This is a genomic window from Trinickia sp., from assembly GCF_051953955.1.
GTDB lineage: Bacteria > Pseudomonadota > Gammaproteobacteria > Burkholderiales > Burkholderiaceae > Trinickia.
In genome coordinates this window covers 1-45,733 of sequence record NZ_JBQCIF010000046.1, presented here as the reverse complement: position 1 = coordinate 45,733, position 45,733 = coordinate 1, and the positions used below count along the sequence as shown (strand labels likewise).

At 65.3% G+C, this 45,733-nt stretch carries 42 protein-coding genes; 18 read left to right on the top strand and 24 right to left on the bottom strand.

Features of this window, described 5'->3' with window-relative positions; genetic code table 11:
- The 7 genes from ACTHNZ_RS09085 to ACTHNZ_RS09055 form a co-directional block, all read right to left on the bottom strand.
- Positions 1-929: sulfate adenylyltransferase subunit 1 (locus ACTHNZ_RS09085; RefSeq protein WP_440542174.1), on the bottom strand; the 929-nt coding region annotated here is incomplete at its 3' end.
- Positions 930-968: 39 nt separating this feature from the next.
- Complete coding sequence (gene cysD, locus ACTHNZ_RS09080) at positions 969-1,931, bottom strand: sulfate adenylyltransferase subunit CysD (protein WP_440542173.1); 963 nt, start codon at positions 1,929-1,931, stop codon at positions 969-971.
- 174 nt (positions 1,932-2,105) lie between these two features.
- Positions 2,106-2,900, bottom strand: coding sequence for a sulfite exporter TauE/SafE family protein (locus ACTHNZ_RS09075; protein WP_440542172.1), 795 nt, complete (start codon positions 2,898-2,900; stop codon positions 2,106-2,108).
- Positions 2,901-3,058: 158 nt separating this feature from the next.
- Positions 3,059-4,192, bottom strand: coding sequence for a sulfotransferase family protein (locus ACTHNZ_RS09070; RefSeq protein ID WP_440542171.1), 1,134 nt, complete (start codon positions 4,190-4,192; stop codon positions 3,059-3,061).
- 40 nt (positions 4,193-4,232) lie between these two features.
- A complete protein-coding gene (locus tag ACTHNZ_RS09065) occupies positions 4,233-5,267 on the bottom strand; it encodes a hypothetical protein (protein ID WP_440542170.1) in 1,035 nt (344 codons plus the stop codon).
- Positions 5,257-5,964 (bottom strand): adenylyl-sulfate kinase, encoded by a 708-nt coding sequence (gene cysC / locus ACTHNZ_RS09060; RefSeq protein ID WP_440542169.1) that lies wholly within the window; start codon positions 5,962-5,964, stop codon positions 5,257-5,259. The genes ACTHNZ_RS09065 and cysC overlap by 11 nt, the downstream gene beginning before the upstream one ends.
- 58 nt (positions 5,965-6,022) lie before the next feature.
- Complete coding sequence (locus ACTHNZ_RS09055; protein WP_440542168.1) at positions 6,023-7,690, bottom strand: methyl-accepting chemotaxis protein; 1,668 nt, start codon at positions 7,688-7,690, stop codon at positions 6,023-6,025.
- Between the two features lie 1,157 nt (positions 7,691-8,847).
- Between ACTHNZ_RS09055 and sap1 the strand changes: the two genes are divergently transcribed.
- Positions 8,848-9,192 (top strand): surface attachment protein Sap1, encoded by a 345-nt coding sequence (sap1, locus tag ACTHNZ_RS09050; RefSeq protein ID WP_440542167.1) that lies wholly within the window; start codon positions 8,848-8,850, stop codon positions 9,190-9,192.
- A 250-nt stretch (positions 9,193-9,442) separates the two neighbouring features.
- Positions 9,443-9,997 (top strand): YaeQ family protein, encoded by a 555-nt coding sequence (locus tag ACTHNZ_RS09045; protein WP_440542166.1) that lies wholly within the window; start codon positions 9,443-9,445, stop codon positions 9,995-9,997.
- 1 nt (position 9,998) lies between these two features.
- Here the strand turns inward: ACTHNZ_RS09045 and ACTHNZ_RS09040 are convergent, their stop codons facing one another.
- Positions 9,999-10,424 (bottom strand): VOC family protein, encoded by a 426-nt coding sequence (locus ACTHNZ_RS09040; RefSeq protein ID WP_440542165.1) that lies wholly within the window; start codon positions 10,422-10,424, stop codon positions 9,999-10,001.
- A 489-nt stretch (positions 10,425-10,913) separates the two neighbouring features.
- On the opposite strand from ACTHNZ_RS09040, the gene ada reads away from it, so the two are divergent.
- From ada to ACTHNZ_RS09020, 4 genes are all read left to right on the top strand, one after another.
- The gene (gene ada / locus ACTHNZ_RS09035) at positions 10,914-12,029 is read left to right on the top strand and encodes a bifunctional DNA-binding transcriptional regulator/O6-methylguanine-DNA methyltransferase Ada (protein WP_440542164.1); all 1,116 of its coding nucleotides are present in this window, start codon (positions 10,914-10,916) and stop codon (positions 12,027-12,029) included.
- The gene (locus ACTHNZ_RS09030) at positions 12,026-12,958 is read left to right on the top strand and encodes a DNA-3-methyladenine glycosylase family protein (RefSeq protein ID WP_440542163.1); all 933 of its coding nucleotides are present in this window, start codon (positions 12,026-12,028) and stop codon (positions 12,956-12,958) included. Before ada ends, ACTHNZ_RS09030 begins: the two co-directional genes overlap by 4 nt.
- Positions 12,959-13,232: 274 nt before the next feature.
- Entirely contained in the window at positions 13,233-14,849 is a 1,617-nt protein-coding gene (gene gshA / locus ACTHNZ_RS09025) for a glutamate--cysteine ligase (protein ID WP_440542162.1), read from the top strand.
- Positions 14,850-14,958: 109 nt separating this feature from the next.
- On the top strand, positions 14,959-15,360 hold the full coding sequence (locus ACTHNZ_RS09020; RefSeq protein ID WP_440542161.1) for a hypothetical protein: 402 nt from the start codon (positions 14,959-14,961) through the stop codon (positions 15,358-15,360).
- 162 nt (positions 15,361-15,522) lie between these two features.
- Here the strand turns inward: ACTHNZ_RS09020 and ACTHNZ_RS09015 are convergent, their stop codons facing one another.
- The gene (locus tag ACTHNZ_RS09015) at positions 15,523-17,079 is read right to left on the bottom strand and encodes a DHA2 family efflux MFS transporter permease subunit (protein ID WP_440542160.1); all 1,557 of its coding nucleotides are present in this window, start codon (positions 17,077-17,079) and stop codon (positions 15,523-15,525) included.
- Positions 17,080-17,323: 244 nt separating this feature from the next.
- Between ACTHNZ_RS09015 and ACTHNZ_RS09010 the strand changes: the two genes are divergently transcribed.
- The gene (locus ACTHNZ_RS09010) at positions 17,324-18,835 is read left to right on the top strand and encodes an efflux transporter outer membrane subunit (protein WP_440542159.1); all 1,512 of its coding nucleotides are present in this window, start codon (positions 17,324-17,326) and stop codon (positions 18,833-18,835) included.
- Here the strand turns inward: ACTHNZ_RS09010 and ACTHNZ_RS09005 are convergent.
- From ACTHNZ_RS09005 to gspG, 8 genes are all read right to left on the bottom strand, one after another.
- Positions 18,823-19,608: a type II secretion system protein N gene (locus ACTHNZ_RS09005; protein WP_440542158.1), complete on the bottom strand. Its 786-nt coding sequence runs from the start codon at positions 19,606-19,608 to the stop codon at positions 18,823-18,825. The two genes, ACTHNZ_RS09010 and ACTHNZ_RS09005, sit on opposite strands and share 13 nt — an antisense overlap.
- A gap of 64 nt (positions 19,609-19,672) precedes the next feature.
- Complete coding sequence (gspM, locus tag ACTHNZ_RS09000; RefSeq protein WP_440542157.1) at positions 19,673-20,194, bottom strand: type II secretion system protein GspM; 522 nt, start codon at positions 20,192-20,194, stop codon at positions 19,673-19,675.
- The gene (gene gspL, locus ACTHNZ_RS08995) at positions 20,191-21,594 is read right to left on the bottom strand and encodes a type II secretion system protein GspL (RefSeq protein ID WP_440542156.1); all 1,404 of its coding nucleotides are present in this window, start codon (positions 21,592-21,594) and stop codon (positions 20,191-20,193) included. The genes gspM and gspL overlap by 4 nt, the downstream gene beginning before the upstream one ends.
- A gap of 30 nt (positions 21,595-21,624) precedes the next feature.
- Positions 21,625-22,776, bottom strand: coding sequence for a type II secretion system minor pseudopilin GspK (gspK, locus tag ACTHNZ_RS08990; protein ID WP_440542155.1), 1,152 nt, complete (start codon positions 22,774-22,776; stop codon positions 21,625-21,627).
- Positions 22,777-22,778: 2 nt separating this feature from the next.
- Entirely contained in the window at positions 22,779-23,462 is a 684-nt protein-coding gene (locus ACTHNZ_RS08985; RefSeq protein WP_440542154.1) for a PulJ/GspJ family protein, read from the bottom strand.
- A complete protein-coding gene (gspI, locus tag ACTHNZ_RS08980; protein WP_440542153.1) occupies positions 23,440-23,841 on the bottom strand; it encodes a type II secretion system minor pseudopilin GspI in 402 nt (133 codons plus the stop codon). Before gspI ends, ACTHNZ_RS08985 begins: the two co-directional genes overlap by 23 nt.
- A gap of 1 nt (position 23,842) precedes the next feature.
- Complete coding sequence (locus ACTHNZ_RS08975) at positions 23,843-24,364, bottom strand: GspH/FimT family pseudopilin (protein ID WP_440542152.1); 522 nt, start codon at positions 24,362-24,364, stop codon at positions 23,843-23,845.
- Between the two features lie 60 nt (positions 24,365-24,424).
- Entirely contained in the window at positions 24,425-24,889 is a 465-nt protein-coding gene (gene gspG / locus ACTHNZ_RS08970) for a type II secretion system major pseudopilin GspG (protein ID WP_440542176.1), read from the bottom strand.
- Between the two features lie 136 nt (positions 24,890-25,025).
- Between gspG and ACTHNZ_RS08965 the strand changes: the two genes are divergently transcribed.
- Entirely contained in the window at positions 25,026-25,439 is a 414-nt protein-coding gene (locus ACTHNZ_RS08965; protein ID WP_440542151.1) for a hypothetical protein, read from the top strand.
- Between the two features lie 62 nt (positions 25,440-25,501).
- Here ACTHNZ_RS08965 and gspF read toward each other — a convergent pair whose 3' ends face one another.
- Genes gspF through gspD form a run of 3 tightly spaced genes read right to left on the bottom strand, consistent with a single transcriptional unit; the run spans position 25,502 to position 30,639 of the window.
- Positions 25,502-26,719, bottom strand: a complete 1,218-nt coding sequence (gene gspF / locus ACTHNZ_RS08960) for a type II secretion system inner membrane protein GspF (RefSeq protein WP_440542150.1) — start codon at positions 26,717-26,719, stop codon at positions 25,502-25,504.
- A gap of 3 nt (positions 26,720-26,722) precedes the next feature.
- The gene (gspE, locus tag ACTHNZ_RS08955) at positions 26,723-28,186 is read right to left on the bottom strand and encodes a type II secretion system ATPase GspE (protein WP_440542175.1); all 1,464 of its coding nucleotides are present in this window, start codon (positions 28,184-28,186) and stop codon (positions 26,723-26,725) included.
- Positions 28,187-28,215: 29 nt separating this feature from the next.
- The gene (gspD, locus tag ACTHNZ_RS08950) at positions 28,216-30,639 is read right to left on the bottom strand and encodes a type II secretion system secretin GspD (RefSeq protein ID WP_440542149.1); all 2,424 of its coding nucleotides are present in this window, start codon (positions 30,637-30,639) and stop codon (positions 28,216-28,218) included.
- Between the two features lie 463 nt (positions 30,640-31,102).
- Here gspD and ACTHNZ_RS08945 point away from each other — a divergent pair, with 463 nt between their 5' ends.
- Positions 31,103-31,546, top strand: a complete 444-nt coding sequence (locus tag ACTHNZ_RS08945; protein ID WP_440542148.1) for a lytic transglycosylase domain-containing protein — start codon at positions 31,103-31,105, stop codon at positions 31,544-31,546.
- Positions 31,547-31,684: 138 nt separating this feature from the next.
- The gene (locus tag ACTHNZ_RS08940) at positions 31,685-32,974 is read left to right on the top strand and encodes a GTP-binding protein (RefSeq protein WP_440542147.1); all 1,290 of its coding nucleotides are present in this window, start codon (positions 31,685-31,687) and stop codon (positions 32,972-32,974) included.
- Between the two features lie 133 nt (positions 32,975-33,107).
- On the opposite strand, the gene ACTHNZ_RS08935 is transcribed toward ACTHNZ_RS08940, so the two are convergent.
- Entirely contained in the window at positions 33,108-33,386 is a 279-nt protein-coding gene (locus ACTHNZ_RS08935; protein WP_074262967.1) for an HU family DNA-binding protein, read from the bottom strand.
- Positions 33,387-33,809: 423 nt separating this feature from the next.
- On the opposite strand from ACTHNZ_RS08935, the gene mnmC reads away from it, so the two are divergent.
- From mnmC to ACTHNZ_RS08910, 5 genes are all read left to right on the top strand, one after another.
- Positions 33,810-35,810, top strand: coding sequence for a bifunctional tRNA (5-methylaminomethyl-2-thiouridine)(34)-methyltransferase MnmD/FAD-dependent 5-carboxymethylaminomethyl-2-thiouridine(34) oxidoreductase MnmC (gene mnmC / locus ACTHNZ_RS08930; RefSeq protein ID WP_440542146.1), 2,001 nt, complete (start codon positions 33,810-33,812; stop codon positions 35,808-35,810).
- A gap of 846 nt (positions 35,811-36,656) precedes the next feature.
- Entirely contained in the window at positions 36,657-37,859 is a 1,203-nt protein-coding gene (locus ACTHNZ_RS08925) for a cation:proton antiporter (protein ID WP_440542145.1), read from the top strand.
- A gap of 59 nt (positions 37,860-37,918) precedes the next feature.
- Complete coding sequence (locus ACTHNZ_RS08920) at positions 37,919-39,037, top strand: YbdK family carboxylate-amine ligase (protein WP_440542144.1); 1,119 nt, start codon at positions 37,919-37,921, stop codon at positions 39,035-39,037.
- Between the two features lie 551 nt (positions 39,038-39,588).
- Entirely contained in the window at positions 39,589-40,236 is a 648-nt protein-coding gene (locus tag ACTHNZ_RS08915; protein WP_440542143.1) for a MarR family winged helix-turn-helix transcriptional regulator, read from the top strand.
- A 266-nt stretch (positions 40,237-40,502) separates the two neighbouring features.
- Complete coding sequence (locus ACTHNZ_RS08910) at positions 40,503-40,988, top strand: SET domain-containing protein (RefSeq protein ID WP_440542142.1); 486 nt, start codon at positions 40,503-40,505, stop codon at positions 40,986-40,988.
- Positions 40,989-41,024: 36 nt separating this feature from the next.
- On the opposite strand, the gene ACTHNZ_RS08905 is transcribed toward ACTHNZ_RS08910, so the two are convergent.
- Together ACTHNZ_RS08905 and ACTHNZ_RS08900 are read right to left on the bottom strand one after the other, a co-directional pair.
- Positions 41,025-42,527 (bottom strand): sensor histidine kinase, encoded by a 1,503-nt coding sequence (locus tag ACTHNZ_RS08905; protein ID WP_440542141.1) that lies wholly within the window; start codon positions 42,525-42,527, stop codon positions 41,025-41,027.
- Positions 42,528-42,556: 29 nt separating this feature from the next.
- Entirely contained in the window at positions 42,557-43,243 is a 687-nt protein-coding gene (locus tag ACTHNZ_RS08900) for a response regulator transcription factor (RefSeq protein WP_115534258.1), read from the bottom strand.
- A 121-nt stretch (positions 43,244-43,364) separates the two neighbouring features.
- Between ACTHNZ_RS08900 and ACTHNZ_RS08895 the strand changes: the two genes are divergently transcribed.
- On the top strand, positions 43,365-43,586 hold the full coding sequence (locus ACTHNZ_RS08895) for a DUF3717 domain-containing protein (protein ID WP_440542140.1): 222 nt from the start codon (positions 43,365-43,367) through the stop codon (positions 43,584-43,586).
- Positions 43,587-43,598: 12 nt separating this feature from the next.
- Here the strand turns inward: ACTHNZ_RS08895 and ACTHNZ_RS08890 are convergent, their stop codons facing one another.
- Complete coding sequence (locus ACTHNZ_RS08890) at positions 43,599-43,901, bottom strand: 4a-hydroxytetrahydrobiopterin dehydratase (RefSeq protein WP_440542139.1); 303 nt, start codon at positions 43,899-43,901, stop codon at positions 43,599-43,601.
- A 244-nt stretch (positions 43,902-44,145) separates the two neighbouring features.
- Here ACTHNZ_RS08890 and ACTHNZ_RS08885 point away from each other — a divergent pair, with 244 nt between their 5' ends.
- Complete coding sequence (locus ACTHNZ_RS08885) at positions 44,146-44,637, top strand: Lrp/AsnC family transcriptional regulator (RefSeq protein WP_440542138.1); 492 nt, start codon at positions 44,146-44,148, stop codon at positions 44,635-44,637.
- 58 nt (positions 44,638-44,695) lie between these two features.
- Positions 44,696-45,733: GMC family oxidoreductase (locus tag ACTHNZ_RS08880; RefSeq protein ID WP_440542137.1), on the top strand; the 1,038-nt coding region annotated here is incomplete at its 3' end.

Sequence of the window (45,733 nt, the reverse complement as noted above, 5' to 3'; positions counted from 1 at the left end):
CGTATCGTCACCGTCTGCCCCGCGAACGCGCGGTCCACCTGCGCCGTGCCCCCCGGCACCGGTGCGATGATCTCGGCCACCGTCGCTTCGCGCTGCCCCGGCAGCACCACGATCGCGTCGCCCACGCGCACTTCGCCCGCTTCCACCCGGCCCATGTAGCCGCGGAAGTCGTCCGCGCTTGCACCGTCCTGGCGCGCGACCCACTGCACCGGGAAGCGCAGCGCCTCGCCCGTCGATTGCGCCACCGGCAACTGCTCGAGCACGTCCAAGAGCGGCTCGCCCGCATACCACGGCATGCGCTCGCTCGCCTGCACGATGTTGTCGCCCTTGAGCGCCGACACCGGCACGAACCTGACGTTCGATAAACCCAACTGCCGCGCCAGCTCCACATACGCGTCGCGGATCTCGTTGAAGCGCGTCTCGCTGTACTCGATCAAGTCCATCTTGTTGATCGCCACGATGACGTGCTGCAAGCCCAGCAGCTTCACGATCGCGCTGTGGCGCTTCGTCTGCGGCAGCAGCACCGTGCGCCCGCCCTCGTCCTTCGTCACGCGCGTCGCATCCACGAGGATGATCGCCGCATGCGCCGTCGATGCGCCCGTCACCATGTTGCGCGTGTACTGCTCGTGCCCTGGCGTGTCGGCGATGATGAACTTGCGTCGCGCCGTCGCAAAGTAGCGGTACGCCACGTCGATCGTGATGCCCTGCTCGCGCTCGGCCTCCAAGCCGTCCGTGAGCAGCGACAAGTCGATCTCCTCGCCCACCGTGCGCTTGTTCTTCGCACGCGAGAGCGCCGAAAGCTGATCGGACAGCACCGCGCGGCTGTCGTACAGCAGCCGGCCGATCAGCGTGCTTTTGCCGTCGTCGACGCTGCCCGCCGTGATGAAACGCAGCACGCCCAGGTCTGCCGGTTGATGAGCAGTACTCATGTTCTCGATCCCGTCTTCAATGATTCGGAGTGCTTGGCTTTAGAAGTAGCCTTGCTTCTTGCGCTGCTCCATCGCAGCCTCGGACGCCTGATCGTCCATGCGCGTCGCGCCGCGCTCGGTGATGTCGGTCACCGCCGTCTCGGCGATGATCTTCTCGACGTCGTCCGCATCGCTGTCCACCGGGCAGGTGCAGCTGATGTCGCCCACCGTGCGAAAGCGCACGAGCGCCTTCTCGCTCGTCTCACCCTCGCGCATCGGCGTGAGCGGCGTCACCGGCACGAGCAGCCCATTGCGCCGCACGATCTCGCGCTCGTGCGCGTAGTAGATCGAGGGCAGCTCCAGGCCTTCGCGCGCGATGTACTGCCATATGTCCAGCTCGGTCCAGTTCGAGATCGGGAACACGCGCAGATGCTCGCCCTTGTGCAGCCGTGCGTTGAACAGGCTCCACAGCTCGGGGCGCTGCGCCTTCGGGTCCCATTGGCCGAATTCGTCGCGAAACGAGAAGATGCGCTCCTTGGCGCGCGCCTTCTCTTCGTCGCGGCGCGCCCCGCCGATCATCGCCGTGTAGCCGTGCGCCTCGATCGTCTCGAGCAGCGTCACCGCTTGCGCGGCGTTGCGCGAATCGGTCTCGCGGCGCAGCCGCACCGTGCCGCGCTTGATCGAATCCTCGACGTGCCCCACGACGAGCTGCGCACCGATCTGCTCGGCGCGGCGATCGCGAAAATCGATCACCTCGGGGTAGTTGTGGCCCGTGTCGATATGCACGAGCGGGAACGGCAGCGAGGTCTTGCGCTTGGCGCCCAGCCCAAACGCCTTCAACGCCAGATGCAGCACGACCACCGAATCCTTGCCGCCCGAAAACAGCAGCGCCGGCTTGCTGCACTCGGCCACGAGCTCGCGCAGAATGTGGATCGATTCCGCCTCGAGCCAGTCGAGGTGGTCCATGCGCGAAGCGGCGACGGGGGCGGCGTCCGCTCCGGCGGATTCGAGGACAGTACACATGATTGATCTCTTCGGTTCGGTTGAGGGAATGAAGCCAACGGGCTGATGGGGTGAATGACGCTAGGGCTAATCTGGCGAATCGGGCTAGTCGGTTAATCGGGCCAACGACGCCAATCCGGCGAACGGGCTTCGGAACGAAGCCTCTCACGCAAGCCTTCTCTCCGCTGGCCGCGGCTAGCCGAGACTTCGATAGGCGATATAAGCGGCGATGACGAGCAGCATCCCCGCGAAGATGCGTCGCAACGCGGGGCCCTTGATCGCAATGGCTTTGGCCGCGCGCATCCCGACATGGCCGCCGACGACGCCGCCCGCCACGAGTGCGAGCGCGAGCGGCAAGCTCACCTTGCCGGCCATTGCGTAATTGGCGGCTGTCGTCCCGCCGAACACGACCACCGATAGCAGCGACGTCGCCACGGCCTCGAGCATCGGCACGCGGGCAATGAAATGCAGCGCCGGCACGGACAAAAATCCGCCGCTGATGCCGAAGAAGCCGGCTACGCCTCCGACGGCGACGCCGGCCCCCGCGGTGGCGAGGCCTCTGCCCGCTACGGGCTGCGCCTGCACGAGCACGCCGCCGTGTACCGCCTGCGTTCCGGCGAACATGAGCGCGCCGACGATCGCGACGATCCCCGCGAGCACCAGCATCACTGCGCCGCCGTCCACGTGCAGGGACCAGCGCGATCCGGCGAATGCACCGCCCACGCCCGCAGCGGCGAAGACCATGCTCGTCCGCCAGCGAACGAGGCCTGCACGGGCATAGGAGATGAGGTTCACGAGCGCCGTCACGGCAATGGCGGCCGCCGTGGTTCCGATGGCGACATGAGGGTCGCCGACTTTGACGACATAGAGCAGCAGCGGCACCGACAGCATGCCGGCGCCGCCGCCGACGAGCCCAAGCGCGAAACCGATCGATAGGCCCGATAAAGACGCGAGCGCGAGCTGCGTCTGCAATGTCACCACGATGGACATGGTTCTGGTTCTCTCAGGTTGCATGGCCGTCCGTCATCGGCACTGCGCATGCGTCGTGCGCGCCGACCGATGCGGCAGGTCTCGTTGCTCTTGGTTCGGCGTGATGCGATGCCCGTGGCGCAGCGACGCGGCATGAGCATCGATACCCGCCTCGATCGTCAATCCGTCACTTCGAACGCTGCCGTCAATTCGTCGAGCTTCACCACCTCGAGCGCGCCGTCGTTTCCGGCCGCACGGGCATGCGCGCACTGCTCCATCCGCGTGCGCACCGCAGCCAAATATTCGGCGCGGTGGCGCCGAAGCGCGAAGTCGCGGAAGTTCGTGCGTTCGAGCCCTTGCCAAGCGTGCGCTCGTGCTTGCTCGGAAGTGCGCCGCGCCATGTCGAATGCCGGCTGCGAGATCGACGCCGTGGCATCCGTCATGCGCTCGTAGCCGTAGCGCCGCATGTAGTCGCTCGTCAGCGTTTCGATCAACGCGATCTCGTCCATCGACAGCACGTTCTTGTACTTGTCGGCATTGGCCGCGATCGGCGCGAAACAGTTCGACGACCAGAGCGCCGACATGCGCGAGAACTGCCGCGCCTCGTCCGAACGAGAAACATCGAGCATGCTCGGCACGAACGCGATCCCGAAGAACGCACAAACCTGTTTCAGCACGGCTTCTTCGTCGGCGAGGAAATCTTCGTAGCGAATCGTGAGCGTGCGGTCCGGATATTCGGCGAGAACGGCATCGGCTGCCCGATGCGCTTCGAGCCACGTATGGGCGTTCAGCAGCGTATCGAAGTCGTGAATGATCGCCTTGTTCATCGAGGCCACCTGCGCGCGCGGATCGCGCACGACATTCAGAAACAGCATGTCGGGAAACAGGCGCATCAGCTCGTCGGCGTAGTGCACGCTGTCGAGCGACTTGTCCATCACCACGCGCGCCCCGCGCTGCTCGCCGGCGAGCAGCAGCAATTCGCCGACGACGCGGTGCACGCTGCGCGGCTCATGGCGGATGGCTTCGAACACTTCGACGGGGTCGAACACGATCCCGGGCCACTTCACCATGCTGGCCGCCTGCAAGCCGACGACGTCGCTCACCAGCCGAAAATAGGCGCGGTCGTCTTCCAAGTTTCCATACAGCGGCACGATCGGCATGAAATCGACGATATGCAGCGGATACGGCGAATAGAAATCGGAGTTGAAGTTCAAGCGCAAGCGCAGCGCGTGACTGCCGCAGCGGCGCAAAGGAATCATCAACACCGGGCGAGGCCGCTTGCCTGCCGGTGCGCTATTTTGCTTCGTAGTCATTGATTGGAACCCTCGGATTTTGTTGTATGCGGCTTGGTTTCTACTTCGACTCGACGATGCCGGAAAGGCCGTCGCGGCGCGCCGTCATCATCGTGAAATAGGTGGAAAACGCTTCGACGAACGTATCGACTTCGGCAGCCGGCAGCGCGTTGACGCCCGCGGCGCCGCGTCGGCCTCCGCCGCCGGCGAAGCGCTCGCAAAGCACGTTCGCCGGACATGCATCGGGCCGAGCCGAGCGCACGCTGACGCAATGCGATCCATTGGCCCGCATGCTTAGGACTGCAAACGATTTGTCGCGCGACTCGGTGGCCAGGCGATTCGCGAGCGTGCCCGAGATGCGCCGCGCCCATGGCTCGTCGGGCAGCACATACACTGCGCCCGCACCGCATGTGCGGTACGGCTCGAGCGCCTCGGCGCAGGTCAGATCTTCGCGGTACCCGCGCTCGAGCAGCTCATAACAGGGCGATGCGGCGATGAACTCCAGCGGATCGGCGAACTCGTGCAGCGTGCGGTAAAGCGATTCGGGAGAAAGGTGCAAATCGTCGACCGTCTCGCCGTATGCGTTGTAATTCAACAATTGCCCGAGCGTCCGCAGCCACGCAATCTCGCGGTCGGACAAGCCCAGCGCCGCGGCCAGCCTGCGGGCGGTCGCATCGAGGTTGTCGCCGAACGCCCCCACGACTGCCCAAGAGCGATAGCGCCCGCCGAGCGTGCGATCGACGATGACGCTCGTGCAGACATCGGGCGAATCGTCCCATTCGAGCTGTAGCCGCGGATGCAGAAACATCCGACGCGCACTGTGATGGTCGAAATAGGCGACGTTGGCGCCAGCGTCGAGCAGCCGCACGAGCGGATCGACGTTCGCATCGAGGGAAACGTCGAGCACCGTCACGTCGATGCCGGCCTCGCAGGGCACGCGCTGCAACAGCGCGACATCGCGTTTGACGCCCGTGACACAATGGGCCTCGCGCGGCCTTGCCAGCCGCAGTTGATGCAGTGCGCACAGCCCGTCCGCGTCGCCGTTGAATACGTCGTAGGCGACCTGCGTGCCGCATGGAGCCGCTTCAGCTGACAAGGCCATCTCCTTCATCCGAATCGTGACGCGTCAGGTAGGCATGGAGCACCGCCGCAGCCCCTCCCCGCTTCAGGTCCGACGTGTCGATGGTCAGCGCCGGCGCGAGCGGCGGCTCGTAGGGCGCGCTGACGCCCGTGAAGTCCGTCAACTCACCGCGCCGCGCCTTTCGATAGAGCCCCTTCGGGTCGCGCGCCTCGCAGATCTGCAGCGACGTGCTGACGTACACCTCGGTGAAGCATGCTTCGCCGATGATCGTGCGCGCCAAGGCGCGATCCTCTCGGAGCGGCGAGACGAGCGACGTGACGACCACGAGTCCGACCTCGTTCATCATGCGCGCGACTTCGGCGGTGCGGCGAATGTTTTCGCGTCGATCGGGCTCCGAAAAGCCCAGATCGCGGCTCAGGCCGCAGCGAAGATTGTCGCCGTCGAGCACGACGCATGGACGCCCTTCTTGCCTGAGCCGTTGCTCGAGCTCGAAAGCGATCGTCGACTTGCCCGCACCGCTTAGGCCCGTCAGCCAAAACGTCACCGGAGGCCGGCCGAACTGCAGTGCCCGCATGCGTTCGGACAACTCGCCCGCGTGGCGGAAGACGTTGGCCCCCGCCGACGGGTTCGGCACGCACCCTGCCTCGTCGCCGTCCCCCCTCAACCGATGAAGACCGTGCTGCGCCCCGCAAACTTGCCCCTGATCACTCATGGGAAACACCTCGTCGTGTCCGTTGTTTGCATGACCCGCCGAACCGATCGCAGGCGATTCAAGCCGGCTCATAGGCGAGCATGGCGGCAGCGGCCGGTCTCGCGAGGCGGCGTGCGGCCGGACGCTCGTGGACCACCGCGCTGCTCGGCGCACCCTCGCGCAGCTTGAAGACGCTGACGGCCTCGACCAACGCGCCGGCCTGCTCGCGCATCGATTCAGCGGCGGCCGCCGCTTCCTCGACGAGCGCGGCGTTTTGCTGCGTCACCTGATCCATCTGCGTCAGCGCTTGGTTGATCTGTTCGATGCCCGTCGCTTGCTCTTCGCTTGCGTTCATGATCTCGCCCATGATCAATGTCACCCGCTTGACGCCGTCGAGCACTTCCTTCATCGTCGCGCCCGCTTCGTCGACGAGGCGATTGCCGACTTCGACTTGCTCGACCGAGCCGCTGATCAGCGCCTTGATTTCCTTGGCAGCCGTGGCCGAGCGCTGCGCGAGGCTGCGCACCTCGGACGCCACGACCGCGAAGCCGCGCCCCTGTTCCCCGGCTCGTGCCGCTTCGACCGCGGCATTCAATGCGAGGATGTTCGTCTGGAACGCGATGCCGTCGATCACGGCGATGATTTCGACGATCTTCTGCGACGCTTGATTGATCGCCCCCATCGTCTGCACGACCTCGGAGACGACGTTGCCTGCCCGCGCCGACACCTGCGATGCCGACGTCGCGAGCTCGTTCGCCTGCCGTGCATGCTCGGAGTTGCGCTTGACCGTCGCCGTGAGCTCTTCCATCGAGGCGGCGGTCTGTTCGAGCGAAGCCGCCTGCTCTTCGGTGCGCGACGAGAGATCGAGGTTGCCGCTCGCGATCTGGCCGGCCGCCGAGGCAATCGCACCCGTGCTGACGTGCACCTGGCTGACGATGCCGACGAGGCTCGTGCGCATCGTCCTCATCGCATGCATGAGGCTCGTGTTGTCGCCCGGCTTGACGTAGACGTCGGTGGTCAAGTCGCCGGCGGCCACGCGATCCGCGGCGTCGGCTGCATCGACGGGCTCGCCGCCGAGTTGCCGGATGATGCCGCGCGTGATCAGCCAAGCCGACACGACGCTGACGATGAATGCGGCGATGGCGAGCCCGATGATGCCGAGGCGGCTCGACGCATACGACGTCTTCGCATCGGCGGTCAACTCCTCGCTTTGCTTGTGCTCGAGATCGCGGAGCTGGCGCACGTCTTTCCACCACTTGGCTTGGATCGGCCGCAGCTCGAAGCGCAGCAGGTGATAGGCTTCGTCGCGCTGGCCCGCGAGCGCGAGCGTTTTCGCCTTCTGCATGAGCGGCAACGCCAAGTCGCCTTGCTGCCCGATCTGCTGCAGCAGCGTGACTTCTTCCGACGTCGTGCCCGGCAACGCGAACATCTTGGCCAGCTTGTCGCGGCTTTCGCCATAGGCGGCCGTCTCGGCGTCGAAGCGATCGGTCTCGATCTGAACTTGGTCTTGTTGATCGGCCTGCAGCAGCACGAGGTTGCGCAGGGCAAGTGCACGATTGGAAATGCTTTGATCGAGCCGATTGGCCAAGGTGGCCTCGACGGCATTGACGTCCGTGATGGCGGACATCGACGATTCGAGCTCGGACATGCGCACGAGCGCGAACGCCGTGACCAGGACGAGCAGGAACGAGACGAGCGCGAAACCGATTCCAAGGCGGCTCGCCACCTTCATATGGGCAAAGTTCATGTCTTCACAACCTCTAATAAAAGGACGTCTCTCAACGTCCGCCGGCACTAACCCCGTGAGCACCAGTGACAAGCCCCGTGAACGGCATATCCGTAGAAGGCCTTAAGTGTTTTTCGGGATGAAAACGTTTTTAATCACGAAATGATTGGAAGTTGAGGGGGGCCAAATACTTTTAAGTATGACGAATGATAGGGCCGAACCGCGCAAGGTAAAACCGTGCCGCGAAGCGAGTGTTGATCTGTGTCAAGCGTACGGCAAGCCAGCCATCGGCGGCCAAGCCAAGGCGTGCAGCGCGTGCTTGGGCCACCGATAACAGTAAGGATCGAGCGCTATGGGGAGCAGTCGGCAAGCGCGGCGCCGAGAGCGGTTCGCCGGTTGCCGAGCGCGAAACAAGATAGGGAACGAACGGCCGGAAGCAGCCTAATGACGATGCAACAGACTGCGCAAAGGATGCCGCCAATCGCGGCGGCGCGGTGGCGGGCTGCGCGTCTGACGCACATGGTCCTGCCAAAGCTCGTCGGAGAAAAGAAAAGCCACGATCAGTAGCGGCAGCACGAGAAACGCGCCCAAAATCACTCGTTCAATCACGATGAGTCTCCCGTGACGATGCAGGCCAGCTCAGGCCAGCCGCGAACCTGAGGGTCATTCTAGACCCATGTTGCGCGGCCCGTGCGACGTGGCCCGCGCTTACGTGCGGGCACGCGCATTCGTCAGGCTACCAACGAAGCGGCGCACGAACGAAGGACGACGGCATGGCACGGCGCCTGGCACCCTTTTTGTCCTGTAGCTAAACCGTTATTCCGCGTATTCGCCGTTTGCTTTAGAACGTCTTTATGTGCGGCGCCGCAAAATGCTTTTTAGATTTATTAATCAGCTTAATTCGTTCGACCCACGAAACCCCGCGCCGCGCGCAGCGCCTTACGCCGTGCTGCTTTCGACCCTTACGGCTGGCCTGCGTGCCCACCGCCCATGGCCCGCGCGGGGGTCGTTTCGCATGCGGCAACGCGCCGCGGAGCCCTGCGACAATCCGTCGCTTTTGCAAACGCACACAAGATGTTCTTGAGCTTTTTCACCGATGATCTACGCTGAAACACGCGGGTTTTGGATTGCCTTTAAATACATAGCTAACCTACGTAAAAACCCGCATGGAGGCAGATATGAAAAAGCAAGCCGGCATGCTTTTGATGCTCGTGGGGCTGACCGCCGCGGCGACGGTCGCGCAAGCGCAGGACAATGTCCTCAAGCCTCAACAAACATTCCAATTCAAGGCGAATGCGTACGGCTGCCTATCGAAGGATAAGCTCGACTCGGCTTACCAGCACGCGCAAGCGGGCGAACAGCAAAAGATGCAGGAATACTTTTCGGGCTTCCAATGCTTGTCGGCGCCCGAGCATGCCGACTTCCGCGTCGTGCGCGTCGTCGGCCGCGACGTCGAATTCGTGAACGCGAGCAACGGCGACACCGAGGGCCTCTGGACTCACGCTGAATTCATCAAGCAGTAAGCGATGGCCCGTCGCCGAGACGGGCTCGCGAAACGAAGGGCAATCAGCGCGGCGCACGTACGTCCGCCACGCGTCATGATTCGTTGACTCGTCGATTCATCGGACGGCGGCTCGGTATATCCGAGCCGTTTCGCATTGGTGCGGCCGTTTTTCGTTATCATCACGCGCCGACGGCGGCCGCAAGCAAGCAAGCTTGCACCGCACCGATACGCGACCGATTCGCGCAACGACGAGCCTATCTCTCAGCCGCATGGCCCTCAAATCGACGATCTACAAAGCCGAGCTGCAAATCGCAGATATGGATCGGCATTACTACGGCGATCACTCGCTGACCATCGCGCGCCATCCGTCCGAGACCGATGAGCGAATGATGGTGCGGCTGGCCGCGTTTGCGCTCTTCGCCGAAGAACGGCTCGAGCTCGCCAAGGGACTATCCGACACGGACGAGCCCGACCTTTGGGAAAAAGACCTGACCGGCGCGATTCGAACATGGATCGAGGTCGGGCAGCCCGACGAGCGGCGGCTCGCGAAGGCGAGCGGACGCGCCGAGCGCGTGATCGTCATCGCTTACGGCGGCCGCGCATCGCAGATTTGGTGGGACGGATTGCGCGGGAAGGTCGACCGGCTGCGCAACCTAGAGGTTCGCACGCTCGCGGAAGGGACCGGCGACGCACTCGCGCGCTTGGCCGAACGCACGATGCGCGTGCAACTGACCGTGCAGGACGGCTCGGCGTGGCTGACGAGCGCGAATGCGGATCCCGTCGAACTGCAATGGACGGTGCTGAAGGCGCCTGCCGCCGCGTAAATCAGAGCGCCGTCACGCGCGCCGAATCCGGCGGGCCTTTCAATTCGACCATGTTCCCTTCGGGGTCGAATAGATAAAGCGACTGCCCGTAGCCGTCGGCGCCGTAGCGTCGTCCTTCGTCTCCGAGCCGCGCGCCGTGCGCGGTCAAATGCTCGATGAGCCGCTCGGCGTCGTAATGCTCCACACGCAGACAGACGTGATCCATATTGCGGCCGTTGCCCGGCGTGCCGCTATCGGCACGATCGATCGACGAGCCGACGGCCAGCAGATCGATCATCGAGCGTCCCGCACGCAATTGCGTCAGGCCGAGCTCGGCCTGCACCTTCTCGACCGTGCACCCGAGCGCCTCGCAGTAAAAACGCGTCATCGCGGCAGGATCGGCGGCACGGATGACGACGTGGTCGATTTCACGAATGGTCGGCTTCATCGAGGCTTTCCTCCTTTCGAGCGGCTGGCTCGCATCCATGCGGCGGCAGCGCGGAGATGGAAGCAGTGTAGGGCAGTCGGCCGCGTACGTCCTTCCTGGACAGCTATCGCGACATTCGACCGGTGCGCGGAGCACGGACGAAAAAAAGCCCGCCTAGGAGGCGGGCTGAATCCATATCAGGAGGAGACATGGAGGAGACAGTTCCAACTATACACACGTCGATGGTGCAATGCAATATCTTTTTTATGACCGAAAATAACGGATGTGACTAAGGATTTCGCGCGCACGCGAAAGCACGGTGGCGCTCGCCCAGCCGGAGCAGGTCTGGCCGGTCCACCGAGGGCCCCGTCACCGCAATATAGGGGCATATCATGCAGGACCGGCACCTCGATTTCCCCTGGGCGAATTGAAGCGCAACATTCGGCGCGCGGAGCATAGCGAGGACGCATACAGTGGTCATCGTTCACCGAGCCACTGTCGAGGAAGATCATGAACACCGTCTATGACACCGATACCGAGCGCTGGGATGCCGTCGTCGGCCGGGACGCGCGGGCCGACGGCGCGTTCTTCTACGCCGTGGCGACGACGGGGGTGTTTTGCCGGCCCTCGTGCGCGTCGCGCCTGCCGCGGCGTGAAAACGTGTCGTTCTACGCCACGACCGACGAGGCGCGCGCCGCCGGGTATCGCCCCTGCAAGCGCTGCCGGCCCGAGGGCCTGCCGCGCGACATGGCCATCGTCGAGCGCGCTTGCGCGGCACTCGACGCGGATCCCCAAGCACGCCTGACGCTCGCGCAGCTCAGCGAAGCCGTGCACGTGAGCCCGTTCCATCTGCAGCGCTTGTTCAAGCGCGTCGTCGGCGTCTCGCCGCGCGAATACCAGGCGGCCCGACGCGGCGCCGCGCTGCGGGCGGCGCTGCAGCGCGGCGAAGGCGTGACGCGCGCGGCCGTCGATGCGGGCTTCAATTCGCCGTCGCGGCTGTACGGCAGCGCGGCCGCGGAACTCGGCATGGCGCCGTCCGCGTACCGGAAGAAGGGCGAAGGGTTGCGCGTTTACTACGCCAACGCGGCCACGGCGCTCGGTCAAGTGCTCGTCGCGGCAACGGGGAAAGGCATTTGCCGGATCGCATTCGGCGACGACGGCGCGGCGCTCGTGCAAACGCTGCGGGACGCGTTCGTCAACGCTCAGGTCATCGAAGACCGCGCACGCATGGCGCCGTTCATCGAGCAAATCGATGCCTACCTGCACGGCCGGCGCGAAACGTTCGACCTGCCGATCGACGTCAGCACGACGGCGTTCCGCCAACGCGTATGGGATGCGCTGCGAAACATTCCCTACGGCGAGACGCGTAGCTATACGCAGATTGCCGAATTGCTCGGCGCTCCTCGCGCGGTGCGGGCCGTCGCAAGCGCCTGTGCGTCGAATCCGGTTGCACTCGCGATTCCATGCCACCGCGTGCTGCAAAAAGGCGGGGCGCTGGCCGGATATCGCTGGGGGCTCGCACGCAAAGCGGCGTTGCTCGAAGCGGAAGCTCGACGCGCCGGCATCGCGGCGGAGCCGGGCGGGGTGCCGGCAGATACGCACCGTGATCTGGACGACGCAGCTTGAGCACCGCACTCGCTGTCAGCTTCGAGCTGCCGTTCAAGGCGCCCTATGACTGGGCGCGCGTGCTGCGGTTCTTCGCGGGACGGGCGACGCCCGGCGTCGAAGCGGTCGAGCACGCCACCTACCGGCGCGCGATCGAGTGGGCTGGCACCAGCGGCACGCTGAGCGTCGCGCGCCACCCGCGCAAGCATCGGCTCGTCGTCACGGTGGAAGGCGAGGCCAGCCATCATGCGCAAGCGCTCGCGCCGCACGTCGCGACGATGTTCGACGTCGATGCCGATCCGGCCGCCATCGGTGCGCACCTTGGGCGCGACCCATGGCTCGCGCCGCTCGTCGGCGCCGCGCCGGGCCTGCGCCTGCCCGGCGCATGGTCGGCGTTCGAACTCGTCGTGCGCGCGATCGTCGGTCAGCAAGTCAGCGTCAAAGCGGCCACGACGCTGATCGGGCGGCTCGTCGCACGCGCCGGCGAGCCTATCGAAGATCACCCGCATCCGGGCACCGCCTGGCGCTTCCCCACGCCGGCCGCACTCGCCGACGCCGACCTCGCGCAGATCGGCATGCCCGGAAAGCGCGTCGCGGCGTTGCAAGGGCTTGCGCGCGCCGTCGCATCGGGCGACGTGCCGATCGACGACATTCATGCCGCCCACCTCCCGGCCGCGGCGCTGGCCGACGCGCGCGCGGCATTGCTCGCGCTGCCCGGCATCGGTCCTTGGACCGTCGAATACATCGCCATGCGCGCGTGGCGCGACGTCGACGCGTTTCCGGCCACCGACCTCGTTTTGATGCAGGCGATCGCGGCGCGCGACCCGTCGCTCGAGCGAGCCCCGGCCCAGCGCGCGCGAACCGAGCCGTGGCGCCCGTTCCGCGCGTATGCGGCAATGCATTTGTGGAACGAAATCGCCGATCGTGCGGGCGGGCAACGCGGCGGATGACCCGTTTTCCCGATGCGTGATGCACTCCGCACGATCGTGCGGAACGAGCGTTTGCGCGGCGGGGCGAAGACGCACAGACGCAGACGCACAGCCGCACGCTCGCTGCAGTTGCGCACGCGCTGCGCACACGATTCGCCGCGGCCTCGACGCGTGCCGAGCCAAGCCCACATTGGCCTCAAGCGAGGTTCTCGGCACGGTGTTAAAGTGCCCGCTACTCAAAAATAATTGCAGCGAGGCGCCGTGTGCAGTGCGGCGTGGCGCGCGCATGGCTTCGATGTCAGATACCCAAAATCCATCCCGGTCGGAAGCGTTCGCGCAGCGTTTGTCGGTGTTGACGTCACCCGCGGCGCAGGGCGTGCTCGCTCACGGCCTGCGCGGCATCGAGAAGGAGAGCCTGCGCATCGAAAACGACGGCGCACTCGCGATGACGCCGCATCCGCGCATACTCGGCTCCGCGCTCACGCACCCGTCGCTGACGACCGATTATTCCGAGGCGCTGCTCGAGCTCATCACACCGGCCGAGCCGACGCCGGAGCAGGTCATCGAGCGGCTCGACGAGTTGCACCGTCTCGTCTATTCGCAACTCGGCGACGAGATGCTCTGGACCGAATCGATGCCGGGCCGGCTGCCGCCCGATGACGACATTCCCATCGCCGAATACGGCACGTCGAACATCGGCCGCCTCAAGCACGTCTATCGGCATGGGCTCGCGCTGCGCTATGGCCGCACGATGCAGTGCATCGCCGGCATTCACTACAACTTCTCGCTGAGCGAGGAGGTCTGGCGCCTGCTGCATGCGCAGCGTCCCACGAACGCCACGGCCGTCGATTTTCAATCGGCGTGCTACCTCGCGCTCATCCGCAATTTCCGTCGCACGAATTGGCTGCTGATGTACCTCTTCGGCGCGTCGCCCGCGCTCGACGAAGCATTCTTGCGAGGACGCCCGCACGCGCTCGAACGATTCGACGACAGCACGCTCTACCGCCCCTACGCGACGAGCCTGCGCATGAGCGACCTCGGCTATTCGAATACGACGGCGCAAGCGGCGCTGCAGCCGAACTACGACACGCTGCCCGGTTATCTCGATGCGCTCGCGCGCGCGGTCAGCGAGCCGTATCCGCCTTACGAGGCGATCGGCACGCATCGCAACGGCCACTGGGTGCAGATCAACACCAACGTTCTGCAGATCGAAAACGAGTTCTATTCGACGATCCGGCCCAAGCGCGTGACCTATTCGGGCGAGCGGCCGTTGCATGCGCTCGCCTCGCGCGGGGTGCAGTACGTCGAAGTGCGCTGCCTCGATATCGATCCGTTCGAGCCCAACGGCATCAGCGTGGAGACGGCGCGTTTCCTCGATGCCTATCTGCTCGTCTGCGCACTCGCCGATAGCCCGGCGCTGCCGCCGCAGGCCTATGCAGAAGCGAATGCCAATTTCGGCCGCATCACGCTCGAAGGGCGCAAGCCCGGCTTGATGCTCACGCGCGACGGCGAGCCTATTGCCATGCGCGACTGGGCCGACGAACTCATGAAGCCGATCGAGGCGGCGGCGCAGGCGCTCGATGCGGTCCGGGGCGGCGATGCGCATCGGCAAGCCGTCGCCGCTCAGCGCGCCAAATTGGCGAACCCCGACGCGACGCCCGCGGCGCGCGTGCTGCAAACGATGCGTGAGCGCGGCCAGAGCTTCCTCGCATTCGGCTTGGCGCAAAGCGAAGCCCATGCGGCGCATTTCCGCGCACATCCGCCCGCGGCCGATGCACTCGAAGCGGCACGAGCGCTCGCCGAGCACTCGCTGCGCGAGCAGGCGGAACTCGAGCGCCGCGACGCGCGGGTCTCGTTCGACGATTTCGTCAACGATTATCGCGGCTATACGCTCGATCGCTTCAGCGTCTAGCGGTGGCGGGGCTCGGCGGCTCGCCGTCGTCGGCCACACCCACAACCCGTGCGAACGTCCGCGCGCGGGGCGCGTCGAACCTCTGTGAAAAACGAAGGAGGGCGCTCGCATGAAAACGATCGGATCGGTGCTTGCTTGCGCGCTCGTCGCGGGGTGTGCCGCGACGAATCAGGTCAGCCCGGACACGATGCAGACCGCGACGAAGCCGCTCGTATGCCGCGCCGACCAATGTACGCTCTGGTGGCAGCGCGCACGTCAATGGGTCACCTCGCACACCCGATATCCGCTGCAGGTCGACACCAGCCAAGCGATCGAGACAGCCGGCCCCGCGGGCGGCAGCGGCGCACCCGCTTTTCAGGTCACGCTGGCACGCAACCCCGACGGCACGTCGACGATCGGCTTCGCCGCCCATTGCGATCGTCCGCTCGCCGGCTGCCGCCCCGATCCTTGGCAAGCGGCCTCCGATTTCAAGCAGTTCGTCAGAACCGGGGCCGAACACGCGCAGCCGTAGCCGCAGATGGGGCGACGCACGCCTTCATCGTAAACCTGACTCTGGTTTGAAACCCCGCCCTTCAGGGCGGTGAGCCGGGACCCCGGCCCGAAGGCCGATTGTGGACAGTTGCTTGCAGACATGCCGTACCGGGCGGGCGCGCCGCCCAGCACGGCCCGGCGCTCAGTGCCCCATCGCCGCACCGGCGCCTCGCTTCGGTTTCGTGATCCAGACGAGCGCGGCCAGCAGCACGAACGCCGCGCATGAGATGCGGAAGAAATCGTTCGTCGCCATCATGTAGCCCTGCTGGGTAACGAGCGCGTTCAACTGCGCACTGATCGTGTCACCGGCCATGCCGAGCGAGCCGAGCGCGTTCTGATAAGCCGTCGTGCTCTGCGAGTAGGCGCTGACCGATTCCGAGAGCACTGCGTGGTGGTAGATCGCGTCGTTCTCCCAATAGGTCGTGCTGATGGCCGTGCCGATCGCCCCCGCCAGCGTGCGCAAGAAGTTCGATAGGCCCGACGCGCTGGCGAGCCGTTCGTCCGGGATGCTCGACAGCGTGATCGTCGTCATCGGCACGAAGAAGCAGGCCACGCCGATGCCTTGCACGATACGGGGCAAGATGACGTGCCCGAACGGCACATCGAGCGTGAAGGTGCCGTTCCATACCGAGACGACAGCGAACACCGTAAACGCGAAGCTCGCGACCATGCGCAAGTCGAGCCGGTGCATGTTGCGGCCGATGAGCGGCGACAGCACGAGCGCGAGCAGGCCGACAGGCGCCGTCGCGAGCCCGGCGAGGCCGGCCGTGTAGCCCATCACCGTCTGCAGCCATAGCGGGAAGATGACGACCGACCCGAAGAACGTCATATAGCCGAGAAAAATGATCAGCGCTCCGAGCGCAAAGTTGCGGTCCTTGAACAGCGTCAGATCGATGACGGGCGTTTTCTCGGTGATCTCCCAAGCCAGCAGGAACGCGAGCGCAACGACCGCGATCAACGCGAGCGTGACGATGAAGGGCGAGCTGAACCAATCGCGATCCTTGCCGAGGTCCAGCATCATTTGCAGACACGACACCCCGACGACGAGCAAGCCGAGGCCGACGGCGTCGATCCGCTGCTTGGTCGTCGCCGTGTCGCGTCCGCGCAGCAGGAAATACGACGATGCGGCCGCGATGAGCCCGATCGGCAGATTGATGTAGAAGATCCAGGGCCACGAGTAGTTGTCGGTGATCCAGCCGCCCATCACGGGCCCGAAGATCGGTGCGACGATCACCGTCATCGCCCATAGCCCGAGCGCCAAGCCGCGTTTGGCCGGCGGATAGCTGCGCATCAGGATCGTCTGCGAGAGCGGCACCATCGGCCCCGAGACGAGGCCCTGCAGCAACCGGAAGGCGATCAGCGAGGGGAAGTTCACGGCCAAGCCGCACAGCGCCGAAGCCATCGTGAAGGCCAGCACCGAGATCGTGAACAAGCGCACTTCGCCGACCCGCCGCGCGAGCCAGCCCGTTAAGGGCACCGCGATCGCCGCCGCCACCGAGTACGAGGAAATCACCCAAGTGCCGTCGCTCGTCGCGACGCCGAGGCTGCCCGAAATCGTCGGCACGGCGACGTTCGCGATCGAGGTGTCGAGCACTTCCATGAACGTGCCGAAAGCGAGACCGACCGTCAGCAGCGCCAGTGTGCCGCCGGTCAGCTGCGCCGGGGCCGGGGGCGCAGCCGCGGAAGTCGCATTTGCCATGCGTATTCTCCTTGTTCTTTGATTGCGCGAACCCGCGCGCCGCAGCGCCTCGGAGGTTCGGTTCCACTGCGCGCCACTATCTCGATATTTGATTGCTATGTCAATATTTTTCTATGCAATGATGGTTCAGGCCTATAAATGGCCTTGTACCGCCGGCGCCGGCTCCGGGCGGTAACTTGCCGTAACCATCATGGCGGGGAGGCTGCGCTACCATCAGGCGACTTTCATCGAAACCTTCGCCGGCATGTCGCTTCGTTCCGATCCTTCGTTCGCCGCAGTCCGCGGCAAGACCCGCCTCACCGCCGCATTCGCCTTCGCGCTGACGGCCATGGCGTTGGCCGGTTGCGCCGTCGGCCCCGATTACCACCGCCCGAGCGCCCCGAGCGCCGCATCGTACAAGGAGACGCCGGCGGGATGGAAGGTGGCCCAACCGGCCGATCAGACCGATCGCGGCAACTGGTGGTCGGTCTATGACGACGCCCGGCTTTCGGCGTTGATGGACCAGCTCGACAAATCGAACCAAACGATCGCGCAGTACGCGGCAGCTTACCGGCAAGCGCGCGCGCTCGTGGCCGAGGCGCGCGCGGCCTATTTCCCGACCCTTTCGCTATCAGCCAGCGCGTCTCGGTCGGGGCAGCGGTTTTCGTCGCGGGGCAACTCGCTAGGTTCGGCCGGGGTAGGGACCAGTTCCGGCATCGGCAATGCGTTCAGCGTCGCATTGGATGCGTCGTGGGAGCCCGATCTATGGGGCAAAGTGAGCCGGACGGTCGCCGCCCAAAAAGCGGGGCAGGAGGGCGCGGCCGCCGATTTCGCGAACGCGCGGCTCTCGGCGCAGGCCACGCTTGCGCAAACTTACTTTCAGCTGCGCGCGCTCGATGCAATGCAAAAGCTGCTCGACGACACCGTCAGCGCCTACGCTCAAGCGCTCAAGCTCACGCAGAATCAATACGCGCAAGGCGTCGTCGCGCGTTCCGACGTGATTCAGGCGCAAACGCAGTTGCAGTCGGCACAGGCGGCCGCGATCGATAACGGCGTCGCGCGGGCGCAAGACGAACATGCGATCGCCGTACTCGTCGGCCAAACCGCGTCCACGTTCTCGATCCCGTCGATCCCGCTCGATGCCGAACCGCCGTCGGTGCCCGTCGGCGTGCCGTCCGAGCTGCTGGAGCGACGGCCCGACATCGCGGCGGCCGAACGCCGCACCGCTGCAGCCAACGAGCAGATCGGCATCGCGATCGCCGCCTACTTTCCGTCGCTGACGCTGTCGGCGCAAGGCGGCTATCAAAACTCGGTGCTATCCAACCTCTTCACGCTGCCGTCCCGGTTCTGGAGCGTCGGTCCGACGCTCGCCGCAACGCTGTTCGACGCCGGCCTGCGCCACGCGCAAACCGAGGCCGCACGCGCCGCCTACGATCAGCAAGCGGCCGTTTATCGGCAGACGGTGCTCGGTGCTTTTCAGGAGGTCGAAGACGATCTCGCGTCGCAGCGCATCCTCGCGCAGGAGGTCGTGGTTCAGCGCCAGGCCGTCGACTCGGCCAAGCAGGCGCTCGCGATCGTGACGAACGAATACAAGGCCGGCACCGTCGCCTACGTCAACGTGTTGACGGCGCAGACGACGGCGTTCTCCGCCGAGCAAAAGCTCGCGAACCTGGCCGGGCAGCGAATGGTTTCGTCGGTCGGCCTCGTGAAAGCGCTCGGCGGCGGATGGAACGCCGCACAGATCGATCGCGAGGACGGCGCCGCTTACCGGGAATAGTCGAGGGCGACCGTGCCTTCCTGCTCGGTTGGGCGTCCGAGCAAGTTGAGCAGGCCGGCCAGGTTTTCGCTGGCCGCCTCGGTCGCGCTTGCTTGGCCATGAAACGAACTCGAGTTCGCGGTGATCGTGCCGTGCCCGCTCAGCAACAGCGACGAGCCCTGCAGCGTCGACAAGTCGATCGTCGACGAATCGCCTTGCGATTGCAGCGCCACGCGATAAGAACCGAGCGGCTTGACGGGCGAGACGCGGGAGCTCATGTCGGTCAGCGTCACGACGAGTTGGCCGTACGCGCGCGAGCCGAGCAGCCGCCAAGGCGTCCAGGCCAACCGCACCGCGCCCTGCAAGTCGAGCGTGTTGAACGGCGCGCCCAAGCCGCTCAGCAAAGCCGCCGGCACGGCGATTTCCCCCGACGAAACGGTGGCCGTGCGCGGTGCGGCGTCGACCTCGATCGGGTCGGGCATGGCCGGCGTCTGCCGCATGCGCATGCTCAAGCGGCCCGTGAGCAGCGGCCAGAAAGCCGTGTCCCATTGCACGCGCCCGGGCAGCAAGGTGCCCGCGCCCGAGTCCCTGCCGGCCGCCAGCACGAGCGTGGCCGAGCCGTGCCACAGGGAGCCCGACGGTTGGACCAAGTTGACGTGGCCCTGCGTCGCCTTCGCGAACTGCGGCGTGATCCAGGCGGCCGGCATCATCGCGACGAGCGTCACGCCGCACGACACGAGCGCGATCGCGAGCCACGGCAGCACGGCGAACGCGCGCCGCCACAACGGCTTCATGTGCAACCTCGCACGCCATGCCGTCGCGGCGCGCCGCTCGCGCATGCGATTGCGAGCATGTCCGTCATTGCGCGGATCTCGCAGGCGCCGTGGCGGGTTGCAGCGCAACCGTGAGGTCGACTTGGCCGTCGTCCTTCAACGCCGTGGCATGCAGCTCGACGATGCGTACCTTGAACTGCTTGCGCGCATCGTTGAGCCACAGCGTCCATGCAGGAAACGAGGCGTTCTTCGCCTCGATCTGCACGGCCTCGCCGGTCAGTCGCACCTGTGTCGTCGCAAGGCTCGCTTGAGCCAGGGACGAAGACAGCGCATCGCGCAACGCCCCGCCCGTCGGCGTGACGCCTTGCGCGGCGGGCGCAAGCACGCGCGCCTCGTCGGCCTGCGCCGTCATCTGCGCAATCTGCCGCTGCATGGCCGGCAGCGTGTCATGCAGATGCGCACGGCCTTGCTGCGCCGGCGCCCATAGGACCGAGTAGGCGATGACGATCGCGACCGCCGCGCCGCCCCACGTCAGCAACAGCTTTTCCCGCGCCGTGCGCGGCTCCCAGAAGCCGGCCCACACTTCGCCCAATGTGCCTAGGTTCATTGACCGCCCCCGTTGTTTCGAATGATCCACTTGCCGGTGTTCGTATCGATGTCGCCGGCGAGCCCGTTCTGCGCGAGCCGCTGTCCGAACGCGGGGTCGGGCTTCACGTCAGGCTTGAACGTCACGTCGAGCCGGTGGTCGTGGTAATCGAGCGCCGCGATGCCGTTGACGGGCACGCCGCCGAGCGAGCGGTCGAGCCGCGCCGCGAGCGACAGAAAATCGTCGGGGGACATCTCGCCCGCCGCCACGCGCAAATGCTCGAGCTGGGTCGTCATCTGCGATGCCGGATCGAGCACCACCGTCGTCTTCGGAAATGCGTTCAACAGCAACTCCGTCATTTGCGCATTGAGCGCATCGCGCTCGCGCGCGAGCATCATCCATTGCACGTTCGCACCGATCACCGCCACGAGCAGCGCCGCGCAGGCGAGCCCGATCGGCAAGCGCAGGCGGCGCAGCGTCGCGCGATCGAGCCGCCAGGGCCGCGATTCGAATTCGAATTGGCATAGGTCCAAGCGGCTCTCGAGCGCATTGCGCGCGAGCGTTTCGAACGGCAGCGGCGCGACGCCCACGTGCACGCCGTGCGCCGGCACCGCCTCGCCGGCCAGCGTCGGTTCCCCGCCGGGCAGCTCCGTCAGTTCGTACGCCGTCACGGGCGCGTCGCCGGCCAGCGCCGCAAGCGTCGTGCCGAGCGCGGAAAGCGGCACGGCCAGGCCTTCGCCATGCTCGCCGCGCGCAAGGGCGAGTTCGACGCGCGGCTCCGTGGTATCGACGAAAGTGGGTTCGGGCGTGGCCGTCAGCGCCACATCCGCAAGAATCGCCGGTGCCGTCTGCGCCACCGTGCCGAGCACGGCCGCGACGAACGGCACGCGCTGCACGACATCCGCCTCGGCATTCGGCTCGCTTGCCGCTGCGCCGGTCTCGGCGAGCGCCGGCTCTTGCGCCGCCACGGGCGCCACGACGGGCGCGGGCAAGCAGCGCGTCACGGGGACCGCTCGCAGGCTGCGATGCCCCGCCGCATTGAAGGCCTCGACGATGAAGCGGAACCAGCCGCGATCGACGACTGCGATCATCCGCTTGCCGTCCGCGAGCGGCTGCGGATCGAGCGCGATATGGCAGGTTTGCGCGTCTTGGATCAGGTAGTCTTCGACGACGTTCGGCAAGGCCTGCTTGAGCCGCGGCCCCTTCACGGGGGGCAGCGTCGCCGCGAGCATCAGCAGGTCGCGCGCCGCGACGATCAGCACCGTCGTCGACGCGCGCGGCAGGAATGCGAGCGCCGCGCGGCCCGCGCGTTCCCTTCGCCCACCCTTGTCGAGAAGCATGAACGGCATCTCCGGGAGCTGCCATTCTTGCGACGGCACCGCGGGGTCTCGCGGCGGCAGTAAGACGATCAACGTGCTCAAGGCCCGCCCTCTCTTGGTTTTCAATCCGGTTCAAAGCTGATCGCGCACGCGCACGACTCGTGTCGTATGCGTAAGCGGATCGCGGTAAATGAGCGTCGTGCGGTCGACTTCGGCCCGCTCGTACTGCACGTGCCCATGCACTAAAAAATAGCTCGTGGTCACGTCCATGGGAATCTGGCTGATATCGGCGTTCGGCGCCAGCGCCCTCGTGCCCTCCAAAGCGAGTTGCACGTCGCCGGTGTTCCGAAAAAACGCACCTTGGCGCCGCGCGACCACCGCCTGCGCGCTGGACAGCGACATGCCCGGCACCAGCGCGGCGATCACTTCGGCCGGCGCCGTATTCATATTCACGGGGGTCTGGGTCGGCAGCACGGTCACGAACGGACGCAGCCGCGCGACGGCTTCAGGCGTGAAACCCGGCACGTTCAGCAGCGAATCGGCGCTCGTGAACTGCAGCGGCGCATCGCCGAGATCGTCGGTCTCGCCGCCTTGCATGCCAGGGCTTGCGGGTACGCCATTGCCGCCTTCCGCGCCGCCGGCCTCCGGCTGGGGCTGGGCCTGCGGGGCCTGGGCGGCCGAGCCGAGCCGGTTGCTGAGCGGGCTCTGAAACCGCGTGGCCGAGTCCATCAACGACGCGCGCATGCGCAGCGCCACGGTTTTCGCGAGCCCGCCGTCGAGCCCCACGAGCGTGAGCAGCCGCGCAAATACCGCCATCTCGGTAACGTCCACCTGCAGCCTGCCCGGCGCCGGCACCGAGACGAGATTGCGCAGATTGAACTTCGCTTGTGCGTCCTCGATCGAGCCCGAGAGGTACGTTTGCGCGCTCTCGGCCGCATCGCTGTCGGCCGCCTTGCCAAGAAAATCCGAGAGCCGCGTCTTGGCGATCGGCACGGCCCAGATGCCGCCCAAATAGGTGACGGTGGGTGCGGTATCCGCTTCCGAACGCAGAATCAAGCGCGTCCAATCGATCGCGCCACGCGACACCCAAAGCGCCTGCGACATCAGACGCTGATTCTGAATGCGGCGGATCTGCACTTGCTGCCGCCAGAGCACGCCCGCGACGAGAATCGCCGACAGCGTCACGACGAGCAGCGCGCTGATGATGGCCGCGCCGCGCTGGCGCCGCGGCGCGAGACGCCGCCCGAAAACGGCTTGCCTGAGCGAGGGGATCGTCGTACGCATCGTCATTCCCCGACCAAGAATACACGCCGGACCGGCACGTGCAGCGACGGCGCGCCGATCGACACCTCGAGACCGGTCACCGCGCGCGCGAGCGGCGCCGCGCCGAACTGCGGCACCTTCAGATTGTTGGCGTTGCGCGCGATTTCATTGGTGACGTCGCCCATCTTCGTCGTCCAGCCGACATTCGGCACGTACATGCGCGCGCTGATCTTGCCGACGCCCGAGATGAGCGGCACCGCGCTCCAGCCGCCGCCCCCGCTCGACGCGCTCAGCGTACGCTGCAATTGGCCGAGCGTCGCGACGGGCGGCGACGCATAGCGCGTGATCCGGCCATCGCGCACCTGATAGCGCACGACCTGCAGGCGCGGGGCCTCGCCCGGCGATTCGAACGCGCGCACGATCTGTAGCCCGTTGCTCGTGGCGGAAACGGCCGGCTGGCCGACTTCGTCGTCGGTCGCCGCCTCGCGCGCATCGACGCGCAGCTGATCGAACAACTGGACGAACACGCGCTCGTCTTCCATCGCGTTCTGAATCGTCTGCCGGCCGCGCATGATTTGGTCGAGCCCCCGCCAGGAGAGAATCGCAACGACGGCGAGAATCGCGATCGCCACCATCAGCTCGATCAGCGTGAAGCCGCGCTGGCGCCGTCCGGCACGTTGGCGGTCAAAGCGCACGATTCGTCTCATTGGCGACCACCGTGACGAGTTGAGCCAAGTTGCCGGCACGCCCGGGCGTCGTCACCGATACCTCCACGCGGCGGAAGATCGGATTCGGCGTGGCACTCACGCGCTCGGTGCAGGTCAGCGGCAGATTGCCTTGCGAGCAATCGAACGTCTGCGTCCCGAGCTCGGGCCACACGCGCGTCAAATGCAGCTCGGCCAGCGCGTTGTCGGCGCTCCATCCGGCCAGCAGGCGCCGGTGCAGTTCCGCCTCGTCATTCGCGAGCATGCCGACGGCGCGCAGCGATGCCGCGAGCGCGACGGCGATGATGGCGAGCGCGACGAGCACCTCGATCATCGTGAAGCCTTGCGTGCGCGCGGCGCGGCGTAAGCGGGGAGAGCGCATCTCAACGCACCTCGTAGCGGCCATTGCCGGTACCCGTGATCGTCGCGCGCCCGACGGACGAGTAAAGCGTGACCGTCACCGCCCGCCCAATGCTTTCGACGCCGAACACGAGGCGACCGGGATGGAGGTCCGAGCCGGGATAGTCGATCGTCACGTCCGTCACGCCGCCTTCCCACTTGCGTTGACGCAATAAATCGTCGCGCAGCAGCGGACGCCAGCCGTCCTCGGTTCGAATGTCGAACCGATAACCGCCGCCGACGGGCTGCCAAGCGATCGGCCGAGAGCGGACTTGCGCCTCGTCCGAGGCCGATTCGAACAGCAGCGCGAGACGCTGCGCCTCTTCGTTCAGATCGGTGCGCGGATTGCGCCGCAGCGACACCGAGGCCAGCGAGACGAGCAGCCCCGCGATGACGAGCACGACCATCATTTCGAGCAGCGTGAAGCCGCGAGCGCGGGCAGGGCGACCTGACGCGGCCCGACCGATCCGCGGACGCGACGAGCCGATGCCGCCGTCGATGGCCATGTTCGAGCGCAATGCTAGCGCGCGGATGCTAGGCACGCGCCGTGCGCGACATGCGGCGCGCTACTGCCATGAGCCGACGTCGGCATCGTTGCCTTCGCCTCCCGGCTTGCCGTCCGCCCCGTAGCTGAACACATCGATCTCGCCGTGCACGCCCGGACTCAGATACTGGTACGCATTACCCCACGGATCGTTCGGCAGACGCTCGAGATAGCCGCCGTCCTTCCAGTTGTTCGGGATCGGCTCGGTCGTGGGCTTTTCGATGAGCGCGCGCAGCCCTTGGTCTTGGGTCGGATAACGCCCGTTGTCGAGCCGATACAGCTTCAGCGCCTGCATGATCGTCCCAATATCCTGCTTCGCCGCGACGCGACGCGCTTCGTCGGGACGGCTCATGATCTTCGGCACGATCAACGCGGCAAGAATGCCGAGAATCGCGATCACGACCATGATCTCGATCAGCGTGAAGCCACGCTGGCGCCGCGCGCGCGGGGCGGCGGCTTCGGTACGACGTTGGTTCAGGAGTTGCATCATTCGCTACCTCGTTCGATGAATGGTCGACGAAGCGCACCGTGCGCGCTTCGCATTGCGCCGCCGATTGTAATGGGGCTGCCCGTCAGGGTTCGCAAAACTCGCAAAGCTCAGAATAGCCCTTACAATGACACGCATGAATACACTTCAAATCCGCCTACTGTCGTTCGCGCTGTTCGCGGTTTTCTGCGCGACGCTCACGTATTGGATCGTCGTGCTCACCGCGCATCCGCCGCCGGCACCGCAAGCTGCCGCCGTCGCGCCGAGCGCATCCGTGGAGGACGCCGCGGCGCTGTTCGGCGGCAAGCTCACGCACGAGGTCAATCGCAACATCAAGCTCGTCGGCATCCTCGCCCTGCGCGAAGGCGCCGCGGCGATCGTCGGCGTGGGCGACGAGCCGGCTCGCGCCATCGCACTCGGCAGCAAGATCACCGACGGCACGACGCTCGCCGAAGTGCACGCCCGCTCGATCATCATCGATCACAACGGCGTGCGCTCGGAAGTCCCATTGGCACCCAACGCAGGCGGCCCCACCATCTACGTGCGTTGAGCCGCGCCGGCGTCCGCACCGCTCGAAGCGCTCGGAATGCCCGCACGGCGCCCGCTGCCGCGCTACTGCACCATGTTGTTCAGATCGATGATCGGCAGCATCACGGCGAGCACGATCACGAGCACGACACCTCCCATCGCCAGAATCAACAACGGCTCGAGCAAGCTCGTTAGAAACATCGTGCGGCGCTCGAGTTCGCTTGCTTCGCCTTCCGACGCACGGTCGAGCATCGTCGTCACATCGCCCGTCGCTTCGCCCGAGCGAATCAAGTGCACGAGCACGGGCGGAAACGTCTTCGTGTTGCCGAGCGCCCGCGACAGCGACGTGCCCTCGCGCACACGCACGATCGCATCGTCGACGTTGTTGCGCATCGCACGATTGTTCAGCGTCTCGCCGGCCGCCTGCAGCGCGCGCAGAATCGGCACGCCGGCTGCCGTCAGAATCGCGAGCGTGCTCGCGAAGCGCACGGTGTTGTAGCCGCGCACGAGCTTGCCCACGAGCGGCGCCGTCAGCAGCCAGCGGTCGAACGAAAGGCGCGGGCCCGTCTGCGACAAAATCGCGCGCGCCGCGTAGACGACGATGACGACGCCGATGAGCACCGCCCACCACCAGTGACGAACGAAGCCGGACAGCGCCATCATCATCACGGTGATGACGGGCAGCTGTTGCTTCGTGGTGGCGAACACGTTGACGACCTGCGGCACGACGTAGCTGAGCAGGAACGTGACGATCCCGAACGCGATCAGCGTGACGATCGCCGGATACGTAAACGCAAGCACGATCTTCTGCGAAAGCGCATTGCGCTGCTCGATGTAATCGGCCAATCGCGAGAGCACGAGGCCGAGCTTGCCCGTGTGCTCGCCGGCCGCGACGAGCGCGCGATAGATATCCGGAAAATCGCGCGGGTGCTGCGCGAGCGCATTGGCGAGCGAATGGCCGCCGAGGACCTCGGCGCGGATCGCCGCGACGAGCTCGCGAATGTAGTCGCGCTCGGCTTGATCGGTCAAGACGGCGAGCGCTTCGTCGAGCGGCAGCCCCGCCGTCAACAAGCTCGCGAGCTGGCGCGTGAGGATTGCCTGCTCGCGCGAGGACAGCTTGCGGCCGAGCGACAGCCGCCGCGTGCGTTCCCCGCGCGCGGCGCTGCCGGCCGGCTCCACCACGAGCGGCGTGAGCCCTTGCGTGCGCAACTGGGCGCGGGCCGAGCGTGCGCTGTCCGCATCGAGCACACCCTTTTGCGCGCGCCCCGCCGTATCGATCGCTTCGAAGCGAAAGGCCGGCATGCGCTATACCCCGCCCGTGACGCGAATCACTTCCTCGAGCGAGGTGAGGCCCGAGGACAGCCAGCGCTCCGCATCCTCGCGCAGCGTGCGCATGCCTTGCGCGCGCCCCGCTGCCAAAATCTCGGCATCGGCCGCGTTGTGATGGATCATCGCTCGGATCGCATCGTCGATGGTCAGCAGCTCGTACACGCCACGCCGCCCCGAATAGCCCGACCTCGCGCACTTGTCGCATCCGACCGGATGCCATTGCGCGCGGCCTTCTTCGACGCGCTCTTCCTTGCACACGGGGCACAGGCGCCGCACGAGCCGCTGCGCGAGCACGCCGAGCAGCGACGACGCGAGCAAGTACGGCTCGACGCCCATGTCGGTCAAGCGCGTCACGGCCGAGGCCGCGTCGTTCGTGTGCAGCGTCGCCAGCACCAAGTGGCCCGTGAGCGATGCCTGCACCGCGATCTGCGCTGTTTCCAAGTCGCGGATTTCACCGATCATGATGATGTCCGGATCTTGCCGCAGAATCGAACGCAGGGCGCGCGCGAACGTCATCCCGATCCGCTCGTTGACCTGTGTCTGGCCGATGCCCGGCAGATCGTATTCGATCGGGTCCTCGACGGTCATGATGTTCGTCGTTGCCGTTTCCAAGCGGGCGAGCGACGCATACAGCGTCGTCGTCTTACCCGAGCCCGTCGGCCCCGTCACGAGCACGATGCCGTGCGGCCGCGAAATCAGTTTGTCGAACTGCACGAGCGTATCGGGCCCCATGCCGAGCGCTTCGAGATTCAAATGCTGCGCGTCCTTTTCGAGCAGACGCAGCACCGCGCGTTCGCCGTGGCCGGTCGGTAGCGTCGACACCCGCACGTCGACGGCGCGGCCGCCCACGCGCAGCGTGATCCGGCCGTCCTGAGGCAGCCGCTTTTCGGCGATGTCGAGCTGCGCCATGATCTTGATGCGCGAGATCAGGGCGCCGTGCAGCGCCTTCTTCGGACGCACGACATCGCGCAGCGTGCCGTCGACGCGAAACCGCACGACCGACGCGTTCTCGAACGGCTCGATGTGAATATCCGACGCATGTTCGCGCGCCGCTTGAGTGAGCAACGCGTTGATCATGCGGATGATCGGCGCGTCGTCCTCGGATTCGAGCAAGTCCTCGACTTCGGGGATGTCTTGCATCAGCCGCGAAAGATCGACTTCGCCCTCCACCTCGCCGACGACTTGCGCGGCGCTGCCGTCGTTGCGCTCGTAGGCTTGGTTGATCGCCTGCGCGAGTTCCTCGGCCGGTAGCCGCACGGCCGTCAGCGCGCCGAAGTTGCGCGCGACCTCCGCGAGCGCCGCCTGGCTCGTGCGATCGCTGATCCACACTTCGATACCCTCGGCGCGCTGATGCGCGACGAGGATCTGGCCGTTGCGGGCGAAGACGTAGGGCACGAGCCGCGCCGCGAGCGCCGAGGGCGGCTGGCGTCCCCCCGACATGCCGTCGATCGAAGAACCCGATGCGTCGCTCACTGCGATGCTCCCGGCGCGGCCGTCTGCGGCTGCTGCGGCGCGCTCTGCGGTGAGAGGGATTGCGGCGGCTCAGGCTGCAGCGGCACCGCCTGCGGTGCTTGTGGGACGGCTTGCGGTGCTTGCTGCGGCACGGCCTGCGGCTGGGCGGCCGGAGGCTGCGGCTGCGGCTGCGGTTGAGAAGGCGCCGGCTGATGCGTCATCTGCCTCAGATCGAACAGATTCGCCGCGGGTGCCGCACCCTGGCTCGGGCCGGCCGGCATCGGCGGCACCACCGGGAAGTCCTTGTCGCGCATGACGTTGTTGTCCGAGCGATAGCCGTCCGTCAATCCCTGCACGTAGTTGTAGCGGTTGGCCGTGATTTCCTGCGCGGTATCGCTGTCGCCGATGATCACGGGGCGCAAAAACACCATGAGGTTGGTTTTCTGCCGCTGCTTCGTTTCCGAGCGGAACAGCTGACCGATCCACGGGATGTCGCCGAGCAGCGGCACCTTGCTGTTCGAGACCTGATAGTTGTCCTGCATCAAGCCGCCCAGCACGATGATCTCGCCGTTGTCCGCCAGCACCGTCGATTGGATCGAGCGGATGTTGAACGTCGGGCCCGGCGAATTCGTGGTTTGGCTCGCGATGTTGCCGACGACCGATGAATCTTCCGTGTAGAGCTGGAGCTTGAGGATGCCGCCGGCCGTGATTTGCGGCCTCACGTGCAGCGTCAGGCCCACGTCGCGGCGGTCGTACGTGTTGAACGCCGTGCCGGCCGTGCCCGTCGTCAAGCTTTGATACGAACCCGTGGGAATCGGCACGTTCTGGCCGACGACGATCTTCGCGTCCTCGTTGTCGAGCGTGATGAGGTTCGGCGTCGACAACACGTTCGCATCGCTCACGCCGGCAAAGTATTGGAGCAGCCCGCCGAGGCCTTGCACGCCGAACATGTCGTGCAGCCACCCGATGTTCAGCCCCTGAGTGAGGGTGGTCGGCAGCGACGCCACGCCCCCGCCGTTCGCGGCCGGGGCCGCCAGCCCCGCCGTCACGCCGAGGATGTTCGAGCTCGCGACGTTGCCGGCCGCGCTGGCGAGATTGGTGCCGGCCAATAGGTTGCCGCTCGCGACCTGCCACTGAATACCGAGATTGCCGGCACGGGTGGAGTTCAATTCGACGACGAGCGCTTCGATGTAAACCTGCGCACGGCGCTTGTCGAGCTGATCGATCACGGAGCGCAGATTCCGATAGACCGGGTCCGACGCGGTGATGATCAGCGAATTCGTGGCTGCATCGGCCTGGATCATGCCGCCGGGCTGATTGTCGTCGCTGCTCTCGCCTTGCTTGTCGCCGAAGCCGCCGTTGTTGCTGCTGCCACCCGCGCTGCCCAAACCGCCGCTGCTCGAGTTCGATAGGGAGCTGCCGCCGCCGAGCGAACTGCCGCCGCCCGCATACGACGAAGGCAGCGGCGGGGTGCCGCTCGTGCCCGTCGACGTCGAGCTTCCACCCGAATTGCCTTGGCTGAACGCGCTGGCGTTGCTCGACTCGGCGCTGTTGCCGGAGCTTCCCCCCTTGCCGAGCATTCCCCGCAGCGTCTTCGCGAGCGTGACGGCACTCGCGTTGCGGAGGTGGACGACGTGCATGTTGCCGGGCTCGGAGCTCGGCGCATCGAGCTGCTGAACGAGTTTTTTCGCCGCTTCGAGCCGCGCTCCGTTCGATGCGCGCAGCATGAGCGAGTTCGTGCGGGCATCCGCGAGGACCGACACCTTCAGCGTGGCGTCGGTGCTGCCGATCGTGCCCGGATCCAAGAGCTTGGCCAACTGCGGCTCGAGATCGAGCGCATTCGCGTTCTTCAACGGCACGACGACGACCTGCTGTCCCGCCGCGTTGTCCACGCCGGCGATGATCGCGGCGATTCGGCGCACGTTATCGGCATAATCGGTCACGACGAGCGTGTTGTTGGCGGGATAAGCAGCAATCGTGTTGTTCGGCGAAATCAGCGGCCGCAGCACGGGCAGCAGGTTGTTGGCCGATTCGTGATGCAGTTCGAATACCTGCGTGATGACTTGATCGCCGCGCGCCTGCGGCTTGTTGCCCACGTAGGTCGGCGCGCCTTGCAGCTTCGCGTCGGCTTCGGGCAGCACCTTGAGCACGCCATGATCCTGCACGAGCGCGAACCCTTGCATGCGCAGCGCCGCTTCGAGCGTCTTCAGCGCTTGCTCCTCCGGAACCGGGTTTTCGGACACGAGGTTCAGCTGCCCCTTGACGCGAGGATCGACGATGATCGTCTTGTTCGTCGCGGCGCCGATCGCCTTGGCCACCTGATCGATGTCCGCGTTCACGAAGTTCAGCGTGACTTCGGCGTGCGCGGCTTGCGCGGTCATGAACCCGGCCATCAGGAGCGCGGTAGCGATGCGGCGCAGTGCCATACGATTTCTTGTCATGGAAGATAGGTTCAATGCGAAAGTGCCTGCCAGAGGCGATAGCGGCACGCGAAAACCGATCAGCCCGCTCGGTATCGATATCGGTGTCAGATGTTCGTTTCGCCTCTCAAGAAGACGAACATTAGCAGTTTTTTGTGTCCGATTAATCACGAAGCCTCGAACAACGCTTCGCTTTTAGGTCAGAAAATTCTCGATTAAGACGATCGCGCCGGCAAGTCCACGATAATCTGCACGGCGTGCACGGCATGCCGTACCCCTTCCGTCGGCCAAGGGATCGGTGATGTCGGACGGCATGCTGCGGCAGTCGATCTGCACCCGGTATGATACGGGCGAATAATTCGACTGAATCGAACGGCAGGCTCGGGTTTTCCCGAGCCTGCCCGCGCAGCGCTCGACCTGGCCGGGACGAGCGGCGCGCGTCGCGAAATAAAAGGGTAGTTCCGTCGAAGAAGGCTCTCGAACGATGAAACGGACAGTTCTTTTCTTGGCAGCGTGGCTCGCGTCGTTCGCGTGCGCGAACGCGCGCGCGGACTGCTTCGACGAAGCTGCGCGCTACCAGAAGGTCAACCCGCTGATCCTGCGCGCGATCGCCTGGCAAGAATCGCACAACCATCCGGATGCCTTGCACAAGAACGCGAACGGATCGACCGATTACGGGCTCATGCAGATCAACTCGATCCATCTGCCCCGGCTGGCCCAATACGGCATTTCCACCGACACGCTGATGGAGCCCTGCAAGAGCGTCTACATCGCCGCTTGGCATCTGCGGCAAAAGATGAACAAGTACGGCAACACCTGGGCCGCCGTCGGCGCATACCATTCCGAAACGCCATCCTTGCGCGACCATTACGCGCATCAAATCATCGAGATCCTCTCGCACTGGAAGCTGCTGCAGGCGCAGCGCTGAGCGCCGCGCGGCACGCGCCGGCCGGCGCTGCCGGCTTACCGCGGCTCGGATGGAGCCCGGGCGTTTGGTGCACAATGCTCCCTACGCCTTTCATGCGGCGGCGTTTTCGCGCCGTCGCCTCATCCGATGTCGACTCCAATGAACCATCCGCCTGTGCCCGTCACCGTGCTCTCCGGCTTTCTCGGAGCGGGTAAGACCACGCTGCTCAACCACATTCTCGCGAACCGCGCGGGCCTGCGCGTCGCCGTCATCGTCAACGATCTCGCGGCCGTCAACATCGATGCGTCGCTCGTGAAGGATGCCGCCTCGCTGTCGCACGTCGAGGAACGGCTCGTCGAGCTTTCGAACGGCTGCATCTGCTGCACGCTGCGCGACGACCTACTCGCGGAAATCCACCGGCTCGCCGGCGAAGGCCGCTTCGACGCGATCTTGATCGAATCGACCGGTATCGCCGAGCCGATGCCGATCGCCGAAACGTTCGCGTTCACCGACGACGAAGGCCGGACGCTGGCCGACGTCGCGCGGCTCGACACGATGGTGACCGTGGTGGACGCTTTCAATTTCTTGCGCGATTACGCGTCGGCCGAAGCGCTCGCCGAGCGTGGCCTCGCGGCGAGCGAAGACGACGATCGAACGATCGTCGAATTGCTGATCGAACAGATCGAATTTTGCGACGTGCTCGTCGTCAACAAGGCCGATCTCGTCGATGCCGACGCCCTCGTGCGGCTCGAACGCATCTTGGCGCGGCTCAATCCGCGCGCGGTTCAGATCGTGAGCCGCTTCGGCAACGTGCCGCTCGCCGAACTCATCGATACGAAGCGCTTCGATTTCGAGGCGGCGGCCGGCGCGCCCGGCTGGCTCGCCTCGCTCGAGCACGGCCACGATCATGATCATGACCATGAACACGGTCATTCGCACGTCAGCGAGGCCGATCAGTACGGGATCGGCAGCTTCGTCTACCGCGCGCGCCGGCCGTTTCATCCTCAGCGTTTGTGGGCGCTGCTGCACGAGCAATGGCAGGGCGTCCTGCGCAGCAAGGGATTTTTCTGGCTCCCCACGCGCAACGACGTGGCAGGCTCGCTCTCTCAGGCCGGCGGCGTGTGCCGTCATGGCCCGGCCGGCATGTGGTGGGCGGCTCAGCCGCGCGACGAATGGCCGGAGGACGACGAGCTGCGCGAGGAAATCGCGGCCGATTGGCATGGCTCGCCCGATGACGCGACGATCGGCGACCGCCGACAGGAACTCGTGCTGATCGGTGTTTCGCTCGATGCCGAGCGCTGGCGAGCGAAATTCGACGCGTGCCTGCTGACCGACGACGAATACGCGCTCGGCCCCCAAGGCTGGGCGACCCTGGCCGATCCGTTCCCGGCCTGGGATCTCGACGCGGACGACCACGAAGGCGACGACGAAGGGCAGATCGTCCATTGATCCAACGCCCACGGACGAGGCCTGGGCTACCGGAGTAAGGTGCTGAAGCACCCACTCCGGATCGCGAAAAAAAACCCGCCGTTGGCGGGTATCGACAAAACGTCAAGCCGGGCCGCATTGGGCCGATACGGGCTCAGCGCTTGTTGACGGCATCCTTGAACGCCTTGCCAGCCGTGAACTTGACAGTCTTGGCTGCCGGGATCTTGATGGTCTCGCCCGTCTTGGGGTTGCGGCCCGTGCGCGCTGCGCGCTTGCCGGAGCCGAAGCTGCCGAAGCCGATGAGCTGCACCGCGTCGCCCTTGGACACTGCCTTCTTGATCACTTCGAGCAGCGTGTCGAGCGTTTCGCCGGTTTGAGCCTTGCTGGCGCCCGTCTGACCTGCGACGGCGTCGATCAGTTCCTGTTTGTTCATTAACGTTCCTCTTTATCAGATTGAAGTGACACGGACAGCGCAAACGCGCCGAATTATACGTACGCAAGCTGTGCCGTCGAGTAGCTGTGGCGAAGCGTGCGCCGCTCGGTCGCGCTGAACCCCCTGGCGCTACGGCCGTGCGGCGCTTGCTATGATAGCTCAGCGCAAACCCAATAACGGCAAGGCTCTCAAAGAATTTAACGCGCGCAAGCCTTGTCGGCGCTGGGTTTGAGCATTGTCATACTCGCGAACCCCTGCTGCCAAGGGGTTCGCGACGTTGGAGCGGTATGTCGTTGGATTTTGCCAACGTTCGCAAAGCCTTGCTGGGCTTGGGTTTGCCGCCGATAGGCAACATCTCGCGCACAAGGATTAGGGTTGCCCCTTAGGTCCGGGCTGCTTGCTTCCCACAGTTTTCGTCTTCCGATGACTTCAACGCTGACCCCCGCCATCTTGGCCTTTCGCGAGGATGGCACGCCGTTTTCCCCGGCTTACGGCGACATCTACCACAGCACGGCAGGCGCTTTCGCCCAAGCCGAGCACGTTTTCCTGGACGGAAACGCACTGCCCGCGCGCTGGCATGGACGGCGCCTTTTCACGATCGTCGAGACCGGCTTCGGCATCGGCGGCAACTTTCTCGCAACGTGGGCGGCCTGGCGTGCCGATCCCGGCCGCTGCGAGCGGCTCGCGTTCGTTTCGATCGAAAAACACCCTTTCAGTGCGCACGATCTGCGCGAACTGCACGCACGCATGGTTGCAGACGCAACGGTTGCTCCGCTTTGCCAGCAGTTGACGCAGTCTTGGCCGATGTTGACGCCGGGTTTGCACCGCCTCGAATTCGAAGGCGGGCAAGTGACGCTGACGATCGCTTTCGGCGACGCGCTCGAGCTGCTGCCCAAGCTTTGGCTGCGCGCCGATGCGTTCTACCTGGACGGCTTCTCGCCGGCGAAGAACCCGGACTTGTGGTCGCCGCCCGTATTCAAGGGCCTGGCGCGGCTAGCGGGCGAAGGCGCCACGCTCGCCACCTACACGTGCGCCGGCGAGGTCCGGCGGGGACTGACGGAGGCGGGATTCGAATGTACGAAGACGGAGGGCTTCGCCGGCAAGCGCGCGATGCTCGTCGGCCGCTTCGCGCCGCGCTGGCGCGTGCGGCGCCACGAACCGCCGCTGCCGTTCGCGACGAACGAGCGCCACGCAGTCGTGATCGGAGCCGGGCTGGCCGGGTGCGCGCTGGCCGATCGGCTCGCGGCACGCGGGTGGCGCGTTACGATCGTCGAGCGCCACGCCCGTGCCGGCTGCGAAGCGTCAGGCAATCCGGCCGGCGTCTTCCATCCCTTGCTTTCGCGTGACGACAGCGTCGCGTCGAAAATCACGCGCGCCGGCTTCGAGCATGCGCTCGCGCGATGGCAAGCGCTCGAGCGCGCCGGCTACGCGTTCGCGCGCACGAGAGCCGGCCTGCTGCAAATCGCCTGCGACGAAGACGAGCTACGCGCGCTCGCACAGGCCATCGAATCGCTCGGGTATTCACCGGAGCTCGTCCGAACGATGTCGACCGCGGAAGCTCGATCGGCGGCCGGCGTGCCCGTCGCACGCGGCGGATGCTTTTATCCGCAAGGCGGCTCGCTCGACCCGGCCGCACTTTGCGCGGCGCTCTGCGCCAATGCCGGCGACGCAATCGCTTGGCGTACCGGCAGCGAAGCCGAGCGCGTCGCGCGCGACGGGGACGCTTGGAGCGTCATCGATAAGCACGCCCAGGTCATCGCGCGCGCGAGTGTCGTCGTCTTCGCCAATGCTCGCGACGCGGCACGCCTGGCCGGCCTGGCGCACACGCCTGTGCGCGTCGTTCGCGGCCAATTGACGCGTCTGCCGGCGGCGGCCGCATCGGGTTTGCGCGTGCCCATCATCGGCGACGGCTACGCCATTCCGCTCACGGATGGCCTGTTGACGGGCGCAACCTATGACATCGACGACACGGGAGATGATCTGCGTGCCGCCAGCCATGCCGAAAATCTCGCGCGTCTCGCACGCTTGTCTCCGGCTTTCGGGACGGCAGTACGCAGCGGCGAGAGCAGCACGCAAGCGGACGCGTGCATCGATCCCGCGGCGTTGACGGGCCGCGTGGCCTTTCGCTGCGTGACGAGCGATCGTCTGCCGATGATCGGCTCGCTTGCCGACGAAGCCGCGAGCAAAGAGCAGGCGGCTTCGCTGCGCGGTGCGTGGCCCCTCGATCTGCCGCGCGCGCCCGGACTTTACGGCAGCTTCGCATTCGGCTCGAGGGGGCTCGTTTGGGCCTCGCTCGGCGCCGAGCTCGTCGCCTCCCAGCTCGAGGGGGAGCCGTGGCCGCTCGAGCGCGATCTCGCCGAAGCGCTCGACCCAGCCCGATATCTGCTACGCGCATTGCGGCAAGGCGCACTCGATCGGGAATGAGTCCGTTGCATGCGGACGATACTCCGGCCTGATCCGCCAAGTTGTCCACCGCAAGATGTGGATAAGCAGGTGAAACCGAGGTGAAATTCGTGTGTGCTCGATGTGGACGCATTCGGGACAACTTGCGCGGCCCTCGCTTCGGCGAAAAGTTATGCCTCGCAAGCCGTGCGCCCCGCACATGCTGCCCATGCGGTTATGCATTCGCCAACGCCTTGATCCGATTCGGTAAACAGGCGTTGTGCACAGCGTGGGGGCGCCTTTGTTAACTGCTACTACGTATACATACGTAAACAGTAAACCCTAACCCACCTCGCACGCTCGCCGGTCCGAGCTGTCCAAGCGCAACGACCGCCTGCCGCGATTCACGGTTGTCCACCCGGATGACTTGCTTAGCTCCACGAAATCGGCCATTTTTCCTCCGCAATACGAAATTACGAGTCCTTTGTACCGGAATGCAGGCTGATCGATGAACAATCGTGCGTGTTGAAGGCAACGTATGGCACAATCCGTGTTCCTTTTGCACAAGTTGCATGGCGGCGCACCGCAGATCGCCTGCGCCGATGGGACGATGTGGATGGCAAGGCCTGTTGCCGAGCCGAGCGTCAGCGTCGCCAAACCTCGCTGCGTCGTGCCGGGCACGCGCCGCGCTCTGCCAGAGCGCTCGGCGGCGCGCATCGCATCGGACACGTTCAATCGCCACGGCAGGCCTTTGCCAAGCCGCCGGCAATCACTCTTTTTCCGTCCGCGTCGCGGCAGATCGCCGCAAGAGCGGATCAGCAAACCACGAGAACGAGCCGGAAGCGGGGCCATGCCTCGCCGGCGCGTCCGTAAAGGAGCAGCTATCAGATGAAATCGGCGTGTTCCTTTCTTCCGCATTGGCCGTTCGTGCCCGACGCCGTGTTTTGGGCCGGGCTCGCCTTGCTCGTCGCGGGACTGCTCGGCGAGCTTTGCTATCGTGCGTGGCGGCTGCCGCGCGTCTCCGGCTATGCCGTGATCGGCCTCATCGCCGGCGCATCGGGCTTCGGCGCGATCAACGTCGGCTCGGGCGGCACGCTGCGCCTTCTGCTCGACGTCGCGCTCGGCCTGTTGCTGTTCGAGCTCGGTAGCCGGCTCGATTTGCGCTGGATCCGCCGAAACCCCTGGCTCGTTGCATCGAGCCTGGCCGAGGCAACGCTGACGTTCGTGCTCGTGCTCGCGGCGCTGCTGTTCGCCCATATCGGCGCGCCGGTCGCAACCGTCATCGCCGCGATTGCGATGTCGACCTCGCCGGCAATGGTGATCCAGCTCAAAACCGAGCTCCGCGCGGAAGGGCAGGTCACGCAGCGTCTGCTGACGCTGACGGCGCTGAACAGCATGTATGCGGTCGTGATCGAGAAGATCGCCTCGGGCTGGCTGCACCAGGAGGTCTACGGCAACGTGTTCGCCACGATCATCCAGCCGCTGTACCTGCTCATCGGTTCGCTCGTGCTCGCGTATCTGCTCGCCAAGGCCTGCACGTTCTTCTATCGTTCGATGCAGGTGCAGGACGAGCATTCGTTCGTCGCGCTGTTCGGCCTCGTGCTGCTGGCCATTGCGATCGCGCACTTGTTCAACCTATCGACGATCCTGAGCCTGCTCGCCGCCGGCATCATCGTGAAGAATCTCGAGGCGAAGCCGCAGCTTTGGCCCGAGCATTTCGGCACGGCCGGCTGGCTGCTCACGGTGATCTTGTTCGTGCTCACGCTGACCGCGTTCGAATGGCGCGACATCGCCCTCGGCGGCGTGGCGGCGCTGCTGCTCATCGTCGCGCGCTTCGTCGGCAAGCTCGTCGGCGTGCTCGCGTTCGCCAAGCCGAGCGGCATCGGCTGGAAGCAGGGGGTAGCGCTCGGCTTGTCGCTCTCGCCGATGTCGGCGCTCGCCTATTTGCTCGTCGACGATACCTACGCGCTGTACCCGAGCTTCGATCCGACGCTGCGTGCGGTCGTGATGTGCGCCGTCGTCGTTCTGCAATTGGTCGGCCCCTGGCTCGTCTACCGCTCGCTCGCGCTCGTCGGCGAGCGGCGCGCGTAAGGCCGCTCGCAAGCCCGAATGGGCCCACCCCCCATCGGCCAGCCGAAGGAAAAAACATCATGGCACTTGAACCGTTCGTCAATTCCAAGCCGTTCACGTTCGGCGTCGAGCTCGAGATCCAGGTCGTCAACACGCATGACTACGACCTGACCAAAGCCGCCTCCGATCTCATGCGGCTCGTCAAGGATCAGAAGATTCCCGGCAACATCACGCCTGAAATCACCGAGAGCATGATCGAGCTCTCGACGGGCATCTGCAATTCGCACGAGGAAGCGCTCTCGCAACTGCGCACGCTGCGCGATACGCTCGTGTCGGCAGCCGACCACCTCAATGTCGGCCTGGCCGGCGGCGGCACGCATGCGTTTCAGCAATGGAGCGAGCGGCAGATCTTCGATGCGCCGCGCTTTCAATACCTGTCGGAGCTCTACGGCTATTTGGCCAAGCAGTTCACCGTGTTCGGGCAGCACGTCCATATCGGCTGCCCCGATCCCGACAGCGCGCTGTTCCTGCTCCATGCGATGTCGCGCTTCATCCCGCACTTCATCGCCCTGTCGGCCTCGTCTCCCTATGTGCAGGGCGTCGATACGGGCTTTCACTCGGCGCGGCTCAATTCGGTGTTCGCGTTTCCGTTGTCGGGCCGCGCGCCGTTCGTGCTGACCTGGTCGGGCTTCGAGGAATATTTTTCGAAGATGGTGGCAACGGGCGTCGTCAACAGCATGAAAGACTTCTACTGGGACATTCGGCCCAAACCCGGTTACGGCACGATCGAGGTGCGCGTGATGGACACGCCGCTGTCGGTCGACCGCGCCGCGGCCATCGCCTGCTACATCCAGACGCTCGCGCGTCATTTGCTCGTCGATCGGCCGTTCATGCCCAAGGAGGACGATTACCTCGTCTACACGTTCAACCGGTTCGAGGCCTGCCGTTTCGGGCTCGGCGGGACGTGCATCAATCCACAAACCGGCGAGCGCCGCCCGATATTCGAAGACATTCTCGAAACGCTTCGCGTGATCGAGCCGCATGGCGATGCGTTGCAATCGTCGGCGGCATTACGCGAAATCGGCAACATCGCGAAAGGCCAAGTCAACGATGCAACATGGTTGCGCGGCATCGTCGCGAAAGAGAAGTCGCAGCACGAAGCCGTTCGTCAGCAGTGCATCCGATGGCGTGGGGTTTAGCTTTTTACGTTAACAACGTATACATACGTAGTAGTAGTTAACAAGGCGCGGAAGCGTCTGTGGAAAACTTGATTTTTCATTGGCGCTTCAAGTACCTGCGCGAGAGATAACCATACGGTTCTCGCGTGCGGAACCGGCATGAGCCGAGGGCAACTCAAGCGGCATTTCGATTTGCCGCGACGTTATCCAGAAATGCCGCACAATCGGTTCGACCCGTTATACATGGGTTATCCACAACGACCTCTGAATAACTTAGCTGTACTATTTGCCTTCGTCGCTTAAAATGGCGGGTCTGCCGTATCGCGCGTCATACCGATGACGCGGCGTCGGCGTAAAACATATGCGCTGTCGCCGGCTCGAGAAGGCGAGCCTCGTGCCGGCCGGCCGACGGCAGTGCGAACGGGCGAGGCGCTTCCGAAATAGTAAAATCGGCACGCGCGAAGACAAAAGTGTGCCGTCTCACGGGCTGCCATGGCGCCACGAGGCAGGCGAGGGCAGGCAAGCGGATCAGCAGCGGCATGCTGTCAACGGCGAAATAGCGAACTGAGACTATGAGCGAAGGTGTACACGGAGAGCAGGCGACCGGGCGCGTGACGCACAGCTTGCTGCGGTTGAGCACGGCGATGCGCAGCCAAGCTTGGGAATGGGCCGAAAGCGCAGGGCTCACCCCGACGCAGGGCGAGATTCTCGTGCTGCTGATGCAGCGCAAGCATCCGTTGCGGCTCGGCGAGATCGCTCGCGAAACGGCGCTCACGGCAGCCACGGCGAGCGACGCCGTCAGCACGCTCGAGGCGAAAGGCCTGGTCGAGAAGCGCCGCACGACGGAAGACGCCCGCGCATTGGCCGTCAAGCTCACCGCGCGCGGCCGTTCGGCGGCCAAGCGCGCGCAGCAATGGCCCGAGTTTTTGGCCGAAGCGATCGGCACGCTGCGCAACGACGAGCAAGTGCTGTTCTATCGCACGATGATCAAGATGATTCGTCAGCTAGAAATGCAGGGCGACATTCCTTCGCATCGCATGTGCGTGACGTGCAAGTACTTCGAGGTCAGCAAGAATCCGAAGAAGGCGGCGCATCGCTGCGCGGCGCTCGATCTGGCGATCGGCGACGTCGACTTGCGGCTCGACTGCCCGGTCCAGGAGGAAGCTGATTCGTTGACGCAAAAGAAGGTCTGGAAGATCTTCGCACAAGCGGCCGTCTAATCGGCCCGGCGGATCTCGGCGCGCCCCGCGCATAGGGCATTCGGCAACGGGTGGGACGTGCTTGCCCTCGCGCGATGAACGAAGATCGCGCAAATTCGTACGAGCGACGTTGAACGAAGCTGCCGTCCCCGTGTACGATTGGCGCTTTGTGATGTTGACAACGTCATGGCCTCTCGCGGCGCCCCCTGGGCGCCGTGTTTCCATCCCGCGATCGAAAACGCAATGCCGCTTGCGCGCGGCATCAAGGCTTCTCTGAGGATTTATCGATGAGTTCACGCAAGTTGGTCGTGCGCCAGTCCGGCGTGCATGGCAAGGGTGTATTTGCTGCCGTGCCGTTGAAAGCGGGCGAGCGTCTGCTGGAATACAAGGGTGAGCGCATCTCATGGAAGGAAGCCTTGCGGCGGCATCCGCACAACCCGAAAGAGCCGAACCACACGTTCTACTTCGCGCTCGAGGATGGCCGAGTCATCGACGGCAAGGTCGACGGCAACAGCGCACGATGGATCAATCACTCGTGCGCACCCAATTGCGAAGCGGAAGAGGTCGATGGTCACGTATTCATCCATGCGCTGCGCGACATCGGAGCCGACGAAGAACTGTTCTACGACTACGGCCTCGTGATCGATGCGCGGCAGACGAAAAAGCTCAGGGATGAATATGCATGCCGGTGCGGCGCACGCAAGTGCCGCGGCACGATGCTCGCGCCCAAGCCGCCGAAGGAAGGCAAAAAGAAAAAGAACGGGAAGACTTAGGGCGCCGGCCTATCCGCGTTGCTCGCGTACGGAGGGCTAGTGCCCGGCGAGCGGCACGTGCGGGGTAGCGGGCGGAGCCTGCTCCGCGCTTCGGCTCATTTGGGCCGCGCTTGCCAGCGGAACGCGCAACACGAATCGAGCACCGCCGCCGCCGGCGTCCTCATAGCGCACGCTGCCGCCGTGCAGATTCATGATGTCGTGCACGATTGCGAGGCCGAGACCGGCGCCGGCCTCGACGCTGGCGTCGGCCGTATCTTGGCGATCGCCGCGGAAGAACCGCTTGAATAGGTCGGCCTGCAAGCCCGGCGGCACCCCCGAGCCGTTGTCTTCGACAGCGATCTCCGCCAATCGAGTGCCGTGTTCGTCAGCCGTTTCCGAGACCGTCACGGTCACGTTCGCCCCATCGAGCCGCGCGGAAGGCAGATACTTGAGCGCATTGTCGAGCAAATTGGCAATGACCTCACGCAGCAGCACAGGGTTGCCGCGCACGACGAGCGGTTTGTCGTTCGAAGGCCCGTCCAAGCGCTGAAAGCCCAGATCGACGTGGGCGGCCAGCGCGCGCGGCACCCATTCCGCCCCTGTCTCGAACGCAAGCGCGGCGATGTCCAGTTCCGTAAAGCGCGCCGTTTGGGCCCCCGGCTCCGCTCTGGCCAGCGAGAGCAGCTGGTTCGAGAGCCGCACGGCACGATCGGCCGCCGCTCGCAATTCGCGAACGGCCACGAGCGTTTGGTTCGGATCGCGTGCGTTCGCCGCTTGCTCGGCATGCAGCTTCACGGCCGTGAGCGGCGTGCGCAACTGATGGGCCGCGTCGGCGATGAATTTGCGCTGGGCGTCGAGCGCCGCCTTCAGCCGCACGAGCAGCGCATTCATCGCGCTCGTCAGCGGCTTGATTTCCATCGGCACGTAGGTTTCGTCGACGGGCTCGAGCGACGTGTGCGTCTGCCGATTCAGCGAATCGGCGAGCGCGGTCAACGGATTGAGTTGCTGATTGACGACGCGCCAGACGATGCCCCAGCCCGCGAAGAGCAGCAGCAGCAGCGGCATCATGATCGCCACGAGAAATTCGGCCGCGATCCGATAGCGGTGCCGCAGCGGCTGCGCGACCTCTACGATGATCGGATCACCGGTGGCTTGCAGCACGCGCACTTGCGCGACGCGAACGTGCATGCCGTCGAACTGCGCTTCGAACACGTAGGCCGCCCGCTGCTCGCGCACGCGCGTGCCGAACAGCGGCAAGGCACTTTCTCCGGCGATTTCATGCACACCGTCGCTGATGCGGTAGATGAGCTCATCGCTCGGATCGGAGAACATCGCCTTGGCGAGCGGAGCCACCGTCGAACGCGCGTCAGGGCCCGCGATTTGGATTTGCTTCGAAATCGCGGTAGCCAAGTCGGCCAGCGAGCGGTCGACGACGTGCTGCGTGTATTGCCAGGCGAGCCAATACGCGATGAGGCCGCTCATCAACGCGAGCAGCGACAACGGCGCGGCCAGCCGCCGCAGAAGCGAGCGACGCAAGCTGGTCGCGGCGGCGTGCTGCATGGCGAAGGAGCGTATCGAAGCGGCTTAGTTCAAGACGCTTGGCGGATTTCCTGCAGCAGATAGCCGAAGCCGCGCACCGTGACGATTTCGACGCGGCAGTTTTCGAGCTTTTTGCGGACACGATGCACGTAGACTTCGATCGCCGTATCGCCGAGATCGCCGCCGAAGTGGGTCAGATGATCCTGCAACTGCGCTTTGCTGACGACGCGGCCGTGGCGCAGCAGCAGCATCTCGAGCACCGCGAATTCGCGCGGGGAGAGCTCGAGCGGCTTGTCGTCGTTGAAGATGCGGCGATCGACGCCCGACAGGCGCACGCCGCCGAGCGAGACTTCGGGACGCGGAATGTCGCTGTGGGGGCCGCTGCGGCGCATGACGGCGCGGATGCGCGCTTCGAGCTCCGCGGGCTCGAACGGCTTGAGCATGTAGTCGTCCGCGCCGGCATTGAGCCCTTGTACGCGATCGTTCAATTCGTCGCGCGCCGTGAGCACGATCACGGGCGTGTGACGATTCGACTGCCGAAAGCGCGAGAGCAGCGTCATGCCGTCGATGCCGGGCAGGCCGAGGTCGAGGATGACGAGTTCATGGCGGTTTTGCGTGAGGGCTTGCTCCGCAAAGATGCCGTCATGAACCATGTCGACCGTGAATCCGGCTTGTTCGAGGCTGCTTTGGATGCCGCGCGCGATAGGGCGGTCGTCTTCGATCAGAAGGAGTCGCATGGAATTCGCTCAAGTACAATGGATTACGCATTTCTGGCACGCCGACCGGCGATGCCTTCGCCACACAGCAAAGCGTGCTGCCGCAAGAGAAGCTCCGGCGGGCGCCCCAACGATCACTAACATGTCCGAGATCACGATCAACGAACTCGAAGCGGCGATCAACTTTTGGCGCGCCCGCTCGCCTTCGAGCGGCGACGAGCTCAGCTTGTGCAAGGAGGCTAGCGCACTCTCCAAGCCGTATGCGCTAATGATTGTACAGCGTCGGGCTTCCGTGTCGTCGGATGGGCTCGAGGCCGGCGCGCTCGACGCATGGGAAGCCTACGTGCGCGCCTCGCGCGGGTAGGGCCGCCGCCCCTTATGCGCGCATGCTTCGCGCCGCATCCTCGATGAAGTGGGCAAGGGCGATGTCGCGCTCGGTCACGCCTTGCGCATCGTGCGTCGTCAGTGTGATGTCCACCGTGTGATAGACGTTGAACCACTCCGGATGGTGGTTCATTTCCTGCGCCTTGATGGCCACCCGTGTCATGAAGCCGAAAGCTTCGTTGAAGTCGGCGAACTTGAATTGGCGATGAATCGCGTCGCGGCCCGTGACTGCCTGCCAACCGGTGAGCTGCGACAGCTGAGTCGCCCGTTCCTCCGATGTCAGTTTGTGAACCATTTTGCGCACCTCCTTTCAGTGGGCGATGGGGCGGGATCGAGCCGATCGCGCGCGCGGCGAGCGCACGCTTGCTGCCCATGCCGGTTCGGCCATTTTTTCACAACTGGGGCGCGGCCGCTCAAGCAGGCGAGCGCGCGAGCCCGCCGCCGGTGCGCTCGGCCGCGGTGCCGGTGAGTGCGAGCGTCGGCACGCGGCCCTGTGCGATAATTACGCACGGTTCCGTCTTTCCGTGCGGAAAAAATTCATGCTAGCGCTCGATCACTTCGATTTGGCCTTGCTCGAGGTGCTGCAGCGCTTCGGACGGGCAACGCATCAGCAGCTCGGCGAGCGCGTCCCGCTTTCTCCCTCGCAAATCGGCCGGCGCTTGCAGCGGCTCGAATCGCTCGGCGTCATCGACGGCTACCGAGTCGTGCTGCGGCCCGAGAACCTCGGACTAGGCGTGACCGCCTTCACGAGCCTAAAGCTGAAGCATCACGGCGATTCGATCGTCGAGCAGTTCCAGCAGCAGATCGACGTGTTGCCCGAAGTGCTCGAATGCCATGCGGTCGTCGGCGATGCGGACTATCTGCTGCGGATCGTCGCGCCCGATCTCAATACGTTTTCCTCGTTCGTCATGAAAAAGCTGATGCGCGTGCCCGGCGTCGACAGCGTGCGCTCGAACATCGTGCTGACGACGTTCAAGCGCAACGGCCCGTTGCCGCTCGGTCATCTCGCGCCCGGGGCGCCGACTGTGTAAGCTAGTACGGTTGGGCGACGCGGCGGTTTTCTTACATTCGATGCGGGAGGGGCGCGCCATGATCAGCGAAACGATTGCCGAAGGCGAGTTCGATTATGTGATCGTCGGCGCGGGCACCGCGGGCTGCGTGCTCGCGAACCGGCTCAGCGAAGACGCCGACGTCAGTGTCCTTTTGCTCGAGGCGGGCGGCAAGGACGACTATCACTGGATTCACGTTCCCGTCGGCTACCTCTATTGCATCGGCAATCCGCGCACCGATTGGCTCTATCGCACTGGCGAGGAGGCGGGGCTGAACGGCCGCTCGCTGGCGTATCCGCGCGGGCGCGTGCTGGGCGGCAGCTCGTCGATCAACGGCATGATCTACATGCGCGGACAGCGCGAGGATTACGACGAGTGGGCACGCGTGACGGGCGATTCATCGTGGTCCTGGGACGCCGTGCTGCCCGTGTTCAAGCGCAGCGAGGATCATCACGGCGGCGCCGATCCCTGGCATGGAGCCGGCGGCCCCTGGCGCGTCGAGCGGCAGCGGCTCCAATGGCAGGTGCTCGAAGCGTTTCGCGAGGCCGCGCAGCAGGCCGGAATTCCCGCGACCGACGATTTCAATCGCGGCGACAACAGCGGCGTCGGCTATTTCGAGGTCAACCAAAAGCGCGGCGTTCGCTGGAACGCGTCGAAAGCGTTTTTACGCCCCGCGCTCGAGCGGCCGAACCTCACCGTCGTCACGGGCGCGCAGGTCCAACGCCTCACGTTCGAGGCCAAGCGCTGCACGGGGGTCGTCTACCGCCGTGCAACGGACCCGAGCCCCGGCACGCGTGAGTTCATCGCGCGAGCGCGGGGCGAAGTCGTGTTGGCGTCGGGTGCCGTCAATTCCCCGCAACTGCTCGAGCTGTCCGGCATCGGCAACGGGGCTCGGCTGCAGCGGCTCGGGATCGAGGTTTTGCACGATCTGCGCGGCGTCGGCGAGAACCTGCAAGACCATCTTCAATTGCGGATGGCCTATCGCGTACGCGGCGTGCGCACGCTCAACACGATGACGGCACATTGGTGGGGCAAGGCGCTCATCGCCATGCAATACGCGTTGTGGCGCAAGGGGCCG

Bases quoted from the DNA above. Each gene is read 5' to 3' on its own strand.
- cysD (WP_440542173.1), bottom strand. From the start codon at position 1,931: ATGTGTACTGTCCTCGAATCCGCCGGAGCGGACGCCGCCCCCGTCGCC.
- ACTHNZ_RS09075 (WP_440542172.1), bottom strand. From the start codon at position 2,900: ATGTCCATCGTGGTGACATTGCAGACGCAGCTCGCGCTCGCGTCTTTA.
- ACTHNZ_RS09070 (WP_440542171.1), bottom strand. From the start codon at position 4,192: ATGACTACGAAGCAAAATAGCGCACCGGCAGGCAAGCGGCCTCGCCCG.
- cysC (WP_440542169.1), bottom strand. From the start codon at position 5,964: ATGAGTGATCAGGGGCAAGTTTGCGGGGCGCAGCACGGTCTTCATCGG.
- ACTHNZ_RS09055 (WP_440542168.1), bottom strand. From the start codon at position 7,690: ATGAACTTTGCCCATATGAAGGTGGCGAGCCGCCTTGGAATCGGTTTC.
- sap1 (WP_440542167.1), top strand. From the start codon at position 8,848: ATGAAAAAGCAAGCCGGCATGCTTTTGATGCTCGTGGGGCTGACCGCC.
- ACTHNZ_RS09045 (WP_440542166.1), top strand. From the start codon at position 9,443: ATGGCCCTCAAATCGACGATCTACAAAGCCGAGCTGCAAATCGCAGAT.
- ACTHNZ_RS09040 (WP_440542165.1), bottom strand. From the start codon at position 10,424: ATGAAGCCGACCATTCGTGAAATCGACCACGTCGTCATCCGTGCCGCC.
- ada (WP_440542164.1), top strand. From the start codon at position 10,914: ATGAACACCGTCTATGACACCGATACCGAGCGCTGGGATGCCGTCGTC.
- gshA (WP_440542162.1), top strand. From the start codon at position 13,233: ATGTCAGATACCCAAAATCCATCCCGGTCGGAAGCGTTCGCGCAGCGT.
- ACTHNZ_RS09020 (WP_440542161.1), top strand. From the start codon at position 14,959: ATGAAAACGATCGGATCGGTGCTTGCTTGCGCGCTCGTCGCGGGGTGT.
- ACTHNZ_RS09015 (WP_440542160.1), bottom strand. From the start codon at position 17,079: ATGGCAAATGCGACTTCCGCGGCTGCGCCCCCGGCCCCGGCGCAGCTG.
- ACTHNZ_RS09010 (WP_440542159.1), top strand. From the start codon at position 17,324: ATGTCGCTTCGTTCCGATCCTTCGTTCGCCGCAGTCCGCGGCAAGACC.
- ACTHNZ_RS09005 (WP_440542158.1), bottom strand. From the start codon at position 19,608: ATGAAGCCGTTGTGGCGGCGCGCGTTCGCCGTGCTGCCGTGGCTCGCG.
- gspM (WP_440542157.1), bottom strand. From the start codon at position 20,194: ATGAACCTAGGCACATTGGGCGAAGTGTGGGCCGGCTTCTGGGAGCCG.
- gspK (WP_440542155.1), bottom strand. From the start codon at position 22,776: ATGCGTACGACGATCCCCTCGCTCAGGCAAGCCGTTTTCGGGCGGCGT.
- ACTHNZ_RS08985 (WP_440542154.1), bottom strand. From the start codon at position 23,462: ATGAGACGAATCGTGCGCTTTGACCGCCAACGTGCCGGACGGCGCCAG.
- gspI (WP_440542153.1), bottom strand. From the start codon at position 23,841: ATGCGCTCTCCCCGCTTACGCCGCGCCGCGCGCACGCAAGGCTTCACG.
- ACTHNZ_RS08975 (WP_440542152.1), bottom strand. From the start codon at position 24,364: ATGGCCATCGACGGCGGCATCGGCTCGTCGCGTCCGCGGATCGGTCGG.
- gspG (WP_440542176.1), bottom strand. From the start codon at position 24,889: ATGCAACTCCTGAACCAACGTCGTACCGAAGCCGCCGCCCCGCGCGCG.
- ACTHNZ_RS08965 (WP_440542151.1), top strand. From the start codon at position 25,026: ATGAATACACTTCAAATCCGCCTACTGTCGTTCGCGCTGTTCGCGGTT.
- gspF (WP_440542150.1), bottom strand. From the start codon at position 26,719: ATGCCGGCCTTTCGCTTCGAAGCGATCGATACGGCGGGGCGCGCGCAA.
- gspE (WP_440542175.1), bottom strand. From the start codon at position 28,186: ATGTCGGGGGGACGCCAGCCGCCCTCGGCGCTCGCGGCGCGGCTCGTG.
- gspD (WP_440542149.1), bottom strand. From the start codon at position 30,639: ATGACAAGAAATCGTATGGCACTGCGCCGCATCGCTACCGCGCTCCTG.
- ACTHNZ_RS08945 (WP_440542148.1), top strand. From the start codon at position 31,103: ATGAAACGGACAGTTCTTTTCTTGGCAGCGTGGCTCGCGTCGTTCGCG.
- ACTHNZ_RS08940 (WP_440542147.1), top strand. From the start codon at position 31,685: ATGAACCATCCGCCTGTGCCCGTCACCGTGCTCTCCGGCTTTCTCGGA.
- ACTHNZ_RS08935 (WP_074262967.1), bottom strand. From the start codon at position 33,386: ATGAACAAACAGGAACTGATCGACGCCGTCGCAGGTCAGACGGGCGCC.
- mnmC (WP_440542146.1), top strand. From the start codon at position 33,810: ATGACTTCAACGCTGACCCCCGCCATCTTGGCCTTTCGCGAGGATGGC.
- ACTHNZ_RS08925 (WP_440542145.1), top strand. From the start codon at position 36,657: ATGAAATCGGCGTGTTCCTTTCTTCCGCATTGGCCGTTCGTGCCCGAC.
- ACTHNZ_RS08920 (WP_440542144.1), top strand. From the start codon at position 37,919: ATGGCACTTGAACCGTTCGTCAATTCCAAGCCGTTCACGTTCGGCGTC.
- ACTHNZ_RS08915 (WP_440542143.1), top strand. From the start codon at position 39,589: ATGAGCGAAGGTGTACACGGAGAGCAGGCGACCGGGCGCGTGACGCAC.
- ACTHNZ_RS08910 (WP_440542142.1), top strand. From the start codon at position 40,503: ATGAGTTCACGCAAGTTGGTCGTGCGCCAGTCCGGCGTGCATGGCAAG.
- ACTHNZ_RS08905 (WP_440542141.1), bottom strand. From the start codon at position 42,527: ATGCAGCACGCCGCCGCGACCAGCTTGCGTCGCTCGCTTCTGCGGCGG.
- ACTHNZ_RS08900 (WP_115534258.1), bottom strand. From the start codon at position 43,243: ATGCGACTCCTTCTGATCGAAGACGACCGCCCTATCGCGCGCGGCATC.
- ACTHNZ_RS08895 (WP_440542140.1), top strand. From the start codon at position 43,365: ATGTCCGAGATCACGATCAACGAACTCGAAGCGGCGATCAACTTTTGG.
- ACTHNZ_RS08890 (WP_440542139.1), bottom strand. From the start codon at position 43,901: ATGGTTCACAAACTGACATCGGAGGAACGGGCGACTCAGCTGTCGCAG.
- ACTHNZ_RS08885 (WP_440542138.1), top strand. From the start codon at position 44,146: ATGCTAGCGCTCGATCACTTCGATTTGGCCTTGCTCGAGGTGCTGCAG.